Below are 50,697 nucleotides of genomic sequence, written 5' to 3' on the forward strand. Positions count from 1 at the left end.
GATCTCGCCTTGTTGGAGCAGCCGGCCAGTGCCAGCAGCAAGGCGATGGGCAACAACGGCTTCATGGCGATTCCCCTTCGGCGGCGAGGCCGCAGTCTCCCGCCGCCGGGCCATTGCGGCAAGCGGCATCGGCTAAGCTTCCGGCCATGAGCCTACGCACCGACGCCTGGCAGCTCCACGGCCACACCGCACTGATCACCGGCGCCAGCAAGGGCATCGGTCTGGCGGTCGCGCGCGAGCTCGGCGGCCTGGGCGCCGACCTGCTGCTGGTGGCGCGCGACGAGATGCACCTGGAACAGGTGCGCGTGGAGCTGGCCGAGGAACTGCCCGGGCGCGAGGTGTTCGCCTTCGGCGCGGACCTGGCCGAACAGGAGGACCGCCTGGCGGTCTTCGACTGGATCGCCGACCTCGACGCGCCGGTGTCGCTGCTCGTCAACAACGCCGGCGGCAACGCGCCCGCCGCGGCGCTGGCCTACGACAGCGAGGGCTACCGCGCGGTCTTCGAACAAAACCTGTTCAGCGCCTTCGAGATGTGCCGCCTGGCGCACCCGCACCTGGTCGAGCACGGCAATGCGGCGATCGTCAACGTCGGTTCCGTGTCGGGTTCGGTCCACGTGCGCACCGGCGCGCCCTACGGCATGAGCAAGGCCGCGCTGCACCAGCTCACGCGCAACCTGGCGGTGGAATGGGCGGTTGACGGCATCCGCGTCAACGCGGTGGCGCCCTGGTACATCCGCACTCAGCGCTCGGAGCCGGCGCTGGCCGATCCGGACTACCTGGAAGAAGTGCTCGAACGCACGCCGCTCAAGCGCATCGGCGAACCGGAGGAGGTCGCCGCCGCGGTGGCCTTCCTGTGCCTGCCGGCGGCTGCCTACATCACCGGGCAGGTGCTGGCGGTGGACGGCGGCTTCCTCAGCTTCGGCTTCTAGGCTTCCGCAGGGTGGGCTGAAGCACACCCGACAAAAACCGGTTCAGTCGCCGCAGCTGGCCAGTTGCGCGCGCAGTTGAGCGTCGCGCTTTTCCAGCGGGGGGCGCTGGCTCTGGAACGCATTGCGCAGCTTGTGCGCGTTTTCCTCGTAGGCGTCCTGCAGCGCCTCGCAGGTCTGGCCGGGATCGAGTTGGCGGCACTGGTCCTGCACCCACACATAGTTGTTTGCCACCAGGCCGCGGGTGACCCGCCCGCGGTTGGATTCCGGTGCGGAAATGCCGGCCGCCCCACGGTCGGGCGCATAGACATCCGACAGTGGCTGCTGCCCGGCGCCGAGCATGCCGTAGGGCGCCTGATACGGCGCGGGGTTGCCGTTGGCGCTGAGGTAGGTTTTGCCGTCGGTGGCGCGGACACAGGCGTACATCAGCGGCAGCGGGGCGGAGGGTGCCGGCGACGGCGGTGCAGCGGCTCGTGCCGGTGCCGAAGGCGCAGGTGCCTCGGGCGCAGGCGCCGCAGCAGGCGCATCCGGCATTTCCAGCCTGCGCTGCCGTTGGGTGGGTCGGCACGGGCTGTCCTGGTACACGGTGCGCCCGTCCGATCCGACGCATTCGTAGACCGTGGTGGCCGTTGCATCGACGTGGCTTGCCGAAGCCATGGCGAGCAGGCTGCCACCGAGCAGGACGGAAGCGGGCAGAGACCGGCGCATGCGCCGATTCTAGGCGCACGCGGTGAACCAGTCGCTTTGGTTCCTTTCCCAGGGCCTGCCCGGGAGAGCGTGCGGAGCTTAGAAATCGGCCTCGTGTTCCTCGGCCACCAGGGCCAGCGTGACCGCGCCCTCGCCTACGTTGACCATGCCGGTGATGCTCATCGGCGCTTCCAGCAGCGTCACGCCGGTTTCCTCGCAGGCTTCGCGCAACCCGTCGTAGCCGGGCAGTCGGGCCAGTTCGGCCAGTTCGCCGCCGTAGCTGACGCACACCACCGGGACGATCAGCCCCGCCCGCACGCGCCGCGCGGCGTAGCCGAACAGCGTTTCGGCGCCATGCTCGAAGCCGCGCACCTTGCCGACCGGGCCGGTCTCGCCGCGGAAGCAGCGCAGCAGCGGCTTGATGTCCAGCGCCGTGCCCACCACCGCGCTGAACAGGCTGACGCTGCGGTCGCCCTTCTTCTTGGTGCGGTTGCGCAGGTGGTGCAGGTCGCGCGGCAGCATGTAGGCGTAGGTGTGGTTGGCCACCACGCCCAGCCGTTCGCGGATGATCGGCGGCGTCTCGCCGGCCTGGATCAGCCGCACCGCCTCGAACACGGCCGGCCCCTCGCCGGCGAACACGTTGCGCGTGTCGACCACCCGCATGAGGAAGGGCCCGGCGATGCCGGCCCGCTCGCGCGCCTCGCGGTACTGCTTGAGGATGGCGAAGCTGGCCTTCACCACGTGCTCGTGGATCGGGCTGCGCGTGGCGGTGACGGTCAGGCAGAACACGCAGTCGCGCTCCAGCACCAGCTTGTCCAGGAACAGCCGCTGCACGTCCTCGACCGAGCAGGGCTCGGTTTCGGCGGCGTGGGTGCCGGCCAGCCTCATCTCGAGGAAACGCTCGATCTCCCGTGGATCGCGCTCGTCCTTGAAGACGGTGTCGTCAAGCCTAACGGCGATCGGCATCACCGCGATGTCGTGTTCCCTGAGGAACGCCTGCGGCAGATCGCAGGACGCGTCGATCGCCAACCCCATCCGCATGGTGTCATCCCCCTGGCCAATGACGCGGCGAACATAACACGCGTGTGGGCGCCGCAACCTTGGGCCCGCGGCGCAGTCTCCGTGGAGTTGACGGCCATGCGCGGCCTTGCCCGGATGGCGGGCAAGGGCCTGCGCCCCGTAGAATGGCCACGGCTCGAGAATGGTTCCTGCCGGCGTGGCGTCGTCGGCGCAGCGCGCCGCGACCGCGGCGTGTTCCCGAGATAACCCATGAAAGACAAGCGAGAGATCGTCTCCAACTGGCTGCCGCGCTATACCGGCACGCCGCTGGAACAGTTCGGCCAGCACGTGCTGCTGACCAACTTCGGCCTGTACGTGGAGCTGTTCGCCCAGTGGCACGGCGTGGAAGTGCGCGGCCGCGACCGGCCCATGCCCAATGCCACAGCCGACGGCATTACCCTGATCAACTTCGGCATGGGCAGTCCCAACGCCGCTACGGTGATGGACCTGTTGAGCGCGGTCGAGCCGAAGGCGGCGCTGTTCCTGGGCAAGTGCGGCGGGCTCAAGAAGAAGAACCAGCTGGGCGACCTGGTGCTGCCGATCGCCGCGATCCGCGGCGAGGGCACCTCCGGTGACTACCTGCTGCCGGAGGTGCCGGCACTGCCGGCGTTCCAGCTGCAGCGCGCGGTCTCCACCATGATCCGCGACCTCGGCCACGACTACTGGACTGGCACCGTCTACACCACCAACCGGCGCGTGTGGGAGCACGACGAGGCGTTCAAGGACTACCTGCGCCGCACCCGCTGCATGGCGGTGGACATGGAGACGGCCACCATCTTCGCCGCCGGCTTCGCCAACAAGATCCCCTGCGGCGCCCTGCTGCTGGTCTCCGACCAGCCGATGATCCCCGAGGGCGTCAAGACCGAGGCCAGCGACCGCAGCGTGACCGAGCGCTACGTGGAGGCGCACATCCGCATCGGCATCGAGGCGCTCAAGCTGGTCCGCCGCAACGGTCGCAGCGTCAAGCACCTGCGCTTCGAGGACGAGTCCGAAGGCGATTGAGACCTCGTAATCTCCTGCGGAATGATTGGTTGCCGCGCTTGGTGTAAGGTGTCGACTAGTTCAAATTTCATTGACCAATTGTGATTTGGGCGCTAAATAGCCCACTACGGCTACCAGGCCGTCGCCTTTGGCGTTTACGTGGACACCAGGCGCATCAGCCGGGAGGGGAGACCTTTCCCAGGCGAAGCAGTAATTCCAACGGGAGGAAAATCAATGAAGTACGGGGTAAAAAAATTGTCGTCGGCGGTGCGCATCGCACTCTCGCTTGGTGCGGTGATCGCCGTGGGAGCCTCCGGCGCCGCGTTCGCGCAGGACACCGGCACGCAGGCCGGTACGCAGCCCGACCAGAAGAACACCAAGACGCTCGAAACCGTCACCGTCACCGGTTCGCACATCCGCCGCGTCGATCTGGAAACCTCCAATCCGGTGGTGACCATCGACGCCTCGCAGATCAAGGCGACCGGTAAGCTCACCCTGGGCGACATCGTCCAGCAGCTGCCGGCGGTGACCGGCGGCAACACCAATCCGCAGGTCAACAACAGCGGCGGCAGCGGCAACACCAGCATCGGCCTGCGCGGCCTCGGCAGCCAGCGCACGCTGATCCTGATCGACGGCAAGCGCATCATCAACGGCGATCCGAACTCGATCCCGGCCGACATGATCGAGCGCATCGAAGTGCTCACCGATGGCGCCTCCTCGGTGTACGGCTCCGATGCGATCGGCGGCGTGGTCAACTTCGTCCTGAAGAAGGACTACCAGGGCGCCCGGTTCACCGTGAACTACGGCCAGTCCGGCCATGCGGACGGCCGCTCGAAGGGGTACACCTTCACGTTCGGCCAGACGTCCGACAAGGGCAGCATCATGGGCGGCGTGGACTACAACAAGACCGAGCAGGTGCTCGCCAAGAACCGCGATTTCTCGAAGAACGCGGTCTCCATCTACGGCAGCAGCCAGACCCCGATCTACAGCTACGTCGGCGGTTCGACCTTCCCGGCCTACGGCCGCATCCAGCTGCCGGCGCAGTACCAGGCGCAGTACGGCTGCAAGAACGTCTCGCTCAACCCGGGTGCCAGCGGCCAGAACATCGCCACCGACTACCACTGCTTCACCAATGCGGACAAGTACAACTACGCCACCGTCAACCTGATCCAGACCCCGCAGGAACGCACCAGCATGTTCCTGAAGGGCACCTACAACCTGGGCGAGCATGTCCAGGCCTACATGGATGCCTACCACAACAAGACCAGCTCGGGCTTCCAGCTTGCGCCGGCCTTGCTCGGCAGCCTCTACGGCGCGGTGATCTCGGCGAACAGCTACTACAACCCGTTCGGCCAGGAATATTCCTCCGCTGGCCTGGACTACCGCGCGCGCCTGGTGTCGGCCGGCAACCGCTCGGCGAACATCGCCAGCGCCACGGACCAGATCCATGCTGGGTTCAAGGGTGACTTCACCCTGTTCGACCAGGGCTGGAACTGGGACGTGGGCATGGGCTATGGCCACTTCTCGCAGCAGACCATCACCCGTGGCCTGCCCAACCAGGACAAGATCAACGCGGACCTGGGTCCGTCGCATTTGGATCCGGCCACCGGCAAGGTGGTTTGCGATTCGGGCGCTGCCGGCTGCATGCCGTTCAACCCGTTCAACCTGTACGACGCGAACTCGGTGGCAGCGTTGCAGGCCGCCGCGGTGCCGGCGATCAGCAACAACTTCTCGATCGAGCGCGTCTACTCGGCCGATGTGAACGGTGGCCTGTTCGATCTGCCGGCCGGTACCGTCCAGCTGGCCGCGGGCGCCTCCTATCGCAAGGAGTACACCCGTTCCGAAATCGATCCGCTGTTGCTGATCGACCCGTCGACGGGCAACTGCACCCTGGGCAGTCAGTGCAGCTCGCCACTGCGCGGTGGTTACAACGTCAAGGAAGCCTACGCCGAGGTGTTCGTTCCGGTGCTGAACGACCTTCCGTTCGTGCAGTCCCTGAACGTGACCGTCGGTGACCGTTACTCCAAGTTCAGCACCTTCGGCAGCACCAACAACACCAAGTTCGCGGTGGAATATCGCCCGATCAACGACCTGCTGCTGCGCGGCACGGTGTCGGAGGTGTTCCGCGCGCCGACCATCAGCGACGTCTACCGCTCGCCGATCAGCGATGCGCCCAAGCTCAGCAGCGATCCCTGCGACGGCATTACCACCGCGGGCAACCCGGCCTGCGCCGGCGTACCGACGGATGGCAGCTTCAAGGACCAGAACGTGGCGGCCGGCCAGCAGATCAAGGGCGTGGCGTCCGGTTCCAAGTACGCGGGCTTCCCGCTCGGGCCGGAGAAGGGCAAGTCGTTCGACCTCGGCCTGGTCTACTCGCCCAGCTTCGTGGAAGGGCTTTCGGTCAGCGCCGACGTGTGGCACCTGTACCTGAACGACACGATCTCCTCGATCGGTGCCCAGACGGTGCTGGACCTCTGCTACAGCGGCATCACCCGGTATTGCCCGCTGATCAGCCGCTTCCCGGCGGGCAGCGCCAATCCGGGCGAAATCGCCCAGATCATCGAGCCCACCGGCAACCTGGGTCGCACCGACGTGTCCGGCGTGGACTTCTCGGGCCGTTACCGCCTGCCGCAGTTCTCGTTCGGCAACTTCGTGGTCGGCGTGGACGCGACCTACCTGAAGCGCTATGACCAGCAGACCGCTCCGGGTACGGCCGCCAACAACATCTTCCACGATGCCGGTCACTTCCAGCCGTTCGGTTCGAGCCAGGCCTCCACCTGCCCCAGCGGCGGTGGCGTGTGCCTGTTCCCGCGCTGGCGCGGCAGCAGCTTCGTGAACTGGAACCTGGGCGACTGGAGTGCCTCCTGGCGCATGCGCTACATCGGTGCGTTCCGCAACGGCTCGAAGAGCCCGTCGCAGGACACCAACCCGGTGCAGGGCCTGCCGGGCGTGGAGCTCAAGTACGGCGCGACGATCTACAACGACGTGTCGGTCGGCTACAACTTCGAGCCGCTCAACACCCGTATCGACCTGGGCGTGAACAACCTGTTCGACAAGCAGCCGCCGTTCCTGTACGCCAACAACACGCTCAACGCCAACACCGATCCGAGCGACTTCGATCTGCAGGGCCGCTACTACTGGGCTCGCGTGACCGTGTCGTTCTGATTGACTGGACAGCACTGAGTAGCTGAAGCTGAAGAGCCGCGCGGGGCGACCCGCGCGGCTCTTTCTTTTGAAAAGTTGCGAGTCACGTGATCAACGACATTCTCAGCGCACTGCAGGCCGGTCGGCCCTCCGAGGCCGAGCGGCTCTGCCGGCGCTCGCTGGCGACCGCACCGAACCCGGATGTGACGCTGTTCCTCGCGATCAGCCTGCAGCAACAGGGTCGCCCGCAAGAGGCACTCGTGCTCTACGCCGAGCTTGCCCAGTCGTTCCCGGACAGCGCGTTGCACCTGGGCAACTATGCGACCGCGCTGCGTGAGGCCGGGCATTTCGACCAGGCCGCCCAGATGTACATGCGGTCGATCGAACTGGCGCCGGACAATCCCGATCAGGTCATCAACCTGGGCCTGCTGCAATTGCAGCGGAAGGACTACATCGCGGCCAGGGACACGCTGATGCGGGCCCACGTGCTCGATCCCGCTTCCCCCGAGGCCCGGATCCATGCGGCACGCGCCTGTTCGGCCTGCCGCGATTCGCGCGCAGAGGAGCTGATTCGGCCGTGGCGCGACTGGACTGCGCTGGATGATCCACTGCAGCTGGAGCTTGCGGACCTGCAGCTGGTGTTGGGTGAGGCCAACATCGCACGCATGCTGCTGGAGGAGCTGCTTGCCCGCTCGCCGGGGCACCTGCCGGCGCGCCTGCTGCTGGCCGCCGTCTACGAGCGGGTCAACGATCTGGACGCCGCCGAGGCGCTGCTGGGCCGGATCGAACGCGAACACGCCGAGCTGGACGACGAGGCAAGGCTGGAGATCGCCCACCAGCGCGCCAAGATCGCCCTGCGGCGCGGGCAGCTCGAGCCCTCTCGCGACCTGCTCGAGCGGATGGGTCCGCGCACGCCGGACGACTACGCCCATTTCTTCATCCTGGCCGAGGTGTGCGACAAGCTGCGGGACTATCCGGCGGCCATGCGGGCGCTGGACGAAGCCCACGCGCGCCAGATCGCGGAGTTGAAGGTCAACACGCCGCATCGGTTCGAGCCCGGCGCGCCGGTGCTGCCTGCCGCGGTCGAACGGATCGGGCCTGCGGACTATCGTCGCTGGCCCGCGCTGCAGAGCCCGGACAGCGCCGGTTCGCCGATCTTCATCGTCGGCTTCCCGCGTTCCGGCACGACGCTGCTGGAACAGATGCTCGATGCCCATCCCGCACTGCAGTCGATGGATGAGCGGCCGTTCTTCACCATCCTCTCCGATCAGCTTGCCGACCACGGCATTACCGTGCCCCAGGACCTGCATCGGCTCGACCAGTACGCATGCGACGAGCTTCGCAAGGGCTATCTCAGCCTGGTGTGCTCGAAGATCCCACGGCGCTGGAATTGCCAGCTGGTCGACAAGAATCCGCTCAACATGCTCTGGTTGCCGCTGATCCACCGGTTGTTCCCGGAGGCGAAGTTCATCCTGGCGCTGCGCCACCCCTGCGACGTGCTGGTGAGCAACTACATGCAGAACTTCCGTGCCGCCGTGTTGGCGGTGGCATGTGCCTCCATGGAGACGCTGGCCAGCGCCTACGTCACCGCCATGGAGTGCTGGCTGCACGACGTGGAGCTGTTCAAGCCCGACGTGTTCGTATCTCGCTACGAAGACCTGGTCGCCGATCCCGCCGCACAGACGCGGCGCATCGCCGATTTTCTCGGCCTGCAGGACGCCACGCCGCTGCTGCAGTTCGATCGCCACGCCCGCGGCAAGGGGTTCATCGCCACGCCGAGCTATGCGCAGGTCACCCAGCCGGTCAACCGCAAGGGGTTGGATCGCTGGCTGCGCTATCGCGATGCGCTGGCGCCGGCGATGCCGATCCTCGCGCCCATGCTCAGGCACTGGGGCTATCCGGCCATGGCCGAGAACGCCGCGGCCGCGGGGACCTGATCCGGTTGGCGGTGCCGGCTACCGGTCGGCGATGTTCGCCAGTTCGGGCAGCCATTGCGCGTACTGGCGCCAGCGCTCCAGCGAGCGCGTATGCACCGGCTGGCGTGCCTGCCACAGGCTGGCGGTGCTGATGGCGCGGTTGTCCATCGTGCCCGCGGCTGGCGCCGTCCCGGGCAGTCCGAGCCAGCCAGCCAGGGCGCCGACGGATCCCTCGATGTCCTGCACGAGGTCTTCGTACCGCACTTCGTACACGGCCTGGGGATAGCGGCGCTGCCAGTGCGCCATCAGGCGGCGCGAGCCACGGATGGCGGTGTCTATGTCGGTGAAGTCGAACGCGAAGTCCTGCGTGCCGGGGTGGAACGACTGCATCCACAGTGACAGCGCGTTGTCGCGGGCATCGCGGCGGCAGTGGATGATCCGCGCCTGCGGAAAGAGCGCGAGGATCAGGTCCACGTGCATGAAGTTGTGCGGCTGCTTGTCGATGTACCAGCGCGCCGGGGTATCGTCCTGGCGCAGCTGGGCGGCATACGTGGCCGCTGCCGCCTGCATGGCGGCGGCGCAGTCCTTGTCGGCCAGCAACGGCGCCAGTCGGGCTGCGAGCGTGGGCATCCATGGCAGTTCACCGCGATGGCGCACGTCGGGATAGCGTGCCAGCTGCTCGGCCAGCAGCGTGCTGCCGGCGCGTGGCATGCCCACGATGAACACGGGAACCCAGTCCGTCGGCGACGCCGGGAGCGGCGCCGGCATGACACGCTCGAGGCGCATCTCCACGCTGCGACGCCACAGTTTGCGCGGCCAGCGAACCTGCGCGCCGACCACGGCGTTGGCCTGGCGCAGGTAGCGGGCGGCCAGGTCGTATCGGCCGATATCGTCATGCGCCTTGCCGAGCGCAAAAAGCAGGGAGCCGCGCGCGGCGGCACTGAGATCGCCGCGCTCGAGCAACGCGGCGAACCGGGCGAAGTCCGGATGCTGTCCGTCGCGATAGCGCTGCAGGCCGGCAAGCCCCAGCGGCACGTGCCATTCCGGCGCGCGCGCATCGTGCGCCAGCGCAAACTCCTGGCGTTCGCGGGCACGCTCGAACTGCCCCAGCTGTGCCGCCAGGGCGCCGGCATGGGCGTAAAGGCGCGGATCGCCTGCGCCGGCCGCGATCGCCGCTTCGCAGAGGCTCGCCGCTTCTGCCTGGCGGCCGCAATCGTCGAGCAGCTCGATGGCGTCGAGGCGCTGCTCGAGATCCGGATGCGCGTTGCGGAACAGCGAGAGCAGCGCATGGGCAACCGCCGTCATGCGGCCCTGCTCGCGCAGCAGCCGGGCCAGCAGGAAGCTGGCCGCGGCGTGGTCCGGCGATCGTGCCAGCAGCGCTTCCAGCAAGGCCTCCGCTTCGGCGGCTCGGCCCGACTGCAGCGAGGCGCCGGCCAGCGCCAGCATCAGCTCCGGCGACTGCGGCAATGCCGCCAAGCCTTCCTCCAGCACGCTCCGCGCACCCTGCATGTCACCGCACAGCATCCGCTCCTGCGCGCGTTGCAGCCACTGCTGCTCCTGGGCGGCCGGGGAGGCTGCCTGCGCAACGGAGGGGGGGGAAGCTGGGCGGGACATCTGGATCCGTGTCGAGTGGTTTTCACCCGTGCCACAACGGCAGGCCCAAGGCCTGGCGCAATGGATCGAGCAGGGCGCCGTAGCGTGTGCTGTGCACGGTGCTGGCGCGCAGCGGCTCGCGCACCTGGGTCGCGCTGGGCGAACGCACCTCGCGGGCGTTCTCGTGGAAGCGCAGGCAGCCCGCTTCGAACGCCAGGCCGCAGAAGTCGAGCAGCGAGCGGACCTGCGACTCTGGATCGGCCAGCAGGGCCTCGTGGTCGTGCAGAAGCACCGCATCGGGATAGCAGGCTGCCAGGCGCCGCAGGCTACGGTCGCAGTCGCGCCAGAAGCTGGCGAGGTCGCCGAAGTCGCGGCTGTATTCGTTGTTGTCCAGCCGCTGGCGATAGCATGAAAGGCAGGTTTCCAGCGGATCGCGCCGGCAACCGACGATGCGCGCTCCGGGCAGCATGGCCCGAATGGCGTCGGCATAGAGCCAGTTGCTCGGCAGCTTGTCGGTGAAGCGGGGACGCTCCTTGCGCCAGTGGGCGGTGCGTTCGAGGTAGCGCCGGCCCAGCCGCTCCCAATCCGCCGGCAGCATCGCCGCCACCCAGCGCGGGAACGGCTGCCCGCGACGGCGCGATTCCTCCGCCAGCACCTGCGGCAGGTCGGGCAGTTCGCCGGAGCCTTCCACCTGGCTGTGCGATGCAAGGATCTGTTCGGTCAGCGTGGATCCCGAACGGGGCAGGCCGACGATGAAGATCACCTCGTGCCCCAGGGCGGCGTCGGGTGCCGGAGCGGGCGGCGGACTGAACGCGGCGGCGAGCATGTCGATCGCTGTGGAATAACCCGGCGCGTTCCATCGCTGGCGCCGCCGCGCCAGCGCATTGGCCCGTGCCAGCGCCTGCAGCGATTCGTCGTAGCGGCCCTGGTCGTCCATCGCCTTTGCCAGGGCGAAGCCGATGGCGATGCGGTCGTCGTCGTTCCCGCGTGGATCGCGCAGCGCAGCGTGCATGGCGGCGATGTCGCTTTCGTCCATGCGCGAGGTCTTCAGGTCGGCCAGGCCCCACCAGGCCATGCCGGACCACGGCTGTTCGGCGAGCACGCGACGGTATTCGGCGGCCGCCTCGGCCACCCGGCCGCGCATGCGCAGCATGTCGGCCAGCAGGGCGCGCGCCTCCATGTGGCCGGGCTCGATCGCCACCGAACGCTGCAGGGCATCGGCTGCCTCCTCGTTGCGCACGCAGCGGGTCAGCATCACGCCCAGGTTGTACCAGCCGATGGCAAGGTCCGGTTGCAGTTCGCAGGCGCGCCGCAGCGCTGCGACTGCACCGTCGTAATCGCCGGCCTGGCCAAGCAGGGTGCCGAAGGTGTTGTGATAGGCCGGGTCGTCCGGACGCAGGGCGAGTGCGCGGCGCATCAGCTCGAGCGCCTCGCCGTGGCGGCCGTGCTGCCCCAGCGCGCCGGCATGCATGCGCAGCACTTCCGGGTGCATCGGATGGGCCGCAAGCGCGGGTGCGAGCTGGCCGATGGCTTCGTCCGGGCGACCCGCGTCCAGCGCGCGAGCTGCCGCCGCGACGCCTTGCGCCGCGCGCTCGCTCAATCCATCCAGCCGCTGCGCCATCGGTGTTCCCGGTTTCGGTGTGCTCGGACCAGGCCTGCGTGCGCGGGCGCGATCCCTTGCGAGGTCATTCTTTCGACAGCGTATTATGCCCACGCAAGGGGCGGGGGCCCCAATGTAGGGGGCGATTCCGTGGAGCGCGTTGCAACGAGTGGACCGGACAAGCGCGCTGAGCTCTGCCGGGAGCATGCCCGCGCCCAATTGCAACGCGGCGACCTGGCACAGGCCGAGCAGGCGTTCCAGCAGCTGCTCGCGCTGCTGCCGGCGGATGTCGAGGCACTGTGCTTCGTGGCCGACCGCCAGCTTGCCCGTGACCAGCATGCGTTGGCGCTGGACACCCTGCAGGCCGCGCTGCAGGCCAACCCGGACAGCGCCCCGCTCCTGCACCAGCTGGGCGCGACCCAATTGGCCGCCGGCGCCTTCGCCGCTGCGGCGTTGAGCCTGCGCGGGTGCCTGCGGCAGCAGCCGCGGGCGTTCCTTGCCCGGCTGCGCCTGGGCATTGCGCTGGAACAACTGCAGCAGCCGAAGGAAGCGTTGCTCGCCTACTACGGAGCAATCCGCCAGGCGCAGCTGCAAGGGCGCTGGCTCAATGACGCGACGACCGCCCCGGCGCTGCGCGAGGTCGTGCAATACGCCATGCGCTACGTCAACGACGGGCGGGCCCGGCTGTTCAGCGAACTGCTCGAGCCGCTGCGCCAGCGCCATGGCGCTTCCGAGCTGGTCCGGGTCGAACATTGCCTGGCGGTGCATCTGGGACAGCAGGCACTCGAGTTTCCCGATGCGCGCCAGCAGCCGAAGTTCCTCTACTTTCCCGGCGTGCCCAGCCAGCCGTTCTATCCGCACGAGCGCTTTCCATGGCTGGAGACGCTGGAAGCGGCGACCGCCACGGTGCGCGCGGAACTGCGTGCGGTGCTGGAGCAGGCTTCGCTGGAAGCGTTCCTGGGCGAGCCGGACAGTGCCGCGACGACCAGCATGCTGCGCGGCGAATCCGGTCGGGCGGCCGCGTGGGATGCGTATTTCTTCCATCGCCACGGCAAGCACTACGACGATCACCGTGCGCGCTGTCCGCAGACCACCCGCCTGCTCGATGCGCTGCCGCTGGTGCACATCCGCGACCACGCGCCCGAGGCGCTGTTCTCCGTACTGCGCCCCGGCACGCACATCCTGCCGCACCGCGGCGTGACCAACACGCGGCTGGTCACCCACCTGCCGCTGATAGTGCCGCGCGACTGCGCCCTGCGCGTCGGCGGCGAGATCCACGAATGGCAGGAAGGCCGTTGCGTGACGTTCGACGACACCTTCGAGCACGAAGCCTGGAACCGCAGCGACCAGACCCGCGTGGTGCTGATTCTGGACAGCTGGAATCCGGACCTTACCGAAGTCGAGCGCCTGGCGGTCACTGCGCTGGTGGAAGCCATCGGGGATTTCAATCAGGCCTGCGACGAGACGCCCGCGGACGCCTGACGCCGCACGTCGCGAGCGGCATTCGTTGCGCGAGCGTCGCGCATCTTTCACCCGCGGATGACCGCCGCGCGGGCATCGTGGACCGCGGCCTTCCGCAGCACCAGTCGATGCGCCGCGCCGCCTGACGTCGGTCCGTGGGTTCGCGCATACGTCGCGAAGCAACTTCGCCCTGGGTGTCGCGCCGCCTGAGGAGCGATCAGCATGAGCGAAACCGTCGGCGACTTCATCCTGCAGCGCCTCACCGACTGGGGCATCCGGCGCGTGTTCGGTTATCCGGGCGACGGCATCAACGGGATCATGGGCGCGATGGGCCGTGCGGCCGACCGCTTCGACTACGTGCGCGTACGCCATGAGGAGATGGCGGCGTTCATGGCCGGCGGGCATGCCAAGTTCACCGGGCAGATCGGCGTGTGCTTCGCCACCTCCGGGCCAGGCGCGATCCACCTGCTCAACGGCCTGTACGACGCCAAGATGGACCACATGCCGGTGCTGGCGATCGTGGGCCAGCAGGCGCGCACCGCGCTGGGCGCCGACTACCAGCAGGAGGTGGACCTGCAGACCCTGTTCAAGGACGTCTGCGGCTATGTCGAGACCATCGTCGCCGCCGCCCAGGCGCGCCACGTGATCGACCGCGCCGTGCGCATCGCCGCAGCCGAACGCACCGTCACCTGCGTGATCGTGCCCAACGATCTGCAGGAAATGCCCGCGGTGCCCAGTCCGCCGCGCAAGCATGGCGACGTCTATTCCGGCGTGGGCTATGCGAACCCGCACCCGGTGCCGGGCCAGGAAGACATCGAGCGCGCGGCGAAGATCCTCAACGAGGGACGCAAGGTTGCGATCCTGATCGGCGCCGGCGCGATGGCGGCAGGCGAGCAGGTCAAGGCGGTCGCCAACCGGCTCGACGCGGGCGTGGCCAAGGCGCTGCTGGGCAAGGCCGCGCTGCCGGACGACCTGCCCTTCGTCACCGGTCCGATCGGGCTGCTCGGCACCAAGCCGAGCTGGGACATGATGAACGACTGCGACACCCTGCTGATGGTGGGAACCACCTTCCCCTACTCGGAATTCCTGCCGCCGGACGGCCAGGCGCGCGCGGTGCAGATCGACATCGAGCCGCGCAACGTGTCGATGCGCTACCCCACCGAAGTCAACCTGATCGGCGACAGCGCCGAGGTGCTCGACCGCCTGCTGCCTCTGCTGCGCCCGAAGGAGAACCCCGACTGGCGCGAACGCATCGAGCTCAACATCCGCAAGTGGTGGCGGGACCTGGAAGCCAAGGCCATGGAGCCGGCCAACCCGATCAATCCGCAGCGGATCTTCTGGGAGCTTTCCCCGTGCCTGCCCGACCACGCGATCATCGCCGGCGACTGCGGCTCGCACACCAACTGGTACGCGCGCGACGTGCGCCTGCGCCAGGGCATGATGGCCTCGCTCTCGGGCAAGCTCGCCACCATGGGCAGCGGCATGCCCTATGCGATTGCCGCCAAGTTCGCCTACCCCGGGCGGCCGGTGCTGGCGATCGTCGGCGACGGCGCCATGCAGATGAACGGCAACGCCGAGCTGATCACCGTCAAGGAGTACTGGAAGCGCTGGGAGAACCCCTGCTTCGTGGCGATGGTGCTGCACAACGACGACTTGAACCAGGTGACCTGGGAGCAGCGCGCGCTGGCCGGCGATCCCAAGTTCACGGCAGCGCAGTACGTCGAGGACTTCAACTACGCCAAGTATGGCGAGCTGCTCGGCTTCAAGGGCATCCGCGTGGACGACCCGGCGGACCTCGGCCACGCCTGGGAGGAAGCCTTCGCCGCCGACCGCCCGGTGGTGCTGGACATCATCGCCGACCCGGACGTGCCGCCGCTGCCGCCGCACATCAGCTGGGCGCAGGCCAAGGCGTACATGACCGCGCTGGCCAAGGTCGATCCGGACGAGGGCGGCATCATCAGGCAGAGCCTGCGCCAGGTGCTCGCGGGCATCCTGCCGCACGAGCAGCGATGACGGGCGAGCGGCCCGTGCCGGCCGGTCGCCGCATCGCGCGCATCGAGGCGGATGCCTACCGCATACCCACCGATGCGCCCGAGGCCGACGGCACCATCGCGTGGGACGCCACCACGCTGGTGCTCGCGCAGGTCTCCGCCGGCGGCCACACCGGGCTGGGCTACACCTACGCGCATGCCGCCGCAGCGGCGCTGATCATCGACCCGCTGCGCGACAACCTGCTCGGCCACGACGCCGACGACATTCCCGCCGCCTGGGCGAAGATGAACCGCAGCCTGCGCAACATCGGCCGCCCGGGCGTGGGCCTGATGGCGATCGCTGCAGTGGACGTCGCGCTGTGGGACCTCAAGGCGCGATTGCACGGCACCTCGGTGGTGCGCCTGCTCGGGCGCGTGCGCGAGGCGGTGCCGGTGTACGGCAGCGGCGGGTTCACCACTTACCCGGTCGAACGGCTGCAACGACAGCTGGCCGGCTGGGTGGAGCAGGGCATCGGGCGGGTCAAGATGAAGGTCGGCACGCAGCCGGCCGACGACGGCGCACGGGTGCGCGCCGCACGCGAGGCGATCGGCACCGCGCCCGAACTGATGGTCGACGCCAACGGCGCGTACGACCGCAAGCAGGCGCTGGCCTTCGCCACGCAATGGGCGGGCGAAGGCGTGGGCTGGTTCGAGGAGCCGGTGTCCTCCGACGACCTCGAAGGGCTCGCGCTGCTGCGCGACCGCATGCCGCCGGGCATGCAGGTGGCCGCCGGCGAATACGGCTGGGACGACTGGTACTTCCGGCGGATGCTGCAGGCCGGGGCGGTCGACGTGCTGCAGATCGACGGCACCCGTTGCGGCGGCTTCACCGGTTTCCTGCAGGCCGCCTCGATCGCGCACGGCTTCGGCGTGCCGGTGTCGGCCCACTGCGCACCGCACCTGCACGCGCACGTCTGCAGCGCGGTGGGACACCTGAAGCACGTGGAGTATTTCCACGACCACGCGCGCATCGAGGCCATGTTCTTCGACGGCCTGCCGCCGCTGCGCAACGGCGCGCTGGTGGCCGATGCGGACGCGCCGGGGTTGGGGCTGGCCCTCAGACAACGTGACGTGGAGCGTTACCGCGTCGCCGCACCGGAGCTCCCATGACGACCGCAAGAGACACCACCGGGAAGGGCGCGGTCATGCCGCTGGCGCCGCCGCGCGTGCGCCATTCCCGCAGCGACCGCTTCGCCTTCTCCAGCGCCGCCGCCACCGTGCTCGCGCAGGACCTGGCCGCACACCTGGAGGGCGAGGTCTGCTTCGACGAGGGCAGCCGCGCGCTTTACGCCACCGATGGCTCGATCTACCGGCAGGTGCCGATCGGCGTGGTCAAGCCGCGCCATGCAAGGGACGTGACGGAGACCCTGCGCATCTGCCGCGAGCACGACGCGCCGGTGCTCTCGCGCGGCGGCGGCACCAGCCTCGCCGGGCAGTGCTGCAACACCGCGGTGGTGATGGACTTCTCCTTCCACCTGAACCAGATCGTCGCGATCGACGTTCCCAACCGCCGCGCGCGCATCGAACCCGGCTGCGTGCTGGACGACCTGCGCGACGCGGCGGAGCAGCACCACCTCACCTTCGGCCCCGACCCCTCCACCCACGCGCACAACACGCTGGGCGGCATGATCGGCAACAACTCCTGCGGCGTGCACTCGGTGATGGCCGGGCGCACCGCCGACAACGTGCACGCGCTGGACATCGTCACCTACGACGGCCTGCGCATGCATGTCGGCCCCACCGGCGAGGAGGAGCTGGAGGCGATCATCCGCGAGGGCGGCCGCCGCGGCGAGATCTACGCGGGACTGAAGTCCATCCGCGACCGCTACGCCGACCTGATCCGCGCGCGCTACCCGAAGATCCCGCGCCGCGTGTCCGGCTACAACCTCGACGAACTGCTGCCCGAGAACGGCTTCAACGTGGCGCGCGCGCTGGTCGGCACCGAAGGCACCTGCGTGACCATCCTGGAGGCCGAGGTGCGCCTGGTGCCCAGCCCGCCGGTGCGCTCGCTGCTGGTGCTGGGCTACCCGGACGTGTTCGAGGCCGGCGACCACGTGCCGCAGATCCTCTCCTTCGGCCCGGTCGGCCTGGAAGGCATCGACGACGTGCTGATCGCCGACATGAAGCGCAAGCACATGCATCCGAAGGATCGCGCCCTGCTGCCGCCGGGGGGCGGCTGGCTGATGGTCGAGTTCGGCGGCGACAGCAAGCAGGAGGCCGACGGCAAGGCGCGCAAGCTGATGCAGGCGCTGAAACAGGGCGACCGCCCGCCGAGCATGAAGCTGTTCGACGACAAGGCCGAGGAAGGCATGTTGTGGACCATCCGCGAATCCGGCCTCGGGGCGACCGCCCGCGTGCCGGGCCAGCCGGACGGCCATCCCGGCTGGGAGGATGCCGCCGTGCCGCCGGACAAGGTCGGGCCGTACCTGCGCGACTTCCGCAAGCTGCTTGCCAAGTACGCCTACACCTGCGCGCTGTACGGCCATTTCGGCGACGGCTGCATCCACTGCCGCATCGACTTCGACCTTTCCACGGCCGAGGCGGTGGCGCAATGGCGTGCATTCATGGACGAGGCGTCCGACCTGGTGCTGTCCTACGGCGGCTCGCTCTCCGGCGAGCACGGCGACGGCCAGGTGCGCGCCTCCCTGCTGCCCAAGATGTTCGGCGACGAACTGGTCCAGGCCTTCGCCGAGTTCAAGGCGCTGTGGGACCCGCGCGGACGCATGAACCCCGGCAAGGTGGTCGATCCGAATCCGATGGACGCGGATCTTCGCGACGGTCCCGGCTACCAGCCGCCCAAGCTGAGGACCGCGTTCGCCTATCCGGCCGACGGCATGAGCTTCGCCCAGGCCGCGCGCCGCTGCGTGGGCGTAGGCAACTGCCGCAACAAGCATCATCTCGTGATGTGCCCGAGCTACCGCGCCACCCGCGAGGAAAAATGGAGCACGCGCGGGCGTGCGCACCTGCTGTTCGAGATGCTCGAGGGCGATCCGCTGAAGGGCGGCTGGCGCAGCGAGCCGGTGCGCGATGCGCTGGACATGTGCCTGGCCTGCAAGGGTTGCAGGAGCGATTGCCCGGTCAACGTGGACATGGCCACCTACAAAGCCGAGTTCATGCACCACCACTACAAGGGCCGCCTGCGCCCGCGCGCGGCCTACTCGATGGGGCGCATCTTCGACGTGGCGCGCATGGCCTCGCACGCACCGTGGCTGGCCAATGCGATCCTGCAGACACCGGGCCTGTCGCACCTGGCCAAGGCGATCGGCGGCATCGCTCAACAGCGCGCGATGCCGCGCTTCGCCGGCGAGACCTTCCGCGACTGGTTCCATGCCCGCGAAAACCAGCTTTCTCTCTCCCGGACACGCCCGGGGGAGAACGCCGCCCTGAGTTCGTCGAAGGAGGCTGGGGAGAGGGGTAGGCCTTTCCCCAACGCCCCCGAAGTCCTGCTCTGGCCCGATACCTTCAACAACTACCTGCATCCGGCTCCGCTCAAGGACGCCGTCGGCGTGCTGGAGGCGGCCGGCTACCGCGTGCAGGTACCCGAGGCCGCGCTGTGCTGCGGCCGTCCGCTGTACGCCGAGGGCATGCTGGCCAGGGCGCGGGTGCAGCTCACCGGGGTCATGGATGCGCTCTCACCGTACATCGACCGCAACGTGCCGGTGGTGGGGCTGGAGCCGTCCTGCGTCGCGGCTTTCCGCGACGAGCTGCCCAACCTCTTCCCCGGCGATGAGCGCGCGCACTGGCTCTCGCGCAACACCTATCTCTTCAGCGAGTACCTGGATCGCGTCGGCTACGCGCCGCCGCAGTTGAAGCGCAAGGCGCTGGTGCACGCGCACTGCCACCACCACGCGGTGATCGGCACCGATGCGGAGAGGCGCCTGCTGGCCAAGGCCGGCCTGGACTTCCAGCTCCTCGACGCCGGCTGCTGCGGCATGGCCGGTTCGTTCGGCTTCGACGCGAAGAAGGTGCACGTCTCCATCGCCATCGGCGAGCTGGCATTGCTGCCGGCGATTCGCGCGGCCGATGTCGACACGCTGATCATCACCAACGGCTTCAGCTGCCGCCAGCAGATCGAGCAATGTACCGGGCGCGTCGCGCTGGTCGTGTCGCAGGTACTGGCGCTGGCGCTGGCGCAAGGCCCATCCAACCTCGACGCCATACCCAACAAAGCCGGGTCCCTCTCGCACCGGGAGAGGGGCAGGGGAGAAGGGGTGACCGGAGCGCAGCTCTGAGGCCTTATCCCCCAACGCCTCTCCTGACGGGAGAGGGACCCAAGCAGGAACGTCACGCCATGCGCCACCAACTGATCCACCAGGACGAGAACAAGACGTGGGCCGTCGTGCTCGAAACCGGTGACGAGGCCGGCGCCTGCCTGCTCGAGTTCGCCAGGGCGCAACAGCTCTCCGCCGCGCACTTCACCGCCATCGGCGCCTTCCAGCGCGCGGTGCTCGCTTACTTCGACTGGGACACGAAGGATTACGAACGGATCGAGGTAGGCCAGCAGGTCGAGGTGGTCTCGCTGATCGGCGACGTCGCACTCAAGGGCGACCTGCCCAGCCTGCACATGCACGCGGTGCTCGGCCAGCGCGATGGCAACGCGCTCGGCGGCCACCTGCTCGAAGGCCATGTGCGCCCCACGCTGGAGGTGATCGTCACCGAGGCCCCCGCGCACCTGCGCCGCCGCCACGACCCGGTTTCGGGCCTGGCCCTGATCCGTCCCGACAAGGAGCTGCCATGAACGCACCCGCACCGATTGGCGAACGCCGCTGGGCGATTGCCGAGGGCTACATCCCGCCCGGCGGCACCCATGCCGACGATCCGCGCTTCGAGAGCCACGAGACCGCCTGCCTGCTCAACGCCAATGACCGCGATGCGCAGGTGACCCTCACCATCTACTTCAAGGACCGCGAGCCGGCCGGTCCCTACCGCGTGACGGTGCCAGCGCGGCGCACGCTGCACCTGCGCTTCAACGACCTCGAGGAACCCGAGCCGATCCCGCGCGACACCGACTACTCCAGCGTGATCGAGTCGGACGTACCCATCGTGGTGCAGCACACCCGCCTGGATTCGCGCCAGGCCGCGCTCGCCCTGCTTTCCACCATCGCCTACGGCGCCTGAGGACTCCCTCTCTCCCGGCATCGCCGGGGAGAGCGCCGCCCTGAGCTCGTCGAAGGGGCGGGGGAGAGGGGAGGCCTTTCGCTTTTGTTTTCAAGGAACGACCATGAAGAAGAAACCCGAAGTCGTCGTCATCACGGGCGCCTCCGCCGGCGTCGGCCGCGCCACCGCCCACCGCTTCGCCCGCGACGGCGCGCGCATCGCCCTGCTGGCGCGCGGCAGCGACGGGCTGGATGTGGCGGCCGAGGAAGTGCGCAAGCTCGGCGGCGAGGCGCTGGCCATTGCGGTCGACGTGGCCGATGCCGATGCGGTCGAGGCGGCCGCCGAACGAATCGAGCAGGAGCTCGGCCCGATCGACATCTGGATCAACGATGCCATGGCAACCATCTTCGCGCCGGTGCACGAGATCAGCGCCGCCGAATTCCGCCGCGCGACGGAGGTGACCTACCTGGGCACCGTGCACGGCACCATGGCGGCGCTCAAGCGCATGCGCGCGCGCGATCGGGGCACCATCGTGCAGGTCGGCTCGGCGCTGGCCTACCGGGCGATCCCGCTGCAGGCGCCGTACTGCGGCGCGAAGTTCGCCATCCGCGGCTTCACCGATGCGCTGCGGGTGGAGCTGATGCACGAGAAGAGCCGCATCCACGTCACCATGGTGCAGCTGTCGGCCTTCAACACGCCGCAGTTCCAGTGGGGCCGCACCAAGCTGCCGCGCCGGCCGCAGCCGGTGCCGCCGGTTTTCCAGCCCGAGGTGGCGGCCAGGGGCATCCACTGGGCCGCGCACCATCGCCGGCGCGAGCTGCGGGTGGGCTTCCCGGCGGTCAAGGCGATCGTGGGCAACAAGCTGTTCCCGCGCCTGGCCGACCGCGATCTGGCCAAGCTCGGCTACGAGGGCCAGATGGGCGGGCAGCCGGTGCCGGAGGACCGGCCCGACAACCTGTTCGAACCGGTGATCGCCGACTATGGCACGCACGGGCGTTTCGACGCGCGTTCCAGGGCCTACAGCCTGCAGCTGTGGGCCACCACGCATCGCAGCCTGGTGCTCGCCGGCGCGCTGGCGGCCGGAGCGTTGCTGTGGGCCGCGAGCCGCGGAACAAGGACGGCCGCGCGTCGGCTCGGCTAGCGAATGGCTCCCTCTTCCCGGCCACGCCCGGGGAGAGGGAGAGGCCGTTGCTCTGTTTTCGTCGTGGACGAAAACCCTTCCCATCCCTCCGAACCCTTTCTCCCCCGGGGTTACGCCCGGCGGAGAGGGAAGTGAAGCTCAGTAGCGCGGCACGTTGGGATCAACCTCGCGCGCCCACGCGTCCATGCCGCCCTCGACATTGAACACCTGGGTGAATCCGTGCGCCGCGAAGCGCTCGGCCATGCCGCGGCTGGAGTTGCCGTGGTGGCAGATGAAGGCGATCGCGGTGTCCTTGGGCAGCGCCGCGAGCGCGTCGTAGCCTTCCTCCTCCAGCACGCGCGCCAGCGGCAGCGGCGCAGCCTGGGCGCGACCCGTGGCCGGTCGCACGTCGACCAGCACCACGCTGCCGCCCGCCAGGCGGGTCTTCAGTTCCTGCACGCTGAGCGAACCGATCTCCTGCGCGCCGGGGAACTTCAGGCTCAGCCCCTCGCCCTGCACGGTGGACACCCAGTCGATCACGATGCCCTTGGCGCGCTGTGCGCTGCCCGGGTCGAAGTGCACCTCGATGCCGTTGGCCACCACCACGATGTCGTGATCGCCGGCCGGCGCGAGCTGGAAGCCCGCGCTGTGGTCGGGGCCGATCTCCAGGTGCAGCGCCAGGCCCTGCGCGTTGGCGATGCCGTTGCGGATGGCTTCCGCCGCCTTGTCGGTAATCGTGATTTCCGGCGGCGTGCGGTCCGGCGCGGCAGCGCCGAACAGCGTATGCAGCTCGCCGCTGGCGTACATCTGCCGGATGATGTCGGCGCCGCCGACGAGCTCGCCCTCGACATAGAGCTGCGGGATCGTCGGCCAGTCGCCGTAGACCTTGATGCCCTCGCGAATCTCCGGATCCTCCAGCACGTTCACCGTGTGGTACTCGGGCAACAGCTCGTTGAGCGTGTTGGTGGCCGCGGCGGAGAAGCCGCACATCGGCTGGCGGCGGTCGCCCTTCATGAACAGCACCACGCGGTGGTCCTTGAGCAGGGTTTCGATGCGTTCGCGGGTGGCGGGGTCGAGGGACATGGGAAAGCTCCGGCAAAGAGGGCCAATGATACGCCCCGCAGGTGGGGGCGTTGGCGGCCATCCCAACCGGCGCGCTATTTCACCGCAGCGGCCGCTGCCGGCAGGATGGCCTCGGTCCACAGCGCGTACTGCGCCGCGGACGGGTGCAGCCCGTCCTCGGCCAGCAGCTCCGGATGGCGGCGCGAAACCGGCGTGATGTCCACCCAGCGCGCGCCGCCGCGGCCGGCCTCGTCGCGGGCGATGGCGTTGTAGACGTCCAGCGCGTGGGCGATGCACGCACCGTCGCGGCCCTGCTCGCGGGCGAAGCGGGTGACGCCCCAGTCGGGGATCGACACCACGACCACGTGCGATGCGCGGCCGCCGGCCAGGCCGATGGCGCGTCGGAGCAAGCGCGCGAACTGGTCGCGGTACTCGCCGGCGCCGCGGCCGCGGTATTGATTGTTGACGCCGATCAGCAAGGTGACCAGGCCGTAGGGCGGCGAGAGCGCGGCCGCGCCCATGCCGGCGGAGAGCTCGTCGGTGGTCCAGCCGGTGACGGCGACGATCTGCGCGTCGTCGATCGCCACGCCACGCGCGCGCAGCCGTCGCACTAGCTGCGCAGGCCAGCGGCCGGCGGCGGGCACCGCTTCGCCGATGGTGTAGGAATCGCCCAGGGCGAGGTAGGGGATGGGCATGACGGGTTTCGTCCGATGGTGGATGTCCTTCGACTCCGGCGCTGCGGGCCTACGCGCAGGACGAACGGCTGCGGGGAACGTTCGCGCTGAGCATAGCCTGCAGGGCGAAGTCGAAGCGCTGCCTCGGTCCCCACGCCCGGACCCCTTTCCTGCGGAAGAGCGCCGGCAGGCGGGTGAGGGTCCGCGCGGAGCGTGGCGCCTTGGCGATGTCGAACCCTCTCCCGAGGGGAGAGGGGCTTCAACATCAGGCGACGGCAGGCGTGCGTGCCTGCTCGGCCGCCATCCGCCCCAGCACCCGTTCGATCCGCACGAACACTTCGGCCAGCTGCGCCGGCGGCGGCAGCAGGGTCAGGCGCAGGTGACGGCTGTGCGGCACGTTGAAGCTGGAGCCGGGCACCACCAGCACCGCCTCCTCTTCGAGCAGGCGCAGGGCGAAGCAGTTGTCGTCGAACTGCGGCAGGCGCTCGGCACGCACTTGCGGGAAGGCGTACAGCGCGCCGGCGGGAGCGACCAGGTCGAGATAGCTGCTTGCCGCCACGCCGTCGAGCACCGCGCGGCGCGCCTCGTGCAGGCGCCCGCCCGGGGCGGTGAGCGCGGCGATGGTGGGCCGTCCGGTCAATGCCGGCACCACCGCCCACTGCGCCGTGACGTTGGCGCACAGGCGCAGCGCCGCCAGCAGTTGCAGCGCGTCGCGGTAGGCGGCCGTGCGTGCCGGGTCGCCGGAGAGGCTCAGCCAGCCGACGCGATAGCCGCAGGCGCGATGCACCTTGGACAGCCCGCCGAAGCTGATGCACGGATGCGCACCGGCGACCTCGGCCAACGGCTGGAAGGGCGCGCCGTCGTAGAGGATCTCGTCGTAGATCTCGTCGGCGAGCAGCAGCAGGCCATGGCGCGCAGCGATCGACACCAGTCGTTCGAGCAGTGCGCGCGGGTACACCGCACCGGTCGGGTTGTTCGGGTTGATCAGCACCAGCGCCCGGGTGCGGGGCGTCACCAGTGCCTCGATCTCGTCCGGATCGGGCAGGTGGTCGTTCTGCGCCAGGCACCGGTAGTAGCGGGGGCGGCCGCCGTTCAAGAGGGTGGCGGCGCTCCACAGCGGATAGTCGGGGCTGGGCAGCAGCACCTCGTCGCCCGGCTGCAGCAGCGCGCGCAGGCTGAGGTCGATCAGCTCGCTGACCCCGTTGCCGACCACGATGCGCTCGACCGCCACGTCCTGCGCGCCACGGGCGCGCTGTTGCGCGGCGATGGCTGCGCGCGCCTCTTCCAGGCCCTGCTCGTGGCCGTAGGCCTCGCTGTCGGTGAGGTGCGCGGCGATCGCCTCGCGCAGGTGCGCCGGCGCATCGAAGCCGTAGCGGCCCGGGTTGCCGATGTTGAGCTTGATGATCTCGTGCCCGGCCGCCTCCAGTTCGCGCGCGCGGCGGGTGAGGGCGCCGCGGATCTCGTAGCGCACATCGGCCAGGTGTGCGCTGGGAAAGATGGAAACCGGCACGGACGTCCTCGCAGGGCAGGTGAAAGCACCGATGCTAGCAGCGCCCGGCGCTGCGCGGCTTCGCCGGTGGCCGCCGGGGCTGAACGGACTGCACGGATCGAGCGCACGGGCGCGCCGCGGGAAACGGGCATAATCGGCCGCCATGAGCGACGAGGCCATCCTCCAACGCCTGCGCCACATCGGCTGGCGCGGCGAGCTGCCGTCCGGCGGCCGGCGCATCGCGCGCGTGGTCGCGCAGCATCGTGCCGGCTACGAGCTGCACGATGGCCAGGCGCTGTTCGGCGCACAGCCGGCAGGACATTTCCTCAAGCGCGCGCTGGATCCGGCGCAACGCCCGGCGGTGGGCGATTTCGTCGAGGTGGAGGACGGCCGCCCGCCGCACATCGCCACCGTACTGCCCCGCCGCAGCGTGCTCTCCCGCGCCGCCGCCGGCGAGCGCTACGAACGGCAGACCATCGCCACCAACATCGACTACGTGCTGGTGCTGACCGGGCTGGACAACGATTTCAATCCGGCGCGCATCGAGCGCTACCTTTCGCTGATCGAGGATTCCGGCGCCCAGCCGGTGGTGCTGCTGAGCAAGCTCGACCTGCACGAGGAGGCCGCCGCACGCATGGCCGCGCTGCGCGAGCGGCTGCCGGAGGGCACGCCGGTGCATGCCATCAACGGCAAGGACCCGGCCAGCGCGACCTTGCTCGCGCGCTACCTGGGCCCGGGCGACAGCGCGGTGCTGGTCGGCTCCTCCGGCGCCGGCAAGTCCACACTCACCAACACCTTGCTGGGCGCCGAGCGCATGGCTACCGGCGCAGTGCGCGCGCACGACAGCCGCGGCCGCCACACCACCACCCACCGCGCGCTGCTGATGCTGCCCTCGGGCGGCTGCCTGATCGACACGCCCGGCATGCGCGAACTGAAGCTCACCGGCGAGGAGAACCTCGACCTGTTCGCCGACATCGAACTCTTGGCCGAAACCTGCCGCTTCGCCGACTGCGGTCACGGCAGCGAGCCCGGATGTGCGGTGCAGTCGGCGCTGGACTCCGGCGAGCTCACCGCCGAGCGCTGGCGCAACTACCTCAAGCTGCGCGACGAGCGCGAGGAGCAGGCCGCCACGCTGGAGGCGCGCCTGCGCCGGCAACGCGGTGGCCGCCCGGCGGACCGCCCGCACGGGCACCGCGGACGGCGCGAGCGGGAATGAAAGCCACGAAAAGCGGGAGATCACCGATGGAACCCGATGCGCTGACCAAGGGCCGGCGTGAGGTCCGCTACGGCGTGGCCTTCCTGTCGGCCGGGCTGCTTTGCGCGATCGGCGCGTGGCGGGTGATCGTTCGCCACGAAGGTTTCCTGCCGGTGGGCCTGCCGCTGGCGGCGCTGGGAACCGGCAGCGCCCTGCTGGCCCGTCGCCCACGGCGCGGAGAGGGCGCATGAGCACGACGGCGCCGGAGCAGAACCACTACGCCGCACTCGACCGGCGCCTGCTGGCTGCCACCCGCGCCATCAACATCCTGCCCACCGTCGCCTGGCCGGCCTCGCTGGAGCAACGCATGATCGCGGCCTACGAGCGCGGCGACTACGCGCTGCCGGACGTGCACTACGTGCGGCCGGACCTGGCGCAGGTGCGCGCCGAACTGGCGGCGATCGAACGCGAGGCCGAGACCGCGCTGGCCGGCGATCCGATCGGCGATTACCTGTGCCGTACCGCCGCCTCCTGGCGCATCGCCACGCAGATGCTGGAGGCGGTCGGCAGCGCGGGCGTCACGGCACCGTCCATCGCCCTGTACGGACGCCCGGGCGACGCGATTCCCGGCAGCCAGAAAAGCAATCTCGACGCGGCGCGCTATTTCGTCGAGCTGTCCGACGAACTGGGTGCCGACCTGCTGGCCGACGATGTGTGCATGGACATCCCCGCCGAAACGCTGCGGGTGGACCTGGGCCATACGCTGGACGAATTCTTCGGACCGGGCCGCATCGTCGTCGAGGTCGATCCGGAACTGACCGCCAAGGCCGCCGCCGGCGCCACCCGCATCCGCCTGCGCGGCGGCGCGAGCTTCAGCGAGTACGACCGCCACCAGCTGCTCGCGCACGAGGCCTTCGTGCATTCGCTGACCGCGCTCAACGGCCGCGAGCAGCCGCTGCTGGCCTCGCTGGCGCGCACCTCGCCGCGCGTCACCGCCACGCAGGAAGGCCTGGCGGTGTTCGCCGAACTGATGTCCGGCGCTATCGACATCGCCCGCCTGAAGCGCATCAGTCTGCGCATCCTGGCGATCGACATGGCGCTCAACGGTGCCGATTTCGTCGAGGTCTACAAGTACTTCCGCCACTGCGGCCAGGGGTCGGCGGACAGCTTCCATTCGGCGCAGCGCGTGTTCCGCGGCGTGCCGCTGGGCGGCGGCGCGGCCTTCGCCAAGGACAACGTGTATCTCTCCGGCCTGCTCACCGTGCACACCTTCTTCCGCTGGGCCTTCAAGCAGCAGCGCATGGACCTGCTGCGTTACCTGTTCGCCGGCAAGCTGGCGCTGCACGACGTGATCACCCTGCAGCCGCACTTCGAGGCCGGCACGCTCAAGCCACCACGCTGGCTGCCGCCGTGGATGCAGCACGTGCATGGACTGGCCGGCAAGCTGGCCTTTTCGCTGTTCGTCAACGGCATCCACATGGGGCAGGTGCAGGCCGATGAGCTGAACCTGCGGCTGTAGGCCGCGGCACAGCAGGGCGTTCCCGGCCCCGCGCGTGGGGCGCACTGCTACCATGTAAGGCCGCTTCCCTTCGCACAAAGCCGCCACCCATGGCCCAATCCGACGACCTGCGCCACGCCGCGCTCGAGTACCACCGCCACCCCCGTCCCGGCAAGATCAAGGTCACCGCGACCAAGGCGATGGTGACCCAGCGCGACCTGGCGCTGGCCTACTCGCCGGGCGTGGCCTATGCCTGCGAGGCGATCGTCGAGAACCCGCATGCGGCCAGCGAGATGACCGCGCGCGGCAACCTGGTGGCGGTGATCACCAACGGCACCGCGGTGCTGGGCCTGGGCGACATCGGCCCGCTGGCCGGCAAGCCGGTGATGGAAGGCAAGGGCGTCCTGTTCCAGAAGTTCGCCGGCATCGACGTGTTCGACATCGAGTTGAACGAACGCGACCCGGACAAGCTGGTAGACATCATCGCCGCGATGGAGCCGACCTTCGGCGGCATCAACCTGGAGGACATCAAGGCGCCGGAGTGCTTCATCGTCGAGCGCAAGCTGCGCGAGCGGATGAACATCCCGGTGTTCCACGACGACCAGCACGGCACCGCGATCATCGTGGGCGCCGCGGTGCTCAACGCGTTGGAAGTGGTGGGCAAGAAGATCGGCGACGTCAGGCTCGCCACCACCGGCGCCGGCGCGGCCGGCATCGCCTGCCTGGACATGCTGGTGGCCCTCGGCGTGAAACCGCAGAACATCCTCGCCTTCGACCGCGAAGGGGTGATCCACACCGGCCGCCCAGGGCTGGACCCGGACAAGGCGCGCTACGCGCGCGACACCGACAAGCGTTCGCTGGCCGACATCGTCGCCGGCGCCGACGTGTTCCTGGGCCTCTCCGCCGGCGGCATCCTCAAGCCGGAGATGGTCGCCACGATGGCCGACAGGCCGATCATCCTGGCGCTGGCCAACCCCAACCCCGAGATCCTGCCCGAGGACGCCAAGCGCGTGCGGCCGGACTGCATCGTCGCCACCGGCCGCTCGGACTACCCGAACCAGGTCAACAACGCGCTGTGCTTCCCGTACATCTTCCGCGGCGCGCTGGACGTGGGCGCCACCGGCATCAACGAGGCGATGAAGCTGGCCTGCGTGCGCGCCATCGCCGAGCTGGCGCGGATGGAAGCCTCGGATCTGGCCGGCGCCTACGGCGGCGAGGTGCCCTCGTTCGGCGCGGACTACCTGATCCCGCGCCCGTTCGACCCGCGCCTGCTGGTGATGCTGGCCCCCGCGGTGGCGCAGGCGGCGATGGACTCGGGCATCGCCGCCCGTCCCATCGAGGACATGGACGCCTACCGCGAGAAGCTCGGCCAGTTCATCTATCGCACCAGCCTGCTGATGAAGCCGGTCTACGAGCGTGCCCGCGCGGACCTGAAGCGCGTGGTCTACGCCGAGGGCGAGGAAGAGAACGTGCTGCGCGCGGTGCAGACGGTGATCGACGAGAAGCTCGCCTTCCCGATCCTGATCGGCCGCCCCGAGGTGATCGCCACCCGCATCGAGCGGCTGGGGCTGCGCATGCGCGAAGGCGTGGATTTCGAACTGACCAACATCAACGACGACCCGCGCTTCAACGACTACTGGCAGCAGTACCACGCGCTGACCGAGCGCCGCGGCGTCACGCCCGCGGCGGCCAAGAACCTGCTGCGCTCGCGTCCCACGCTGATCGCCGCGATCATGGTCGAGCGCGGCGAAGCCGATGCGATGATCTGTGGCCTGGTCGGTCGCTACCACAAGAAACTCGGCTACCTGCGCAGCGTGTTCGGGCTCGATCCGGGCGTGCAGTGCACCTCGGCGATGACCGGCGTGATCAACGACCTGGGCGCCTGGTTCTTCGTCGACACCCACGTGCAGGTCGACCCCACCGCCGAGCAGATCGCCGAGGCCACGCTGCAAGCCAGCTACCGCCTGAAGCTGTTCGGCATCGAGCCGAAGGTGGCGCTGCTTTCGCACTCCAACTTCGGCAGCCACGACAACGCCAGCGCGGCCAAGATGCGCTGCGCCTACCAGCTGATCCGCGAGCGCGCGCCGAAGCTGGAGATCGACGGCGAGATGCAGGCCGACACCGCCTGGGACGGCGTGCTGCGCCAGCGCATCTTCCCCAACACCACGCTGTCCGGGCGCGCCAACCTGTTCGTGCTGCCCAACCTGGACGCGGCCAACATCGTCTACAACATGGTCCGCGTGATGACCAGCGGCGTGGCGATCGGCCCGATCCTGATGGGCGTGGACAAGAGCGCGCATATCCTCACGCCGGCCTCGACCGTGCGCCGGGTGGTCAACATGACCGCCATCGCCGCAGTGGATGCGCAGATCCGGCTGGCCGCGCGCGAGGCCGGCGCCGGTGTGCTGCGCAGCATGCGCTGAGTGCGATCTGGGCGTATGCTCCGCGTGAAGACCGGGGGTAACCATGGCTGAGCCAAGGGAAGCCCGCATAGGGACACGCCAGCTTCCATCCTGCACCGTGCTGGTCATTGCGTATCGCATGCAGCACACGATCGCCGAATCCTTGCGCTCCGTACTGGCGCAGGAATTGCCGTGCGAGATCATCGTCTCGGACGATTGTTCGGGCGATGAGAGCCTGTCGGTCGTGCGCGGCGTCATGGAGGGCTACACGGGGCCGCACCGAGTCACCATCCGCAGCACGGCGCAGAACCTCGGTCTCTGCGCGCACCTGAACGAGCTGGCCGAGCTCGCCAGCGGCGAGGTGCTGGTGTTCCAGGCCGGCGACGACGTGGCCCGCCCGGACCGGGTGAGGCGCCTGCTGGCGGAGTTCGCCGCCCACCCGGAGGCGCAGGTGGTCGGCTCGGCCGTCGACGACATCGACGAGGAAGGCCACCTGCTCGCCGAAGGGGTACGCGGCTTGCCCCGGCGGCTCGATCAGCGCGCTTTCCTTCGGCGCGGCCGCATGCAGACCGTGCTGGGCGCCTCCATGGCGATCCGCCGTGAGCTGATCACCGGGTTTCCGCCGCTGCACGGCTTCGTGGAAGACAACATGCTCAGCCTGCGCGCCGCGCTGGTGGGCGAGTGCCGCTGCCTTCCGGAAGCCTTGCTCGGCTACCGGCGCCACGGCGGCAACCTCAACGACTGGATGTTCGACCGCAGCGGCCACGACTACTCGACCTACGAGCGCCGCAACCGCCGCGTGCTGACCATGTACCGCCAGATCGCCGCCGACCAGGAGCGTTGCGCGGAGGCCCGCCCCGAATTGCCGGCCGAACGGCGCCGGCTGGCGCTGGCCTTGGCTGCAATGTACCGGCTGGAGGCGGACATGCGCGAGGCGCTGCTCGACCGCCCCCGGCACCAGTGGATCCGCTTGCTGTGGCGCGGACTGCGCCATCCGGGCCTGCATCGCAAGAGCGCCGAGCGCGGCCTGAAGCTGCTGCTGCCGCGCCGCTGGTTCGGCCGCGGTGCGCAGATACGCGGCTACCTGGGCTCCTAGCGCGCCGCGGCCTCGCGGCGCGCGCGCGCCAGCTTGCGCAGCAGCCGGGTCTGCAGGCGCACCGCCGTCCGCCACGGGGCCTGGCCCGGCGCCGCCAGCGCCGCCCGCTCGCGCCAGATCGATCGCAGCAGCGGCGCGTAGGTACGCCGGTCGATAGCCAGCGCCAGCGCATCGGACATGCGCCGCGCGCGGCCTTGTCCATCGAAGCGACTGTCGGCCAGGGTCCGCAGCAGGGCGACGCGATCGTCTATCCATCCGCTGTAGCGATCGGGTTTGCGCGCCAGGCCTTCCCTGCCCAGCGACGAGAAGGCCTGGATATGGCGCCGGAACTGCACCAGCGGGCGATCCACGTACGCCACGCCGCCGCGCGCCGCCGCGAACATCGCCAGCACCCAGTCGTAGAACAGCTCCGGCGGCAGCGGGCGCACGTTCTCGAACAGGTCCCTGCGTACCAGCAGCGCGTGGCCGGATACCGAGTTGGCGAAGGCGAACCGCAGCGGCTCCCGACCGGCCAGCATCTGCGTGTCGTCGGAAATCCTGCGCCCGTTGGGTTGGCCCTCGCCATCGATGTAGGCCGAGTCGCCATACGCCAGATCGGCCGCGCCGATGGCGGCCAGCAGCGTGGCCAGCTTGTCCGTAGCCCACACATCGTCCTGGTCGCTGGGGGCGATGAACTCGCCCCGGCACAGCGACATGGCCCGCTCGAAGCTGCGCGTGGGCCCGAGGTTGGCCGGGTTGGGACGCACCTGCACGCGCGCGTCGCGCCGCGCGTAATCCTGCAGCAGGGCCACGCTGGCGTCGCTGGAGCCATCGTCCACCGCGATGAGTTCCAGGCGAACGTCGCGCTGCGCCAGGATCGAATCCAGCTGCGCCGGCAGGAAGCGCGCCCCGTTGTACACGCTCATGGCGACCGAAATCAGCGGCGAAGGCATGGCGGGCGTGGGCATGTGGTCCGGACCGGTGTGGCGGCGGAGCATGGTAAGCGATGGCTGCCGTGTGGCGGCCCACCCCCTGCAAAGCTAGAATCGGGGGCTCCCCACACGTGAATACAAGAGGCGCCACGCGCGCCGCGGAGAAGCTTCATGGATCAGCTCGATGACGTCCTGAATCAGGATCTCGACCCCACCGAAACCCGCGAATGGGTCGAATCGCTCGATGCGGTCATCCAGCACGACGGCACCGAGCGCGCGCACTTCCTGCTCGAGCGCATGGTCGATTCCACCCGGCGCTCCGGCGGCTACCTGCCGTTCGACCCGACCACCGAGTACGTCAACACCATCGCGCCGGCGAACGAGGCCAAGAGCCCGGGCGACGCGGCGATGGAATGGCGCATCCGCTCGATCATCCGCTGGAACGCGATGGCGATGGTGGTGCGCGCCAACCGCAAGCCGGGCGAGCTGGGCGGGCATATCGCGAGTTTCGCCTCCTCGGCCACGCTCTACGACGTGGGCTTCAACCACTTCTGGCGCGCGCCCTCGGCCGAGCATCCGGGCGACCTGGTGTTCCACCAGGGCCACTCCAGCCCCGGCGTGTACGCCCGCTCCTTCCTCGAAGGGCGCATCGGCGAGGAGCAGCTGGACCTGTTCCGCATGGAGGTGATCGGCAAGGGCCGCGCGCTGTCGTCCTACCCGCATCCGTGGCTGATGCCCGACTACTGGCAGGTGCCCACGGTGTCGATGGGCCTGGGTCCCATCCAGGCGATCTACCAGGCGCAGTTCTGGAAGTACCTCGAGCACCGCGGCCTGATCCCCAAGACCGACCGCAAGGTGTGGTGCTTCATGGGCGACGGCGAGTGCGACGAGCCCGAGTCGCTGGGCGCCATCTCGCTGGCCGGCCGCGAGGGCCTGGACAACCTCGTCTTCGTGATCAACTGCAACCTGCAGCGCCTGGACGGCCCGGTGCGCGGCAACGGCAAGATCATCCAGGAGCTGGAGGGCGTCTTCCGCGGCGCTGGCTGGAACGCGATCAAGGTGATCTGGGGCAGCTACTGGGATCCGCTCCTGGCGCGCGACAAGGACGGCGTGCTGCGCAAGCTGATGATGGAAACGCTCGACGGCGAGTACCAGGCCTGCAAGGCCTTCGGCGGCGCCTACACGCGCGAGCATTTCTTCGGCAAGTACCCGCAGACGCGCGAGATGGTGGCCAACCTCTCCGACGACGACATCTGGCGCCTCAACCGCGGCGGCCATGATCCGCACAAGGTCTACGCCGCCTACCACGCGGCCGTGAACACCAAGGGCATGCCCACGGTGATCCTGGCCAAGACGGTCAAGGGCTACGGCATGGGCCTGGGGTCGGGCGAATCGCAGAACCCGACCCACCAGCAGAAGAAGCTCGACACCGACTCGGTGCGCGCCTTCCGCGACCGCTTCAACATCCCGGTGGCGGACGACAAGCTGGGCGAGGTGCCGTACTACCACCCGGGCAAGGATTCGCCGGAAGTGGAGTACATGATGGAGCGTCGCCGCGCGCTCGGCGGCTTCCTGCCGCAGCGCCGGCGCAAGACCGACGTGCAGCTCAAGGCGCCGGAGCTGTCCGCGTTCGAGCAGATCACCAAAGGCACCGGCGAGCGCGAGATCTCCACCACCATGGCGCTGGTGCGCGGCATGAACCTCCTGCTGCGCGACAAGGCCATCGGCCCGCGCGTGGTGCCGATCGTCGCCGACGAGGCGCGCACCTTCGGCATGGAAGGCATGTTCCGGCAGATCGGCATCTACGCGCCGTTCGGCCAGAAGTACCGCCCGCAGGATTCGGACCAGCTGCTGTACTACCGCGAGGACCAGAAGGGCCAGGTGCTGCAGCAGGGCATCAGCGAGGCCGGCGGCATGGCCTCGTGGATGGCCGCGGCCAGCAGCTACTCGATCAGCAACCAGCCGATGCTGCCGTTCTTCATCTACTACTCGATGTTCGGCTTCCAGCGCATCGGCGACCTCGCCTGGGCGGCCGGCGACATGCGCGCGCGCGGCTTCCTGATCGGCGGCACCTCCGGTCGCACCACGTTGAACGGCGAAGGCCTGCAGCACGAAGACGGCCAATCACACCTGATGTCGGGCGTGATCCCCAATGTCAAGTCGTACGACCCGACCTTCTCCTACGAGGTCGCGGTGATCCTGCAGGACGGCACCCGCCGCATGCTGCAGGAGCAGGAGGACGTGTACTACTACATCACCGTGATGAACGAGAACTACGAGCACCCGGATCTGCCCAAGGGGTGCGAGGAAGGCGTCATCAAGGGGATGTACCTGTTCCGGGATTCGGGTGTCGGCAACGGTGGCGGCAAGGGCAAGTCGAAGGCCAAGGCGCCCTGCGTGCAGCTGCTGGGTTCGGGCACCATCCTGCGCGAGGTGATCGCGGCGGCCGAACTGCTAGAGAAGGACTTCGGCGTGGCCGCCGACATCTGGTCCTGCCCCAGCTTCAGCGAACTGCGCCGCGACGGCTTCGACGCCGAGCGCTGGAACCGCCTGCATCCGGAATCCGAGCAGCGCCTGCCCTATGTCACCCAGCTGCTGCAGGGGCGTTCCGGTCCGGCCGTGGCCGCCACCGACTACGTGCGCGAGTACGCCGACCAGATCCGTGCCTTCATGCCCGATGGCATGCGCTACACCGTGCTGGGCACCGACGGCTACGGCCGCTCCGATACACGCGAGCACCTGCGCGAGTTCTTCGAGGTCGACCGCTACTGGATCGCCCACGCCGCGCTGGCCGCGCTGGCGAAGGACGGCCTGGTCAACGCCAAGGACGTGGCACGCGCGATCAAGGAGTACAAGCTCGACCCGGCGAAGCCCAACCCGCTGACGGTGTGATCGGTCTTGAGCCCCTCTCCCGCCGGGAGAGGGGTTGGGAGAGGGTTCGGTACCGTCGTACATCACGCTTCGCCCGACCCTCGCCCGCCTGCCGGCACCCTCTCCCGGAGGGAGAAGGGTCCGCTCAGGAAGCCTGCGGCAGGTGCTTCGACTTCGGCGCTACGCGCCTACGTCCAGCACGAGTGGCTCAGAAAGTGAACCGTTCACCCTGAGCGTAGCGAAGCGAAGTCGAAGGGTCCTGAGCGCGCAACACCGGCTACTCGGACAACACCCGCTGGATCGCCTCCAGCCCATGCCCGCGCGTCTCGATGCCGCGGCGCGCGAGCAGCCACGCGGCAAGGCCCATCGGCAGCGCGATCAGCAGCGCCGACAGCATGAAATGCTCGAACAGGCCGAGCACGCCCAGCAATGCGCCCAGGATGCCGCCCAGCTTGGAGCCGCCGGCGATCAGGCCCGCGCCGGTGCTGCGCAGATGCACCGGGTAGATCTCTGCCGCATACGGGATCAGCGTGGCGATCACGCCGCTGATGCTGAGCAGCAACAGCACGGTCGCCGCCGTGGTGAGCGCATCCGAGTGCAGCTGCAGCGCGCCGATGATGAAGAACAGCAGCAGCGCGGCGGTGGTCAGGGCGATGAACGACACCAGCGTACGGATGCTGCTCCAGCGCTGGTAGCAGCCCACCACCAGGGCGATGCCGGGCAGGGCAAGGATCGCCGAGCGCGCCAGCAGCGCCGCGCTGGCCTGGGCATCGATGCCCAGCCCGATCAGGTTGGCCGGCAGCCACAGCAGGAAGCCGAAGTTCGCCAACCCCCAGGCCACCGCGCACACCATCAGTCCTCCGGTGATCGCCGCATGCCGGCCGCGCAGCAGCTGGCGCAGGCCGACCCGCGGTGCATCGTGCGCCTGCGTCGCCGGTTGCGGCGCGAGGTCCTGCACCGGCGGCTGGTGGCCGGAGAACTTCAGCAGCACTGCGCGTGCCTGGTCCTCCAGCCCGGCCAGCGCGAGGAAGCGCGGCGACTCCGGGATGTAGCGGTTGAGCAGCACGATCAACGCGCCGGTGGGCAGGTTGAGCAGCCACAGTGCGCGCCAGCTGTAGGCCGGCTCCAGCAGCGTCGCGGCGCCCGAGGCCATGAGGTAGCCGGCCGAGGTGCCGACGCCGCCGAGGGCCACCAGCAGCCAGCCGCGATGCGCGGTGGGAATGGTCTCGGCCATCAGCGTGAAGGTGATCGGCAGCATGCCGCCGGCGGCCGCGCCCATCATGAAGCACATCACCAGGTTCCAGCCGAACGCGGGCATCGCGCCGCAGATCGAGGTGCCCATGAACATCAGCGCGGAAAGCAGGATCGTGGCGCGCCGCCCGAACAGGTCGCCCAGGCGCCCCCACACCACCGAGCCCACCGTGGTGCCGATGAGCGCCGACAGCGCCAGCAGGCCGCCGGTCGCCGCGCTGATGCCGTACTCGGCCGCCAGGCCCGGCATCACGAAGCCGATCGTGGCCGGCTTCATCACGTCCACCGCCAATGCCAGGGTCAGCGCGATCACCAGCTTCCAGTGCTCGCGGTTGAGCGGCGCCTGATCGGCGACGTGGAACGGTAGCGGGCTGCGCTCGGCATGCAGGGTGCGGCGCATCTGCGCCAGCCGCGGCATCAGGCCGTAGGCGGACAGCAGCACGCCCAAGGGCACCAGCGCCATGCCGGCGAGCATCAGGCGGTCCATCGGCATGCCGGCCAGCCGGTAGTGCATGGGCGCGGCCATCGCCAGCATCGGCAGGTGCGCCAGCACGCCGGCCACCACACAGGCGCAGCCGGACCAGAAGGCGAGGGGATGGTGGAAGGTGACGTGCTTGTGGGGCATGCGGGAAGGCGGGTGGACGACGGTCCAAGCTTACCTGCGGCGCATGCGCTTTCACTCGTTTCCCGCGATGGGTGAGTTCACGGTGCGGCCGATACCGCGATCGCCGCGCGCGTCGATGCGTGGTCCGTCGAAGGCCTGCACGCCATCGCCGCCCGGCAACAGGCGGGGGCTGCGCGGACCATCCCAGAGGGCCACGCTCGAGCAGCACCACGCCGGCCCGGGCGCATGCAGGTGCGCCGTGCAAGCCCGCATGGCGGATGCGGTCGTAGCGGGATCGTCCGAGCAGTACGGCGGTTTCCACGCGATTCGGCGTCAGCATCCAAGCGACGTGATGCGACGGACATGACGGCCCCTTCGCGCGCCATCGCCGATACTCGCGATCTCGACAGCCACACGCGGGCTCTCACGATGCAAGGCATGCAAGGCGACGAAGCGGTCGTGCCGGCCGAAGTTGCCCATTCTTCGACAGCGGGGTCGATGGGCGGTCCGCCGGGCGAACCCGAGCACCCGCAGCAGGATCCGCCGCCACCCCCTCCACGGGATCCCGGCGATCCCGGCCGGCCGCAGCAGCCGGAACTGCCACCGGTGGATCCGCATACGCCGACCCTGCCGGAGCCGCGCATGGGCGCGAGCTAAGGACGATCGGGCGCTCGTCCGGCCATTCGCGCGTTCCCGCGGAAGCGGTCCGACCAAGCGGACAGGTTTCCCGACGGGCGCAGGAAGCGCATGCGCGGCGTCAAGCGATCTCCGCTTCAGTCGTCATCGCTGCGCAACAGTTTGCGCAGCAGCAGGAACGCGCCCACGGTACCGGCCACCAGCGCCACGGCGGCCACCGGATGGCGGCTGGCGTGCCGGCGCATGCGGCGGTACTGGTAGCTGGCCTCGTCGGCCAGGTCCTCGGCCATGTGCGAAAGCTGCTTGCCGTAGCCGTTGCCGCGACCGAAACGGCGCGTCAGGTTGCGGCCCCGTTCGACCAGGTCGCTGGCGGTGTCGGCCGTCTCGCTGGCGTAATGGCGCACGCGGTCGCGCACGCGTTCGCTGGCGCCATCGAAGCGCTGCTCGATATCGCGATTTCGGTTCATGGTGCCTCCTGTGCGTCGAGGCCCCAGCCTGAGCGCGCCGGCGTGAGCGAGGCGTCGAAAGGGCCCGCGCGCCGGCGGCGCGATTCAGGCTGGTGTCACCCTGAGGGGCAGGCATCGTGGCGCCCGAGTGCTTCGCGCGGACGTTGGCGGATGCCGCTGCACGGAGACGTGGTGCGGTCTAGAAGATCTCCGCCACGCAGCAACGCAGGCTGCCGCCCGCCTTCTCGATCTCGTCCAGCTCGACCGCGCCGATGCGGAAGCCATACCCGGCCAGCGACTGGCGTTGTTCCTCGGTCAGCGCTGCGGCGGCCGCCGCGCTCATCCAGACACGCTCATCGGCCAATGCGATCGCGTTGCCGGCGAAGGCCTGCTTCTGGGCCGGCGTGAGCCACACCGCCCGCCCGCCGTAGGCTGCGGCGATCGCGCGCGGCACCACGGCGTCGGCGAAGCCGTCCGGCGCCGCGATCACCGCACGGCCGGCCAGCAGCGCCAGCACCACGTTGGTGTGGTACTCGCCCGCGGCCAGCGCGAAGCAGAAGGTCAGGCGCAGCCCGAACGCCTCGTGCATGGCGTGCGCGCCGGCTTCGTCGCAGCGTTCGGACAGGCCGCAGTAGCCCACCCCGCGCGCATGGTCGATCACCAGCGAACCGGTCAGCTCGGCGACGCAGTCGGTGCGGCCTGAGAGGTCGATCTCCCGGTAACCGATGGCCTGGGTGAAGAAGTCGCGCACGTCGCGGCGGCCCGCTTCGCGCTGGCGCACCGCATGACGCATGCGGCCGACGATCAGCCGCCCGGGCGCGGTGGCGAACACGTTGTTGGGAAACACCGCGTCGGGCGTGCTGGCGTCGCCGGGGAAGGTGATCACCGGGCAATCGGCGCGCAGCGCCTGCGCGAGCGCCGCGTGCTGGGCCAGCGCGCGCAGCGGGTCGACGTCGCGTTCCAGGTCCATGTAGCGGTTGTCGCTGGCCGACTCGGCCGCCAGCGCGAATTCCGCCGGCGCCAGCAGGAAGGCCGCGCGCGCGGTGGCCTGCGCACCGGGCAGCGGCGACAGCGTCGCGAAGGCTTCGAGGAAGGCGTCGGGCGAAGTGACGATCACGGCAGGGCTCCCTGAGGGTATGCCCATGGTAAGCGCGGGCGGCTTAAAGCGTCTTGGCGGTGGCCTCCTCCGCCGCCTCGATCGCCGCCGCTTCCAGGTGCAGCTTCTGGCGCCGGCGCAGCGTGGGGAACATCGCCATCCACAGCCCCACCACCGCCAGCGTGCCGATGCCGCCCACCACCGCCGCGCCCACCGCGCCCAGCCACGCGGCCACCAGGCCGGACTCGAATTCGCCGAGCTGGTTGGAGGTGTTGATGAAGATCGAGTTGACCGCGTTGACGCGCCCGCGCATCGCATCGGGCGTATCCAGCTGCACCATCGAACCGCGGATCACCATGCTCACCATGTCGAACGCGCCGCCGGCAAACAGTGCGGCCAGCGACAGCCACATCCACGGCGACAGCGCGAACACCAGCGTGGCCACGCCAAAGCCCGCCACCGAGGCGAACATGAGCATGCCCACGCGCCGCGTCAGGTCGTGCCGCGCGAGCGCGAACGACATCAGCAGCGCGCCGACCGCGGGCGCCGCGCGCAACAGGCCCAGCCCCCACGGGCCGGTGTGCAGGATGTCGCGGGCGAAGATCGGCAGCAGTGCGGTGGCGCCGCCGAACAGCACCGCAAACAGGTCGAGCGAGATCACGCCCAGCACGTCCTTGCGCGCGCGGATGAAGTGCACGCCGGCGAACAGCGACCTGAGCGTGGCCGGTTCGCGCTTCGGCGGCGTCTGCTCGTAGCGCAGCACCGCCATCAGCGTGGCGGCGACCAGGTACAGCCCGGCCGCACTCGCGTAGACCACGCCGGGGCCGGCCACATAGAGCAGGCCGCCCACCGCCGGGCCCAGCACCATCGCCATCTGGAAGGCCGAGCCGCTCACCGCCACCGCACGCGGCAGGATCGCCGGCGGCACCAGCACCGGCAGCAGCGAGGACATCGAGGGCGACTCGAACGCCTTGGCCGTGCTGATCACGAAGACCAGCGCCAGGATGCCCCGCTCGTCGATGCGGTGGGCGAAGCTGAGGAAGGCAAGCAGGGCGATCGCGCACCATTCGACGATCTGCCCGATCAATACCACGCGGCGTCGTTCGAACTGGTCGGCCACGTGGCCGGCTGGCAGGGCCAGCAGCACCGAGGGAAAGAACTGCACCAGTCCGATCAACCCCAGGTCCAGCGCGCGGCCGGTGATCGCGTAGATCTGCCAGGCCACCGCCACCGACAGCATCTGGAAGCCGAAGCCGGAGGCGATGCGGGCGAACCAGAACTGCACGAAGGCGCGGTGCTGCAGCAGCGAGTCGGGGCGCATGGAAATTTCCGCGGGCGAAGGGGGAATTATCGCCGGCGGCGGCGCGGCCGGGAACTTCACGGCCACTTGCCCATTCGCGCCCTAGCCTCGCCCCATCGCCGCAGCAGGAGACGCGCCATGGGCCGCCAGGCCGAACACGTCTACACCGACCAGCCCACCATCGCGCGCTTCAACGGTATGGTCGAGCACCTGCAGAACGGCGCGCGCGTGCGGCTGCACCTGGCCGACGGCAGCAGCTGCGAGGGCGTGGTCGCCGCACGGCCGACGGTGCAGGAGTACTACGACGGCGACGGCAACGAGGGCAGCAATGGCGTGGTGCACCTGGAGCGCGAGGGCAGCTCGGAGTGGAAGCGCTACGTCTGGTTCGACCAGATCGAGCGCATCGAACATTTCGGTTCCGATGCGCCTTCGTGGAACTAGCGGTCAGCCGGCAGCGCTGCCGCGGCTGAAGCCATCCGCGCTCCAGCCTTCGCTGCCCACGCCGTGGTGCACGAAGAACAGGCCGTCGGGGTCGTACTTGCGTTTCGCGGCGGCGAGCCTCGCGTAGTTGCTTCCCCAGAAGCCCTGCTGCCAGTCGCGCAGGAAGTAGTCGCTTTCCGAAACGTAGGAGCCGGCGTTGGGCGCCACGGCGCGAAGTGGAGCCATCGTCTGCTCGACGGCCGTCGCCCTGCGCCGCGCCATGGCCAGGTCGGGCTTCGCGCCTGGCATGCCCGGAAAAGCAGGGGCGTCGCCGCAGGCGCTGATGGCGAGGGCGAACGCGTCGAGCACTTGCGGGTGCGTGGCGGTGTCGCGCGCGCGGGCGATTGCGTCGGCAGGCGCACCGGCCAGGCCCTTGTTGAAGTGCAGCGCGACGCCGTGGTGCCGTGCGGCTTCGGACAAGGCATCCACCAAGGCAGCCTGCCGCGCCGGCTGCAGCAGCGTGGCCGGCAGCCATGCCGACTGGTAGCCGTGGATGAACCAGCCCACCTGGTCGTGGTCGCCGGCCCACACGAAGTGGTGGCGGGGCGCGCCTGGCCGATCGTCGGACACGATGGCGCTCGGCAGGTATCTGCGCAGGAATTCGGCGTCCCATAGATGCCGGGCCGGCGCCGCCAGTACCTGGAACGCCCGGGTGACGCGGACGTCCTTGCGGGCCTGCACCCAGGCTAGGAAGGGCGCCCAGGTCTGCTCGGCCTGTTGCTGGGTGAGGCCCTGGAACACCATGGAGACCTCGAAGGTGTCGCCACCGTAGAATTTCATCTGCTCGCCCCAGTGCGGGTTGAACAGCGCGCGCTGGTAGAAGCCCACCGCCTCGGCGACCAGGGCGCGGTAAGCCGCGGCCGTGTCGGCCTTGATGGTGAGGTTGACGCCACCGAAGAACCCGGGAAGCTCGAAGGTGCGCAGGGTCAGCCGCGTGACCACGCCCAGGCTGCCGCCACCACCGCCCTTGAGGCCCCAGAACAGCTCGGGGTTCGTGCAGGCGTTGGCGATGCGCACCTGGCCATCGGCGGTCACCACTTCGGCCTCCAGCAGGTTGCACGCGGCCGTGCCCCATTGCTTCGAGAAGCTGCCGAAGCCGCCGCTCTGCACCAGCCCGGCCACCCCCACCGTGGTGCAGCCGCCGCCCTGCACATAGCGGCCGCCGCGGGTGGTCACGGCGTCGTAGGCGTCGATCCACATGGCACCCGCCTGCACGCTCACCGCCGGCAGTGGCGCGACGCGGCCGGTGCAGCCTTGCGGCACGAAGGCGTCGTGCAGGGCGACCTGGTTCATGTGGCGCGTCCATACCAGCAGCGAATCGGCCGCGTTGGAGGTGCCCTGGTAGCTGTGCCCGCCGCCCTTGACCACCAGGCGCAGGCGGTGCCGCCGCGCGAAATCCACCGCCGCGGCCACGTCGGCCGACGATGCGGCCGCCACCGCATAGGCGCTGGGCCGCGAGGTCCAGGCATCGGCCCAGCCGCTGGTCTGGGTCAGCGCCGGGTCGTCGCCCAAAGCGAAGGGGTTGCCCAGTTCCTTCAGCGCCTTCGCGCGGGCGTCGGCGCTGGCCCCGGGGGCGAACGGCGACACCGGCTCCAGCAGGCGTCCGCCGACCGCACGGCGCAGCGCGTCCCACTCGGCTGGCGCCGGCCAGCCCGGTTGGCCCGGCCGCAGCCGCGCGCGCAGGGCACCGGACACGGCGGCGGGCAGGGCCTGGGCGGTGCGAGCCAGCAGGGGCAGCAGCGGCAGGGTGAGGGCAGCCTTCAGCAGTTCGCGTCGTTTCATCGCAGTGGCTCCAGGTGGATCGATGCAGCCTACGGCGTGCACCCGCCGCCGGCACGGCACGGGTGACCGGCCGTGGGGCGGCCGGGACGAGCCGCCAGCCCGCTGGGACGAACCGTGGCGGCGCCCACGTAGAATCGGCCGCATGAACCGCACGGCCGGCCTCGAATACCGAACCTTTCACCGCTGGCGCAAGCCGGCCGAGGTCGGTTTCTGGATCCTGCTGGCGCTGCTCAACACCGTGTTCAACAGCATGGTGGCGCAGATCGACAACGCGCGGATCGCCGCCTGGGAGCCGTGGGTGTGGGAGTGGACCAGCTCGCTGGTGATCCTGGCGCTGGTGCCGGCGGTGCTGGCGGTGGAGCGGCGCTGGCCCTTTCGCGTCGACACCTGGCGGCGCAGCCTGCCCTGGCACCTGCTGGCGACGGTGCCCTTCAGCCTGCTGCACGTCACCGGCATGGTGGCCCTGCGCGCGCTGGCCTACCGCCTGGTCGGCCAGCGCTACGAGTGGGAGCCGGGCTACGGCTACGAGTACCTCAAGGACATCCGCACCTACTTCATCCTGATCGCGCTGATCTGCCTGTCGCGGCTGTGGCTGGTGCGCTGGCAGGGCGAGGCGCGGCTGCTTTCGGCGCCCGACGAGGGCCCGCCGGTGGAACCGGTGGAGCGGCCCGAGCGGTTCCTGGTGCGCAAGCTGGGCAGGGAGTTCCTGGTCAACGCACGCGAGATCGAATGGCTGCAGGCGGCGGGCAACTACGTCAACCTGCACGTGCGCGGGCGTGACTATCCGCTGCGCACCACCATGGCGGCGATCGAGGAGCGGCTGGATCCCGCGCGCTTCGTGCGCGTGCACCGCAGCTACTTCGTCAATCTCGACTACCTGGCCGAGATCGAACCGCTGGACACCGGCGATGCGCGGCTGAAGCTGCGCGACGGGGCGAGCGTTCCGTGCAGCCGCCGCTACCGCGCGCAGTTGCGCGAGCGTTTCGGCGACACGCCGGCCACCACGGCCTGAACCGGCGTCGTGCTTGCGCCGCTCCCGCGCACGCTCCACGCTAAGGCTTTCCTCAAGTCCCGGAGTGCGCCGATGAAGCTGCCGTCCCGTCCTTCCGCGATCGCGCTGTGCGGCCTGCTGGCGCTCGCCGGTTGCTCCTCGCAGGACCAGGACCAGGGCGCCAACCCGGGCCCGGCCGCCTCCGCCCAGGCCGATGCGGCAGCGCGCAAGCTCGACACCTACCGCCAGCTGCTGCGCATCCACAACGACGAGATGGCGGTGACCATGGGTCACGACATCCTCGACCACTACCCCGGCAGCGCCGCGGCGAAGGAGGTCGAGCAGACCCTGCCCGAGATCGAGAAGCGCTGGAAGGAAAACAGCGAGAAGAACCGCCTGGCCACGCTGTGGCTCTACCAGGTGTCGCCGATGGAAGGCGGCACGCAATCGACCGCCACCATCTACGCCAGCCAGCCTGCCGCCAACGACCGCGTGCGGCTGGTGCTGCGCCGGCACACCGCATGGGGTCAGAACGCGTTCCTGTTCGGCAGCGGCCACGGCTTCGTCTGCCGCGGCAATTGCACCATTCCCGCCACCTTCGACGGCAAGCCGCACGGCATCAAGGCGTTCGCGCCGTCCACCGGCGAGCCGGCGCTGATGATCCGCGACGACAGCGACTTCATCGCACGGCTACAGAAGGCGAAGAAGATCACCATGGACGTCACCCTGGTCGACGGCGAGAAGAAGGAGACTCTGGTCTACGAGGTCGGCGGCTTCGACCCGGCCAAGTGGCAGGCGCTGCCGAAGAAGAAGTGACGGTACACCGGCGCGCCGCTGGCGCGTTGACTGCCTTGCCCGCCATGGCAGAGGAGGCACGCCCATGTCCTTCAAGCGAGTGATGTTCGCCGGCACCGCGGCCGCGCTGCTGGCCGCCTGTTCCAGCGTCCCGTATGCGCAGCGCGAGGCCCAGCGCACGGCTGCCTACGGCGCGGCCGCCGGCGCGCCGGTCAAGAGCTTCCGCTTCTTCGCGCCGCTGTGGTCGTGGGAGCCGCTGGGCGAGGACCAGGTGGTCATCTACACCCGGCCCAGGGAGGCCTGGCTGCTCGACGTGCCCGGCTGCAACCAGCTGCCGTTCGCCACGGCGATCGGGCTGACCTCCAACCTCGACCAGGTATCGGTCAACTTCGACAAGGTGCTCACCGGGCAGGGCCAGTTCCCGTGCACGATCACCCGGATCCGCCCGGTCGACGTCGGCAAGCTCAAGGCGGTGCAGCAGGAACAGCGCAAAATCGAGGCCCAGCCTCGCCCCTCCTGAGCCCGTGCGCGGTAGGGTGGGTTTCAGCCCACCCCACGGTTTGCCGTCAGTTGAGAAACAGCTTCTCGGCCAGCTTCGCCAGCGGTTTCTCCAGCGCGCCCTGCAATCGCGGCGGAAAGTCCAGCGGCTTGAGCAGCATCTTCACCGTCATCTCGGCCGGAATGTGCCGGCGCAGCAGGTCCTGCGCCTTGCCGGCGACCTTGCGGAAGGCCTCGCGGTCGCCCCGGTGCTGCGGGTAGCACTGCTCGAACACGTGGCGCAGGGCGATGTCGCTGTCCTCGCTGCGGATCTCGTTGACCCGCCTGAGCACCGCGCGGAACACCTTGTAGCGGCCCAGCCCTTCGGTGTCGCGGTAGCGGCGGAAGTGCTGGTAGAAGTACTTGAAGTGGCGCACCTCGTCGCTCTTGATGTAGCCGGTGAGCTGCTTGAGCACCGGCTCGTCGGTGATCTCGTGCAGCGCGCGGTAGAGGCTGGCGGTGCCGGTCTCGACCACGCAGCGCGCGGCCAGCTCCAGCCCGCGGCTGTCCTCCAGCTGCTCGGCCGTGCACACCGCGCCGTACTCGGTCCAGAACGCGGCGAAACCCCTGTCCCAGTCGAACTCCGGCCACACCGCGCGCACGTAGGCGGCGAGCGCGCGGCCGTGCTGCAGCTCCTCATGCTCCCAGTGCTGGCTGAGCCAGGTCTGCAGTACCTCGTCGCCGTCGAAGTGGGCGACCAGGTTGTGCGTGTACAGGTCCGAGCCGCTCTCGACGAAGGAGGAGCTGCACAGCAGGAAGAACAGCTCTTCGTTGTGGCGCACGCACGTGCGGTCGATGCGCCCGAGGTCGAGGCTTTCGAGCATCCAGGGCAACGAGGGAACGTAGCTCACGCGAACTCCGGCGTGTGACCGAATGGTGACAAAGCATACGGCCTGGCGTTGCCGGCGGATTAACCCCGCCCGACCCGCTGCCTCAGCGCACCACCGTCACCGGCACATGCGCGCGCGCCAGCACGTCGCCGGAGACCGAGCCGAGCAGCCACCGTGCCAGGTTGCCACGCTCGGTGTGGCCGATCACGATGTGGTCGATGCCGTGCTGCTGCACCTGGCCGAGCAGCACGTCGCCCGGGCTGCCATGGGTCACTTCCACGTCGACCAGGTGCCTGGCGTCCGGCTCCATGGCGACCAGTTCGTCCAGCAGCTCCTGCGCACGCTGCGCGCTGGAGTCGGCCATCATCAACGTGCAGGCGTCGGCGCCGCCCTCGGTCACCTGCAGCACGGAGACCACCCGTACCCGTCCACGGCAGACGCGCGCCAGGGCGACGGCGAGCTGGAACGCCCGTTGCGAGGTGGGTGAGCCGTCGTAGCCGACCAGCGAATAACTGAACATGGCGCTTCTCCGTTGCGCGTGTGCCGGATGATTATGCCGCTGCCGTCAGCGATCGCACGGTTCGACCACCCGCGCGTGCAGGTTGGGACGGATCGGCACGCCGCGCACCTCCGCCACGTTCTGGGTCAGCTCCGCGCCGAGCAGCAGGATCACCACCGAGTAGTACACCCACACCAGCAGCACCACCACGCTGCCGGCCGGTCCGTAGGCGCCGCCCACGTTGCTGTGGGAGAGGTACACGCTGATGCCGAACTTGCCCACGGCGAACAGCACCGCAGTGAAGGCGCCGCCCAGCAGCGCGTCGCGCCAATGGATGCGCGCGTCGGGCAACACCTTGTAGATCGAGGCGAACACCAGACCGAACAGCAGCAGCGCCGCCAGCGCGTCGATGCCGTTCCAGGCAACGGTGTCGCTGCGCACGAACACGGCGATCGCGGCGCTCGCCACCAGCGAGACGATCAACAGGAACGCCAGCGTCAGCAGCAGGCCCAGCGCATGCATGCGCGTGAGCAGCCAGCTGAACACCGCGTTGCGCGGCGCCGCGCGCAGGTTCCACACGCGGTTGATCGCCAGCTGCAGCTGCGCGAATACCGTCGAGGCGCCGACAAGGGTCACCAGCAGGCCGAGGATGCCGGCCCAGTGGCCCAGCTGCGGGCGCTGCTTGGCGTTGCTGATCACCAGCTGCACCGCATCGGAGGCGCGCGTGCCGACCAGGTGGCTGATCGAGCCGACCAGCTGGTGCTGCCAGGCCGGCTGCAGCGAGGCGACCAGCCACAGCAGCAATACCAGCAGGGGCGCGAACGACAATGCCGAATAGAACGCGACGGCCGCCGCGTGCGTCATCAGGTCGTCCTTGGCCGCGCCACTCGCGGTGCGTTTGACCACCTCGACGACGGATTGCCACAGCGGCCGCATGCGTGCCCTCCAGGCTTCGGTGGCGCAAAGCATGGAGCGGCACCTGCGCGGCGATCGTGAACGCCCCTCGCCGCATTTGCTGGCGGTTCCTTCACCCGCGGCGGGACAGACTCGACCACGGGCCACAAGCACCCCGACGGGGAGAGGAGACCTGCGATGAACATGCGTACCGCTGCATTGGCGAGCCTGATCCTGGCTGGCGCAACGGCGCTGTCCGCATGGCCGGTGGAGCGCGCACGCGCCGCCGAGCCGACGGTCAAGTGCGAACTGAGCTACAACCTGCATGGCTGGTCGATCATCTACAAGCAGGCCGAAGGCACCGGCACGGTCCACTGCAACAACGGGCAGAGCGCTCCGGTGAAGATCAGCGTGATCGGCGGCGGCCTGACCGCCGGCAAATACCGCATCGACAACGGCAAGGGCGAAATCTCCAAGGTGCACGGCATAAGCGAGGTCTTCGGCGACTACGTGCAGGCGGGCGCCGAGGCCGGCGTGGTCAAGAGCGCGCACGTGCAGGTGCTGACCAAGGGGACCACCTCGCTCGCCCTGTCCGGCACCGGCCAGGGCATCGACCTGGGCGTGTCGGTGGGCAAGTTCACCATCGCCCGCCGGTAGTCGGGCAGAGGGCCTGCACCCATCGTTCGGGCATCGACGGTGGACGGTCCGGCTGCCCTGCGCATCCGCCGCGGCGTACACTCGGCGGGCCTTGCCTTCCCTCGGAGTCCCGCCATGCGTCGCCTGTTGCCGTCCATTGCGATCATCCTGTTTGCCGGCCTCATCGCACCGGCCTGGGCCGCCATGCCCGCGGTCGGCCAGCCGGCCCCGGGCTTCCGCCTGCAGGACCAGAACGGCCACTGGCAGACGCCGGCCGATCACCATGGCCGCTGGCTGGTGCTGTACTTCTATCCGAAGGACTTCACCCCCGGCTGCACCACCGAGGTGTGCACCTTCCGCGACGACGTCCTGAAGCTGCGCAAGGCTGGGGCCGACGTGGTCGGCGTCAGCCTGGACGACGTCAAGTCGCACGCGGACTTCGCCCGCAAGTACCACGTGCCGTTTCCGCTGCTGTCCGACGCCGACCGCAAGGTGGCCGAGTCCTATGGCGTGCTGACCAGCACGATGGGCATGCACTACGCCAAGCGCACCACTTTCCTGATCGACCCCAGGGGCAACGTCGCCAAGATCTACCGGGACGTCGACCCGGAGAAGAATTCCGCGCAGGTGCTGGCCGATCTGGCCACGCTGAAGGCGGCGTCCTGATGGCGCAGGCTGCCGTCGCAATGCTGCCGCGCTTCGCCGCCTGGCGCGTGGCCGCCTGGATGTTGCTGCTGCTCGCCGCCTTCGGCGGCGTGCAGTACCTGCGTTATGGCGACTGGCCCTACCTGGCCGGGACGCTGGTGGTCATCGTGGTCTGCGCCGGCAGCATCCTGCGCCAGCCCTGGGCGCGGCAGGCGCTGCGCGTGGTGGCGTTGCTGCTGGTGCTGTGGGTGCTGGCCAGCGGCGGCCTGATGTTCGCGCAGTGGGACCAGTTCGCCCAGGCGCGCGCCCATGCGCTGGCCCAGCCGCGGCCGGAAATCCTGCTGCTGGTGATCGAGCAGGCCCGCCGCAGCTACCTGCTCGGCCTGTTGCTCAAGGCCATGCTGGTCCCGCTGCTGCTGTGGCTGGCCTGGCAACTGGGTCAGCCGGCGGTGCGCGCGCAGTTCGTGGCTCGCCAATAGCGCCAGCGCGCTAGACTTCCGGCACCCGAATCGCCGAGAGCTAAGGGATGAAGCGCTTGCTATTGGGAATGCTGGGACTATTGCTGGCCGGCTCCGTGTCCGCCGGCGGACTGCTCGCCGTGCGTGCGAGGGTCGAAGGCAGCATGGTGGTGACGGGCACGATCGGCGTCACGCCGCAGGGCACGGTGCTCGGCTACACGCTCGACCAGTCGGAGAAGCTGCCGCCGGTCGTCGTGGAGGTGATCGGCAAGACCGTGCCGGGCTGGACTTTCCAGCCGGTGCTGCAGGACGGCAAGCCGGTGGCGGCCAAGGCGAAGATGAACTTGCGCCTGGTGGCCAGGCCCCTCGGCGAGGGCAAGTACCAGGTGGCCGTACGCAGCGCCTACTTCGGTGACGAGGAAGCCGCCGCCAAGGAGATGGTGGTCACCAGGACGAAACCGCGCTACCCGCGCGAGGCGATCCAGGAGCGGGTCAGCGGTACGGCTTACGCGATCCTGCGCATCGACCGTGCAGGCCACGTCGCCGATGCGTTCGCCCGGCAGGTGAACATGCGCGTGCTCGCCGACGACAAGGAGCTGGAGCGCATGCGCAAGCTGTTCGCCGAGGCGACGGTGAAGGCCCTGCAGCAATGGATCTTCGTACCGGCGGAGCCTGCCGACCGCAAGCCTTACCGCATCGTCCAGGTGCCCGTGAGCTACGAGGTGTCCGAGGCGGGGCACCTGCCGTTCCGCGAGGTTTACGGCCAGTGGCAGAGCTACGTGCCGGGCCCGACGGAACCCGCGCCCTGGTTCGACAGGGACATGATGCTCACCGGCGGCGACGCCCTGCCGGGCGATGGCGTCTACGGCCCGTCCAGCCTTTCGCTGCTGACGCCGCTCGACAACGGCTGAGCCGCGCGCCGCGGGCGGTTCAGCCCGGGTTGACGCAGGGGCGGGTATCGCTTGAGGCCCGCCCACCCGGAAGCACGCGATGCGCCCGCGGTATCTGATCGCCTGTCTCATGCTGTCCACCCCGTTGCCGCTCCTGCACGCGCAGGACCTGGCGGCGACCTGCCACGCCAGCAGCAGCTACGACCTGACGGTCAAGCCGGACGCCCTGCTTTTCGACCGGCCGCAGCCGGCGCCCTTCCAAGTGCAGCTGGCCAGCGGCAGCCTGCGCACCGACGGCCGGCCGGTGCGGCTGGATGCCGAGAGCCAGGACCGGCTGGCCCTGTTCGAGCGCGAACTGCGCGCGCTGGTGCCGCGCGTGCGCGCCGTCGCCGTCGCCGGCGTGGAACTGGCCATGCGCGCGATGCACGACGAGGCAGCCGGCATGCGCCTGGCCCCCGCCACGATGGCCGAACTGGATCGCCGCCTCGCCGCGCACGCGGCCGAACTGCGGCAACGCATCGCGCAGAGCAACAGCACGCACGACTGGCAGGGCGACCTGGCGCAGCAATACGCCGACCGCATCGCCGGCGACCTGGTACCGCTGGTCGCCGGCGACCTGGGCCAGCAGGCGCTCGCCGCCGCCATGAGCGGCGACCTGGACGAGGCCGCGCGCCTGCGCGATCAGGCGGCGGACCTGGCCACCCAGCTGCAGCCGCGGCTGCAGCGGCGCATGCAGGCGCTGCGCCCGCAGGTGCAGGCCTTGTGCCCGTCGATCCGGCGCCTGGCGGACCTGCAGCAGGGCGTGCGCGGTGCCGATGGGCAACCGCTGGACCTGGTGCAGGTCGGGGGATGAGGCGGCTCGCGCCGCCTGCCGGCGCTCCGGCGGCAGCAGGCGGGCGACCTTTCCCGGACGTGCTCCTGGCCGGCGCGCGCCGCGCCGCTTGTCGCTTACGGCTGCGCCGCCAAGGCCTGGCAGTGCTGGCCGGGCGCAGGACATGCGCCGTAGTCGCCGCGTGAATGCGCGCGCACATTCCGAACGTTGCCTGAGGACGAAAGTGCGCGCGGCGCAAATTAATCCACGGCTAAGTAGCGAGGTCCGACCATGGCCGCTCCCT

42 protein-coding genes are annotated in these 50,697 nt (G+C 69.5%); 26 read left to right on the forward strand and 16 right to left on the reverse strand.

Annotation, left to right across the window (positions count from 1 at the left end; translation table 11 throughout):
• Positions 1–146 precede the first annotated feature (146 nt).
• Positions 147–929 carry an SDR family oxidoreductase gene (locus HOQ08_RS00875; protein WP_291190125.1) on the forward strand — a complete coding sequence of 261 codons (783 nt, stop codon included), beginning with the start codon at positions 147–149 and terminating at the stop codon, positions 927–929.
• 42 nt (positions 930–971) lie between these two features.
• Here the strand turns inward: HOQ08_RS00875 and HOQ08_RS00880 are convergent, their stop codons facing one another.
• Together HOQ08_RS00880 and HOQ08_RS00885 are read right to left on the reverse strand one after the other, a co-directional pair.
• The gene (locus HOQ08_RS00880; RefSeq protein ID WP_291190128.1) at positions 972–1,634 is read right to left on the reverse strand and encodes a DUF4124 domain-containing protein; all 663 of its coding nucleotides are present in this window, start codon (positions 1,632–1,634) and stop codon (positions 972–974) included.
• A gap of 78 nt (positions 1,635–1,712) precedes the next feature.
• Positions 1,713–2,654 (reverse strand): DegV family protein, encoded by a 942-nt coding sequence (locus HOQ08_RS00885; protein ID WP_291190131.1) that lies wholly within the window; start codon positions 2,652–2,654, stop codon positions 1,713–1,715.
• A gap of 228 nt (positions 2,655–2,882) precedes the next feature.
• Between HOQ08_RS00885 and HOQ08_RS00890 the strand changes: the two genes are divergently transcribed.
• The 3 genes from HOQ08_RS00890 to HOQ08_RS00900 all read left to right on the forward strand — a co-directional run bounded on the left by HOQ08_RS00890 (position 2,883) and on the right by HOQ08_RS00900 (position 8,734).
• Positions 2,883–3,674, forward strand: a complete 792-nt coding sequence (locus HOQ08_RS00890) for an AMP nucleosidase (protein WP_291190137.1) — start codon at positions 2,883–2,885, stop codon at positions 3,672–3,674.
• Between the two features lie 213 nt (positions 3,675–3,887).
• The gene (locus HOQ08_RS00895; RefSeq protein ID WP_291190140.1) at positions 3,888–6,818 is read left to right on the forward strand and encodes a TonB-dependent receptor; all 2,931 of its coding nucleotides are present in this window, start codon (positions 3,888–3,890) and stop codon (positions 6,816–6,818) included.
• Positions 6,819–6,904: 86 nt separating this feature from the next.
• Complete coding sequence (locus HOQ08_RS00900) at positions 6,905–8,734, forward strand: tetratricopeptide repeat-containing sulfotransferase family protein (protein ID WP_291190143.1); 1,830 nt, start codon at positions 6,905–6,907, stop codon at positions 8,732–8,734.
• Between the two features lie 18 nt (positions 8,735–8,752).
• Here HOQ08_RS00900 and HOQ08_RS00905 read toward each other — a convergent pair whose 3' ends face one another.
• Positions 8,753–10,237, reverse strand: coding sequence for a tetratricopeptide repeat-containing sulfotransferase family protein (locus tag HOQ08_RS00905; protein WP_291190146.1), 1,485 nt, complete (start codon positions 10,235–10,237; stop codon positions 8,753–8,755).
• Positions 10,238–10,349: 112 nt separating this feature from the next.
• Entirely contained in the window at positions 10,350–11,927 is a 1,578-nt protein-coding gene (locus tag HOQ08_RS00910) for a sulfotransferase family protein (protein ID WP_291190149.1), read from the reverse strand.
• 198 nt (positions 11,928–12,125) lie between these two features.
• On the opposite strand from HOQ08_RS00910, the gene HOQ08_RS00915 reads away from it, so the two are divergent.
• The 7 genes from HOQ08_RS00915 to HOQ08_RS00945 all read left to right on the forward strand — a co-directional run bounded on the left by HOQ08_RS00915 (position 12,126) and on the right by HOQ08_RS00945 (position 21,635).
• Positions 12,126–13,388 carry an aspartyl/asparaginyl beta-hydroxylase domain-containing protein gene (locus tag HOQ08_RS00915; RefSeq protein ID WP_291190152.1) on the forward strand — a complete coding sequence of 421 codons (1,263 nt, stop codon included), beginning with the start codon at positions 12,126–12,128 and terminating at the stop codon, positions 13,386–13,388.
• Positions 13,389–13,589: 201 nt separating this feature from the next.
• On the forward strand, positions 13,590–15,380 hold the full coding sequence (locus HOQ08_RS00920) for a thiamine pyrophosphate-requiring protein (protein ID WP_291190155.1): 1,791 nt from the start codon (positions 13,590–13,592) through the stop codon (positions 15,378–15,380).
• Positions 15,377–16,507 carry an enolase C-terminal domain-like protein gene (locus tag HOQ08_RS00925; protein ID WP_291190158.1) on the forward strand — a complete coding sequence of 377 codons (1,131 nt, stop codon included), beginning with the start codon at positions 15,377–15,379 and terminating at the stop codon, positions 16,505–16,507. The genes HOQ08_RS00920 and HOQ08_RS00925 overlap by 4 nt, the downstream gene beginning before the upstream one ends.
• Positions 16,504–19,629 (forward strand): FAD-binding and (Fe-S)-binding domain-containing protein, encoded by a 3,126-nt coding sequence (locus HOQ08_RS00930; protein ID WP_291190161.1) that lies wholly within the window; start codon positions 16,504–16,506, stop codon positions 19,627–19,629. The genes HOQ08_RS00925 and HOQ08_RS00930 overlap by 4 nt, the downstream gene beginning before the upstream one ends.
• 59 nt (positions 19,630–19,688) lie before the next feature.
• Positions 19,689–20,135 (forward strand): PPC domain-containing DNA-binding protein, encoded by a 447-nt coding sequence (locus HOQ08_RS00935; protein WP_291190164.1) that lies wholly within the window; start codon positions 19,689–19,691, stop codon positions 20,133–20,135.
• A complete protein-coding gene (locus tag HOQ08_RS00940) occupies positions 20,132–20,515 on the forward strand; it encodes a sensory rhodopsin transducer (protein WP_291190167.1) in 384 nt (127 codons plus the stop codon). The genes HOQ08_RS00935 and HOQ08_RS00940 overlap by 4 nt, the downstream gene beginning before the upstream one ends.
• 103 nt (positions 20,516–20,618) lie before the next feature.
• Complete coding sequence (locus HOQ08_RS00945; RefSeq protein WP_291190170.1) at positions 20,619–21,635, forward strand: SDR family oxidoreductase; 1,017 nt, start codon at positions 20,619–20,621, stop codon at positions 21,633–21,635.
• A gap of 138 nt (positions 21,636–21,773) precedes the next feature.
• Here the strand turns inward: HOQ08_RS00945 and grxD are convergent, their stop codons facing one another.
• From grxD to HOQ08_RS00960, 3 genes are all read right to left on the reverse strand, one after another.
• Positions 21,774–22,697: a Grx4 family monothiol glutaredoxin gene (gene grxD, locus HOQ08_RS00950; RefSeq protein ID WP_291190173.1), complete on the reverse strand. Its 924-nt coding sequence runs from the start codon at positions 22,695–22,697 to the stop codon at positions 21,774–21,776.
• 74 nt (positions 22,698–22,771) lie between these two features.
• Complete coding sequence (locus HOQ08_RS00955) at positions 22,772–23,371, reverse strand: SGNH/GDSL hydrolase family protein (protein WP_291190220.1); 600 nt, start codon at positions 23,369–23,371, stop codon at positions 22,772–22,774.
• 244 nt (positions 23,372–23,615) lie between these two features.
• Complete coding sequence (locus HOQ08_RS00960; protein ID WP_291190223.1) at positions 23,616–24,860, reverse strand: aminotransferase class I/II-fold pyridoxal phosphate-dependent enzyme; 1,245 nt, start codon at positions 24,858–24,860, stop codon at positions 23,616–23,618.
• Positions 24,861–25,002: 142 nt separating this feature from the next.
• Here HOQ08_RS00960 and rsgA point away from each other — a divergent pair, with 142 nt between their 5' ends.
• The 5 genes from rsgA to HOQ08_RS00985 all read left to right on the forward strand — a co-directional run bounded on the left by rsgA (position 25,003) and on the right by HOQ08_RS00985 (position 31,030).
• Positions 25,003–26,055 (forward strand): ribosome small subunit-dependent GTPase A, encoded by a 1,053-nt coding sequence (gene rsgA / locus HOQ08_RS00965; protein ID WP_291190226.1) that lies wholly within the window; start codon positions 25,003–25,005, stop codon positions 26,053–26,055.
• A 26-nt stretch (positions 26,056–26,081) separates the two neighbouring features.
• Entirely contained in the window at positions 26,082–26,285 is a 204-nt protein-coding gene (locus HOQ08_RS00970) for a hypothetical protein (protein WP_291190229.1), read from the forward strand.
• A complete protein-coding gene (locus HOQ08_RS00975) occupies positions 26,282–27,553 on the forward strand; it encodes a flavohemoglobin expression-modulating QEGLA motif protein (RefSeq protein WP_291190231.1) in 1,272 nt (423 codons plus the stop codon). Before HOQ08_RS00970 ends, HOQ08_RS00975 begins: the two co-directional genes overlap by 4 nt.
• Before the next feature lie 89 nt (positions 27,554–27,642).
• Positions 27,643–29,955 (forward strand): NADP-dependent malic enzyme, encoded by a 2,313-nt coding sequence (locus HOQ08_RS00980; protein WP_291190234.1) that lies wholly within the window; start codon positions 27,643–27,645, stop codon positions 29,953–29,955.
• 43 nt (positions 29,956–29,998) lie between these two features.
• Entirely contained in the window at positions 29,999–31,030 is a 1,032-nt protein-coding gene (locus HOQ08_RS00985; RefSeq protein WP_291190237.1) for a glycosyltransferase, read from the forward strand.
• On the opposite strand, the gene HOQ08_RS00990 is transcribed toward HOQ08_RS00985, so the two are convergent.
• Positions 31,027–32,007, reverse strand: a complete 981-nt coding sequence (locus HOQ08_RS00990) for a glycosyltransferase (RefSeq protein ID WP_291190239.1) — start codon at positions 32,005–32,007, stop codon at positions 31,027–31,029. The genes HOQ08_RS00985 and HOQ08_RS00990 overlap by 4 nt on opposite strands.
• Positions 32,008–32,112: 105 nt before the next feature.
• Between HOQ08_RS00990 and aceE the strand changes: the two genes are divergently transcribed.
• Entirely contained in the window at positions 32,113–34,833 is a 2,721-nt protein-coding gene (gene aceE / locus HOQ08_RS00995) for a pyruvate dehydrogenase (acetyl-transferring), homodimeric type (protein WP_291190241.1), read from the forward strand.
• Between the two features lie 256 nt (positions 34,834–35,089).
• Here the strand turns inward: aceE and HOQ08_RS01000 are convergent, their stop codons facing one another.
• From HOQ08_RS01000 to HOQ08_RS01015, 4 genes are all read right to left on the reverse strand, one after another.
• Positions 35,090–36,688: an MFS transporter gene (locus tag HOQ08_RS01000; protein WP_291190244.1), complete on the reverse strand. Its 1,599-nt coding sequence runs from the start codon at positions 36,686–36,688 to the stop codon at positions 35,090–35,092.
• Between the two features lie 752 nt (positions 36,689–37,440).
• Positions 37,441–37,770 carry a hypothetical protein gene (locus tag HOQ08_RS01005; protein ID WP_291190247.1) on the reverse strand — a complete coding sequence of 110 codons (330 nt, stop codon included), beginning with the start codon at positions 37,768–37,770 and terminating at the stop codon, positions 37,441–37,443.
• Between the two features lie 178 nt (positions 37,771–37,948).
• Positions 37,949–38,866: an arginine deiminase-related protein gene (locus tag HOQ08_RS01010; RefSeq protein WP_291190250.1), complete on the reverse strand. Its 918-nt coding sequence runs from the start codon at positions 38,864–38,866 to the stop codon at positions 37,949–37,951.
• Positions 38,867–38,909: 43 nt separating this feature from the next.
• Entirely contained in the window at positions 38,910–40,166 is a 1,257-nt protein-coding gene (locus tag HOQ08_RS01015) for an MFS transporter (protein ID WP_291190253.1), read from the reverse strand.
• A 117-nt stretch (positions 40,167–40,283) separates the two neighbouring features.
• On the opposite strand from HOQ08_RS01015, the gene HOQ08_RS01020 reads away from it, so the two are divergent.
• Entirely contained in the window at positions 40,284–40,586 is a 303-nt protein-coding gene (locus HOQ08_RS01020) for a DUF3247 family protein (protein ID WP_291190255.1), read from the forward strand.
• Positions 40,587–40,589: 3 nt separating this feature from the next.
• On the opposite strand, the gene HOQ08_RS01025 is transcribed toward HOQ08_RS01020, so the two are convergent.
• Entirely contained in the window at positions 40,590–42,407 is a 1,818-nt protein-coding gene (locus HOQ08_RS01025; RefSeq protein ID WP_291190258.1) for an FAD-binding protein, read from the reverse strand.
• Between the two features lie 142 nt (positions 42,408–42,549).
• Here HOQ08_RS01025 and HOQ08_RS01030 point away from each other — a divergent pair, with 142 nt between their 5' ends.
• The 3 genes from HOQ08_RS01030 to HOQ08_RS01040 all read left to right on the forward strand — a co-directional run bounded on the left by HOQ08_RS01030 (position 42,550) and on the right by HOQ08_RS01040 (position 44,713).
• Positions 42,550–43,419: a LytTR family DNA-binding domain-containing protein gene (locus tag HOQ08_RS01030; RefSeq protein WP_291190261.1), complete on the forward strand. Its 870-nt coding sequence runs from the start codon at positions 42,550–42,552 to the stop codon at positions 43,417–43,419.
• 72 nt (positions 43,420–43,491) lie between these two features.
• Positions 43,492–44,214 (forward strand): hypothetical protein, encoded by a 723-nt coding sequence (locus tag HOQ08_RS01035; protein WP_291190264.1) that lies wholly within the window; start codon positions 43,492–43,494, stop codon positions 44,212–44,214.
• A 64-nt stretch (positions 44,215–44,278) separates the two neighbouring features.
• Positions 44,279–44,713, forward strand: coding sequence for a DUF6491 family protein (locus HOQ08_RS01040; protein WP_291190267.1), 435 nt, complete (start codon positions 44,279–44,281; stop codon positions 44,711–44,713).
• Positions 44,714–44,759: 46 nt separating this feature from the next.
• On the opposite strand, the gene HOQ08_RS01045 is transcribed toward HOQ08_RS01040, so the two are convergent.
• The 3 genes from HOQ08_RS01045 to HOQ08_RS01055 form a co-directional block, all read right to left on the reverse strand.
• Positions 44,760–45,581, reverse strand: coding sequence for a ferritin-like domain-containing protein (locus HOQ08_RS01045; protein WP_291190270.1), 822 nt, complete (start codon positions 45,579–45,581; stop codon positions 44,760–44,762).
• Between the two features lie 82 nt (positions 45,582–45,663).
• Positions 45,664–46,080 carry a universal stress protein gene (locus HOQ08_RS01050; RefSeq protein WP_291190273.1) on the reverse strand — a complete coding sequence of 139 codons (417 nt, stop codon included), beginning with the start codon at positions 46,078–46,080 and terminating at the stop codon, positions 45,664–45,666.
• 45 nt (positions 46,081–46,125) lie between these two features.
• Positions 46,126–46,995: a YihY/virulence factor BrkB family protein gene (locus HOQ08_RS01055; protein WP_291190276.1), complete on the reverse strand. Its 870-nt coding sequence runs from the start codon at positions 46,993–46,995 to the stop codon at positions 46,126–46,128.
• Between the two features lie 156 nt (positions 46,996–47,151).
• On the opposite strand from HOQ08_RS01055, the gene HOQ08_RS01060 reads away from it, so the two are divergent.
• The 5 genes from HOQ08_RS01060 (at position 47,152) to HOQ08_RS01080 (ending at position 50,435) form a co-directional block, all read left to right on the forward strand.
• Entirely contained in the window at positions 47,152–47,610 is a 459-nt protein-coding gene (locus HOQ08_RS01060; protein ID WP_291190279.1) for a hypothetical protein, read from the forward strand.
• Positions 47,611–47,724: 114 nt separating this feature from the next.
• A complete protein-coding gene (locus HOQ08_RS01065; protein ID WP_291190281.1) occupies positions 47,725–48,255 on the forward strand; it encodes a peroxiredoxin in 531 nt (176 codons plus the stop codon).
• A complete protein-coding gene (locus HOQ08_RS01070) occupies positions 48,255–48,713 on the forward strand; it encodes a hypothetical protein (protein WP_291190283.1) in 459 nt (152 codons plus the stop codon). Before HOQ08_RS01065 ends, HOQ08_RS01070 begins: the two co-directional genes overlap by 1 nt.
• A gap of 47 nt (positions 48,714–48,760) precedes the next feature.
• Positions 48,761–49,603, forward strand: coding sequence for an energy transducer TonB (locus HOQ08_RS01075; RefSeq protein WP_291190286.1), 843 nt, complete (start codon positions 48,761–48,763; stop codon positions 49,601–49,603).
• 79 nt (positions 49,604–49,682) lie between these two features.
• Positions 49,683–50,435, forward strand: coding sequence for a DUF2884 family protein (locus HOQ08_RS01080; RefSeq protein ID WP_291190289.1), 753 nt, complete (start codon positions 49,683–49,685; stop codon positions 50,433–50,435).
• Positions 50,436–50,697: the final 262 nt, after the last annotated feature.

It is taken from the genome of Frateuria sp. (genome assembly GCF_013362045.1).
In the GTDB taxonomy this organism is placed as follows: Bacteria; Pseudomonadota; Gammaproteobacteria; order Xanthomonadales; family Rhodanobacteraceae; genus Frateuria_A.

Excerpts from the sequence above, each read along its gene's own strand:
- HOQ08_RS01015 (WP_291190253.1), bottom strand. The coding sequence starts at position 40,166 with ATGCGCCCCGACTCGCTGCTGCAGCACCGCGCCTTCGTGCAGTTCTGG.
- HOQ08_RS00905 (WP_291190146.1), bottom strand. The coding sequence starts at position 10,237 with ATGCTGTGCGGTGACATGCAGGGTGCGCGGAGCGTGCTGGAGGAAGGC.
- HOQ08_RS01060 (WP_291190279.1), top strand. The coding sequence starts at position 47,152 with ATGAACATGCGTACCGCTGCATTGGCGAGCCTGATCCTGGCTGGCGCA.
- HOQ08_RS00910 (WP_291190149.1), bottom strand. The coding sequence starts at position 11,927 with ATGGCGCAGCGGCTGGATGGATTGAGCGAGCGCGCGGCGCAAGGCGTC.
- HOQ08_RS00935 (WP_291190164.1), top strand. The coding sequence starts at position 19,689 with ATGCGCCACCAACTGATCCACCAGGACGAGAACAAGACGTGGGCCGTC.
- aceE (WP_291190241.1), top strand. The coding sequence starts at position 32,113 with ATGGATCAGCTCGATGACGTCCTGAATCAGGATCTCGACCCCACCGAA.
- HOQ08_RS00990 (WP_291190239.1), bottom strand. The coding sequence starts at position 32,007 with ATGCTCCGCCGCCACACCGGTCCGGACCACATGCCCACGCCCGCCATG.
- HOQ08_RS01055 (WP_291190276.1), bottom strand. The coding sequence starts at position 46,995 with ATGCGGCCGCTGTGGCAATCCGTCGTCGAGGTGGTCAAACGCACCGCG.
- HOQ08_RS01005 (WP_291190247.1), bottom strand. The coding sequence starts at position 37,770 with ATGAACCGAAATCGCGATATCGAGCAGCGCTTCGATGGCGCCAGCGAA.
- HOQ08_RS01000 (WP_291190244.1), bottom strand. The coding sequence starts at position 36,688 with ATGCCCCACAAGCACGTCACCTTCCACCATCCCCTCGCCTTCTGGTCC.
- HOQ08_RS00890 (WP_291190137.1), top strand. The coding sequence starts at position 2,883 with ATGAAAGACAAGCGAGAGATCGTCTCCAACTGGCTGCCGCGCTATACC.
- HOQ08_RS00980 (WP_291190234.1), top strand. The coding sequence starts at position 27,643 with ATGGCCCAATCCGACGACCTGCGCCACGCCGCGCTCGAGTACCACCGC.
- HOQ08_RS00930 (WP_291190161.1), top strand. The coding sequence starts at position 16,504 with ATGACGACCGCAAGAGACACCACCGGGAAGGGCGCGGTCATGCCGCTG.
- HOQ08_RS01030 (WP_291190261.1), top strand. The coding sequence starts at position 42,550 with ATGAACCGCACGGCCGGCCTCGAATACCGAACCTTTCACCGCTGGCGC.
- HOQ08_RS00955 (WP_291190220.1), bottom strand. The coding sequence starts at position 23,371 with ATGCCCATCCCCTACCTCGCCCTGGGCGATTCCTACACCATCGGCGAA.
- HOQ08_RS00875 (WP_291190125.1), top strand. The coding sequence starts at position 147 with ATGAGCCTACGCACCGACGCCTGGCAGCTCCACGGCCACACCGCACTG.
- HOQ08_RS00895 (WP_291190140.1), top strand. The coding sequence starts at position 3,888 with ATGAAGTACGGGGTAAAAAAATTGTCGTCGGCGGTGCGCATCGCACTC.
- HOQ08_RS01065 (WP_291190281.1), top strand. The coding sequence starts at position 47,725 with ATGCGTCGCCTGTTGCCGTCCATTGCGATCATCCTGTTTGCCGGCCTC.
- HOQ08_RS00940 (WP_291190167.1), top strand. The coding sequence starts at position 20,132 with ATGAACGCACCCGCACCGATTGGCGAACGCCGCTGGGCGATTGCCGAG.
- HOQ08_RS01050 (WP_291190273.1), bottom strand. The coding sequence starts at position 46,080 with ATGTTCAGTTATTCGCTGGTCGGCTACGACGGCTCACCCACCTCGCAA.
- HOQ08_RS00885 (WP_291190131.1), bottom strand. The coding sequence starts at position 2,654 with ATGCGGATGGGGTTGGCGATCGACGCGTCCTGCGATCTGCCGCAGGCG.
- HOQ08_RS01040 (WP_291190267.1), top strand. The coding sequence starts at position 44,279 with ATGTCCTTCAAGCGAGTGATGTTCGCCGGCACCGCGGCCGCGCTGCTG.
- grxD (WP_291190173.1), bottom strand. The coding sequence starts at position 22,697 with ATGTCCCTCGACCCCGCCACCCGCGAACGCATCGAAACCCTGCTCAAG.
- HOQ08_RS00975 (WP_291190231.1), top strand. The coding sequence starts at position 26,282 with ATGAGCACGACGGCGCCGGAGCAGAACCACTACGCCGCACTCGACCGG.
- HOQ08_RS01025 (WP_291190258.1), bottom strand. The coding sequence starts at position 42,407 with ATGAAACGACGCGAACTGCTGAAGGCTGCCCTCACCCTGCCGCTGCTG.
- HOQ08_RS00920 (WP_291190155.1), top strand. The coding sequence starts at position 13,590 with ATGAGCGAAACCGTCGGCGACTTCATCCTGCAGCGCCTCACCGACTGG.
- HOQ08_RS01080 (WP_291190289.1), top strand. The coding sequence starts at position 49,683 with ATGCGCCCGCGGTATCTGATCGCCTGTCTCATGCTGTCCACCCCGTTG.
- HOQ08_RS00880 (WP_291190128.1), bottom strand. The coding sequence starts at position 1,634 with ATGCGCCGGTCTCTGCCCGCTTCCGTCCTGCTCGGTGGCAGCCTGCTC.
- HOQ08_RS00970 (WP_291190229.1), top strand. The coding sequence starts at position 26,082 with ATGGAACCCGATGCGCTGACCAAGGGCCGGCGTGAGGTCCGCTACGGC.
- HOQ08_RS01020 (WP_291190255.1), top strand. The coding sequence starts at position 40,284 with ATGGGCCGCCAGGCCGAACACGTCTACACCGACCAGCCCACCATCGCG.
- HOQ08_RS01075 (WP_291190286.1), top strand. The coding sequence starts at position 48,761 with ATGAAGCGCTTGCTATTGGGAATGCTGGGACTATTGCTGGCCGGCTCC.
- rsgA (WP_291190226.1), top strand. The coding sequence starts at position 25,003 with ATGAGCGACGAGGCCATCCTCCAACGCCTGCGCCACATCGGCTGGCGC.
- HOQ08_RS01070 (WP_291190283.1), top strand. The coding sequence starts at position 48,255 with ATGGCGCAGGCTGCCGTCGCAATGCTGCCGCGCTTCGCCGCCTGGCGC.
- HOQ08_RS00985 (WP_291190237.1), top strand. The coding sequence starts at position 29,999 with ATGGCTGAGCCAAGGGAAGCCCGCATAGGGACACGCCAGCTTCCATCC.
- HOQ08_RS00945 (WP_291190170.1), top strand. The coding sequence starts at position 20,619 with ATGAAGAAGAAACCCGAAGTCGTCGTCATCACGGGCGCCTCCGCCGGC.
- HOQ08_RS00925 (WP_291190158.1), top strand. The coding sequence starts at position 15,377 with ATGACGGGCGAGCGGCCCGTGCCGGCCGGTCGCCGCATCGCGCGCATC.
- HOQ08_RS01035 (WP_291190264.1), top strand. The coding sequence starts at position 43,492 with ATGAAGCTGCCGTCCCGTCCTTCCGCGATCGCGCTGTGCGGCCTGCTG.